Annotated in this window: 39 protein-coding genes, 2 tRNA genes and 2 pseudogenes (2 of these 43 cut by a window edge); 19 read left to right on the forward strand and 24 right to left on the reverse strand. The window is 65.6% G+C overall.

Going from position 1 to position 57671, the window contains the following annotated elements; genetic code table 11:
- Positions 1–195, forward strand: partial view of an ABC transporter substrate-binding protein gene (locus QX121_RS06765; protein WP_315811491.1) — the end only. It extends 1041 nt beyond the left edge of the window; the window shows 195 of its 1236 coding nt (coding positions 1042–1236); its start codon lies off the left edge, out of view; it ends in the stop codon at positions 193–195.
- A gap of 89 nt (positions 196–284) precedes the next feature.
- Here QX121_RS06765 and QX121_RS06770 read toward each other — a convergent pair.
- Positions 285–360: transfer RNA gene (locus tag QX121_RS06770), tRNA-Trp, on the reverse strand.
- A gap of 153 nt (positions 361–513) precedes the next feature.
- Between QX121_RS06770 and QX121_RS06775 the strand changes: the two genes are divergently transcribed.
- Positions 514–1749, forward strand: coding sequence for a serine hydrolase domain-containing protein (locus tag QX121_RS06775; protein ID WP_315811492.1), 1236 nt, complete (start codon positions 514–516; stop codon positions 1747–1749).
- A 317-nt stretch (positions 1750–2066) separates the two neighbouring features.
- On the opposite strand, the gene QX121_RS06780 is transcribed toward QX121_RS06775, so the two are convergent.
- Both QX121_RS06780 and QX121_RS06785 read right to left on the reverse strand, forming a co-directional pair.
- A complete protein-coding gene (locus QX121_RS06780) occupies positions 2067–2834 on the reverse strand; it encodes an SDR family oxidoreductase (protein WP_315737581.1) in 768 nt (255 codons plus the stop codon).
- A gap of 150 nt (positions 2835–2984) precedes the next feature.
- The gene (locus tag QX121_RS06785) at positions 2985–3692 is read right to left on the reverse strand and encodes a histidine phosphatase family protein (protein ID WP_315737580.1); all 708 of its coding nucleotides are present in this window, start codon (positions 3690–3692) and stop codon (positions 2985–2987) included.
- Positions 3693–3838: 146 nt separating this feature from the next.
- Between QX121_RS06785 and QX121_RS06790 the strand changes: the two genes are divergently transcribed.
- The 6 genes and pseudogenes from QX121_RS06790 (at position 3839) to QX121_RS06810 (ending at position 9390) form a co-directional block, all read left to right on the forward strand.
- Positions 3839–4624 (forward strand): SDR family oxidoreductase, encoded by a 786-nt coding sequence (locus QX121_RS06790; RefSeq protein WP_315811493.1) that lies wholly within the window; start codon positions 3839–3841, stop codon positions 4622–4624.
- Positions 4625–5500: 876 nt separating this feature from the next.
- Positions 5501–5761, forward strand: a pseudogene (locus QX121_RS06795) (M20/M25/M40 family metallo-hydrolase); the annotation flags it as partial.
- A gap of 31 nt (positions 5762–5792) precedes the next feature.
- Positions 5793–6138 (forward strand): annotated as a pseudogene (locus tag QX121_RS31625) (Imm8 family immunity protein).
- A 436-nt stretch (positions 6139–6574) separates the two neighbouring features.
- Positions 6575–8113 carry a YadA-like family protein gene (locus QX121_RS06800; protein ID WP_315811494.1) on the forward strand — a complete coding sequence of 513 codons (1539 nt, stop codon included), beginning with the start codon at positions 6575–6577 and terminating at the stop codon, positions 8111–8113.
- A 17-nt stretch (positions 8114–8130) separates the two neighbouring features.
- Positions 8131–8703: a hypothetical protein gene (locus QX121_RS06805; protein ID WP_315811495.1), complete on the forward strand. Its 573-nt coding sequence runs from the start codon at positions 8131–8133 to the stop codon at positions 8701–8703.
- A gap of 402 nt (positions 8704–9105) precedes the next feature.
- On the forward strand, positions 9106–9390 hold the full coding sequence (locus QX121_RS06810; protein ID WP_315737575.1) for a hypothetical protein: 285 nt from the start codon (positions 9106–9108) through the stop codon (positions 9388–9390).
- Between the two features lie 152 nt (positions 9391–9542).
- Here QX121_RS06810 and QX121_RS06815 read toward each other — a convergent pair whose 3' ends face one another.
- Together QX121_RS06815 and QX121_RS06820 are read right to left on the reverse strand one after the other, a co-directional pair.
- A complete protein-coding gene (locus QX121_RS06815; RefSeq protein WP_315737574.1) occupies positions 9543–10601 on the reverse strand; it encodes a phosphotransferase family protein in 1059 nt (352 codons plus the stop codon).
- A 147-nt stretch (positions 10602–10748) separates the two neighbouring features.
- Entirely contained in the window at positions 10749–11984 is a 1236-nt protein-coding gene (locus QX121_RS06820) for an acyl-CoA dehydrogenase family protein (protein ID WP_315811496.1), read from the reverse strand.
- Positions 11985–12216: 232 nt separating this feature from the next.
- Between QX121_RS06820 and QX121_RS06825 the strand changes: the two genes are divergently transcribed.
- Together QX121_RS06825 and QX121_RS06830 are read left to right on the forward strand one after the other, a co-directional pair.
- Positions 12217–12888, forward strand: coding sequence for a TetR/AcrR family transcriptional regulator (locus tag QX121_RS06825; protein WP_315754162.1), 672 nt, complete (start codon positions 12217–12219; stop codon positions 12886–12888).
- Between the two features lie 37 nt (positions 12889–12925).
- A complete protein-coding gene (locus QX121_RS06830; protein WP_315737571.1) occupies positions 12926–13171 on the forward strand; it encodes a hypothetical protein in 246 nt (81 codons plus the stop codon).
- Positions 13172–13293: 122 nt separating this feature from the next.
- On the opposite strand, the gene QX121_RS06835 is transcribed toward QX121_RS06830, so the two are convergent.
- A complete protein-coding gene (locus tag QX121_RS06835; protein ID WP_315811497.1) occupies positions 13294–14520 on the reverse strand; it encodes a CaiB/BaiF CoA-transferase family protein in 1227 nt (408 codons plus the stop codon).
- A 329-nt stretch (positions 14521–14849) separates the two neighbouring features.
- On the opposite strand from QX121_RS06835, the gene QX121_RS06840 reads away from it, so the two are divergent.
- Complete coding sequence (locus QX121_RS06840) at positions 14850–15404, forward strand: hypothetical protein (protein WP_315776647.1); 555 nt, start codon at positions 14850–14852, stop codon at positions 15402–15404.
- Between the two features lie 72 nt (positions 15405–15476).
- Here the strand turns inward: QX121_RS06840 and QX121_RS06845 are convergent, their stop codons facing one another.
- A complete protein-coding gene (locus QX121_RS06845) occupies positions 15477–16226 on the reverse strand; it encodes an NUDIX hydrolase (protein ID WP_315737568.1) in 750 nt (249 codons plus the stop codon).
- Positions 16227–16343: 117 nt separating this feature from the next.
- Here QX121_RS06845 and QX121_RS06850 point away from each other — a divergent pair, with 117 nt between their 5' ends.
- Together QX121_RS06850 and QX121_RS06855 are read left to right on the forward strand one after the other, a co-directional pair.
- Positions 16344–17381 (forward strand): SPFH domain-containing protein, encoded by a 1038-nt coding sequence (locus tag QX121_RS06850; protein WP_315811498.1) that lies wholly within the window; start codon positions 16344–16346, stop codon positions 17379–17381.
- The gene (locus tag QX121_RS06855) at positions 17368–18300 is read left to right on the forward strand and encodes a sugar kinase (protein WP_315811499.1); all 933 of its coding nucleotides are present in this window, start codon (positions 17368–17370) and stop codon (positions 18298–18300) included. Before QX121_RS06850 ends, QX121_RS06855 begins: the two co-directional genes overlap by 14 nt.
- 323 nt (positions 18301–18623) lie before the next feature.
- Here the strand turns inward: QX121_RS06855 and QX121_RS06860 are convergent, their stop codons facing one another.
- The 3 genes from QX121_RS06860 to QX121_RS06870 all read right to left on the reverse strand — a co-directional run bounded on the left by QX121_RS06860 (position 18624) and on the right by QX121_RS06870 (position 22477).
- Complete coding sequence (locus QX121_RS06860) at positions 18624–20585, reverse strand: alpha amylase C-terminal domain-containing protein (RefSeq protein WP_315811500.1); 1962 nt, start codon at positions 20583–20585, stop codon at positions 18624–18626.
- A 22-nt stretch (positions 20586–20607) separates the two neighbouring features.
- The gene (locus QX121_RS06865; RefSeq protein ID WP_315737564.1) at positions 20608–20979 is read right to left on the reverse strand and encodes a tRNA-binding protein; all 372 of its coding nucleotides are present in this window, start codon (positions 20977–20979) and stop codon (positions 20608–20610) included.
- 505 nt (positions 20980–21484) lie between these two features.
- Positions 21485–22477 (reverse strand): AraC family transcriptional regulator, encoded by a 993-nt coding sequence (locus tag QX121_RS06870; protein ID WP_315811501.1) that lies wholly within the window; start codon positions 22475–22477, stop codon positions 21485–21487.
- Between the two features lie 666 nt (positions 22478–23143).
- On the opposite strand from QX121_RS06870, the gene QX121_RS06875 reads away from it, so the two are divergent.
- Entirely contained in the window at positions 23144–23518 is a 375-nt protein-coding gene (locus QX121_RS06875) for a hypothetical protein (RefSeq protein WP_315811502.1), read from the forward strand.
- A 974-nt stretch (positions 23519–24492) separates the two neighbouring features.
- Here the strand turns inward: QX121_RS06875 and QX121_RS06880 are convergent.
- From QX121_RS06880 to QX121_RS06915, 8 genes are all read right to left on the reverse strand, one after another.
- Entirely contained in the window at positions 24493–25467 is a 975-nt protein-coding gene (locus QX121_RS06880) for an oligopeptide/dipeptide ABC transporter ATP-binding protein (protein WP_315737560.1), read from the reverse strand.
- Complete coding sequence (locus tag QX121_RS06885; RefSeq protein ID WP_315737732.1) at positions 25464–26453, reverse strand: ABC transporter ATP-binding protein; 990 nt, start codon at positions 26451–26453, stop codon at positions 25464–25466. The genes QX121_RS06880 and QX121_RS06885 overlap by 4 nt, the downstream gene beginning before the upstream one ends.
- Before the next feature lie 34 nt (positions 26454–26487).
- Positions 26488–27405, reverse strand: a complete 918-nt coding sequence (locus QX121_RS06890) for an ABC transporter permease (protein ID WP_315811503.1) — start codon at positions 27403–27405, stop codon at positions 26488–26490.
- Complete coding sequence (locus tag QX121_RS06895; protein ID WP_315754136.1) at positions 27402–28343, reverse strand: ABC transporter permease; 942 nt, start codon at positions 28341–28343, stop codon at positions 27402–27404. Before QX121_RS06895 ends, QX121_RS06890 begins: the two co-directional genes overlap by 4 nt.
- Positions 28344–28358: 15 nt before the next feature.
- Positions 28359–29960: an ABC transporter substrate-binding protein gene (locus tag QX121_RS06900; protein ID WP_315811504.1), complete on the reverse strand. Its 1602-nt coding sequence runs from the start codon at positions 29958–29960 to the stop codon at positions 28359–28361.
- 303 nt (positions 29961–30263) lie between these two features.
- On the reverse strand, positions 30264–31220 hold the full coding sequence (locus tag QX121_RS06905) for an N-carbamoyl-D-amino-acid hydrolase (protein WP_315811505.1): 957 nt from the start codon (positions 31218–31220) through the stop codon (positions 30264–30266).
- Between the two features lie 75 nt (positions 31221–31295).
- Positions 31296–32825 (reverse strand): aldehyde dehydrogenase family protein, encoded by a 1530-nt coding sequence (locus tag QX121_RS06910; RefSeq protein WP_315811506.1) that lies wholly within the window; start codon positions 32823–32825, stop codon positions 31296–31298.
- 10 nt (positions 32826–32835) lie between these two features.
- A complete protein-coding gene (locus QX121_RS06915; RefSeq protein ID WP_315811507.1) occupies positions 32836–33717 on the reverse strand; it encodes an NAD(P)-dependent oxidoreductase in 882 nt (293 codons plus the stop codon).
- A gap of 108 nt (positions 33718–33825) precedes the next feature.
- Here QX121_RS06915 and QX121_RS06920 point away from each other — a divergent pair, with 108 nt between their 5' ends.
- From QX121_RS06920 to QX121_RS06930, 3 genes are all read left to right on the forward strand, one after another.
- Positions 33826–34782: a LysR family transcriptional regulator gene (locus QX121_RS06920; RefSeq protein WP_315776656.1), complete on the forward strand. Its 957-nt coding sequence runs from the start codon at positions 33826–33828 to the stop codon at positions 34780–34782.
- An 83-nt stretch (positions 34783–34865) separates the two neighbouring features.
- Positions 34866–35189, forward strand: coding sequence for a hypothetical protein (locus tag QX121_RS06925; protein WP_315811508.1), 324 nt, complete (start codon positions 34866–34868; stop codon positions 35187–35189).
- 141 nt (positions 35190–35330) lie between these two features.
- Positions 35331–35969: a hypothetical protein gene (locus QX121_RS06930; protein WP_315754123.1), complete on the forward strand. Its 639-nt coding sequence runs from the start codon at positions 35331–35333 to the stop codon at positions 35967–35969.
- Positions 35970–36045: 76 nt separating this feature from the next.
- Here QX121_RS06930 and QX121_RS06935 read toward each other — a convergent pair whose 3' ends face one another.
- The 4 genes from QX121_RS06935 to QX121_RS06950 form a co-directional block, all read right to left on the reverse strand.
- Positions 36046–36513: a hypothetical protein gene (locus QX121_RS06935; protein ID WP_315737550.1), complete on the reverse strand. Its 468-nt coding sequence runs from the start codon at positions 36511–36513 to the stop codon at positions 36046–36048.
- A gap of 99 nt (positions 36514–36612) precedes the next feature.
- A tRNA-Gly gene (locus QX121_RS06940) sits at positions 36613–36686 on the reverse strand.
- 421 nt (positions 36687–37107) lie between these two features.
- Positions 37108–37728, reverse strand: coding sequence for a TMEM175 family protein (locus QX121_RS06945; RefSeq protein ID WP_315811509.1), 621 nt, complete (start codon positions 37726–37728; stop codon positions 37108–37110).
- A gap of 158 nt (positions 37729–37886) precedes the next feature.
- Positions 37887–38681 (reverse strand): hypothetical protein, encoded by a 795-nt coding sequence (locus QX121_RS06950; RefSeq protein WP_315811510.1) that lies wholly within the window; start codon positions 38679–38681, stop codon positions 37887–37889.
- A gap of 372 nt (positions 38682–39053) precedes the next feature.
- Between QX121_RS06950 and QX121_RS06955 the strand changes: the two genes are divergently transcribed.
- Entirely contained in the window at positions 39054–40943 is a 1890-nt protein-coding gene (locus QX121_RS06955) for an acyltransferase family protein (RefSeq protein ID WP_315811511.1), read from the forward strand.
- Positions 40944–40949: 6 nt separating this feature from the next.
- Here QX121_RS06955 and QX121_RS06960 read toward each other — a convergent pair whose 3' ends face one another.
- The gene (locus QX121_RS06960; RefSeq protein ID WP_315811512.1) at positions 40950–42848 is read right to left on the reverse strand and encodes an acyltransferase family protein; all 1899 of its coding nucleotides are present in this window, start codon (positions 42846–42848) and stop codon (positions 40950–40952) included.
- A gap of 234 nt (positions 42849–43082) precedes the next feature.
- On the opposite strand from QX121_RS06960, the gene QX121_RS06965 reads away from it, so the two are divergent.
- Complete coding sequence (locus tag QX121_RS06965; protein WP_315811513.1) at positions 43083–43553, forward strand: hypothetical protein; 471 nt, start codon at positions 43083–43085, stop codon at positions 43551–43553.
- Positions 43554–43641: 88 nt separating this feature from the next.
- Here the strand turns inward: QX121_RS06965 and QX121_RS06970 are convergent, their stop codons facing one another.
- Positions 43642–57671 carry the 3' portion of a VCBS domain-containing protein gene (locus QX121_RS06970; protein WP_315811514.1) on the reverse strand. It continues 1012 nt past the right edge of the window, so only the last 14030 of its 15042 coding nucleotides appear in the window; its start codon lies off the right edge, out of view — the gene reads right to left on this strand; its stop codon occupies positions 43642–43644.

A 57671-nucleotide genomic window follows, 5' to 3' on the forward strand; every position in this document is an offset into this window, starting at 1 on the left:
GTGCGCGACGCCTTCACCGACAACGGCGTCGTCCGCGAGGACGGCCGCATGGTGCACTCGATGTTCCTGTTCGAGGTGAAGAAGCCCGAGGAGTCGAAGGGCCCGTGGGACTATTACAAGGTGCTGGCCGAGGTGCCCGGCGACCAGGTGTTCCGGCCGATGAAGGACGGCAACTGTCCTTATGTGAAGCAATAAGGGGTTGCTGAAATGCATTCGGGGCTCGCGCGTTGCGGGCCCCGGCCTAACCTGTCTCGTCGATTTTTGGCTTAAGTGCTTGATCTCGCTGGCAGGAGTGGAGAGGCTCGAACTCCCAACCCCCGGTTTTGGAGACCGGTGCTCTACCAATTGAGCTACACTCCTAGCGAGCCGGGACAGTGTCGCCGGTTCGCGCGCTTTGAAGCATAGACCTCCCCCCGAATGCAAGGGTGCAATGGAGCAAATCGACTGGTCAGACCACAACTTCCGCGCCAGACTTGATGCAAACCGACAACAGGACTTCATCAGGGAGAGCCCATGACCCCGCCGACTGCCGCATCCAGCGCCCCCCTTTCCGCGCTCCGCTCGCTGACGCCGCCGCTGCCGGATGACCGCCCCGAGGCGCTGGGCCTGTCCCAGGCGCGGCTGCAGCGAGCTTCGGATGCGTTCAAGCGCGAGGCCGACAAGGGAACCATCCCCGGCGCCACCCTGCTGGTCGGCCGCCGCGGCCGGATCGGCTGGTTCGACGCCATCGGCCGGCAAGCGCCCGACGCCGACACGCCGATGCGGCCGGATTCGATCTTCCGCATCTTCTCGATGACCAAGCCGATCGTCTCGCTCGGGATCATGATGCTGGTCGAGGACGGCGAGCTGCTGCTGTCCGACCCGGTCGCCAAGTTCATCCCGGAATTCGGCGAGCAGAAAGTGGGCGTCGAGACCGGCGGCAAGCTGGAGCTGGTGCCGATCGCCCAGCCGATGACGGTCCAGGACCTGCTGCGCCACACCTCGGGCCTGGCGTATGAGCACACCGGCACCGGGCCGGTGCACCAGCTCTACCAGCAGTCGCGGGTGCGCAGCCGCAAGATCACCAATGCCGAGCACACGGCCATCGTCGCCGGCCTGCCGCTGATCTGCCAGCCCGGCGCCGAGTTCAACTACAGCCGCTCGACCGACATCCTCGGACGGATCATCGAGGTCGTCGCAGGCACATCGCTCGGCGCGTTCCTGTCCGAGCGCATCCTCAAGCCGCTCGGCATGAATGAGACCGGCTTCTTCACGAGCGAGGCCAATGCGCACCGGCTCGCCGAGCCGTTCGCGAAGGACCCGTGGACCGGCGAGGCGGTCAACCTGTTCAAGATGACCGAGCAGCCGCTGATGGAATCCGGCGGCGGCGGGCTGGTGGCGACCACGATGGACTACGCCCGCTTCTGCGCGATGCTGCTCAGCCGCGGCAGCCTCGACGGCACCCGGCTGGTCGGCCGCAAGACGCTCGAGCTGATGGCCTCCGACCATCTCGGGCCGCACGTGAAGACGGTCGGCACCCTGCTGTCGCCCGGTCACGGCTTCGGCCTCGGCTTCGCCGTGCGCCGCGAGGCCGGCATCGCGCCCTTCCCCGGCTCGCCCGGCACCTTCTTCTGGAGCGGCATCGCCGGCACGTTCTTCTGGATCGATCCGAAGGAGGATCTGTTCTGCGTGTTCATGGCCCAGGCTCCCGGACAGCGCGACTATCTGCGCACGCTGGTGCGCGACGTGGTGTATGCGGCGGTGGAGTGAGGGCGCCTGCTTCCTAGCACGGATGAGCGCAGCGACATCCGGGATATCCGCTCTCGTCATGTGACCCCGCATATCGCTTCGCTCATGCGGGCAACAACGCTGTGTTCGCGGCGAATGCGGGCCTGCCCCGTTTGCCCGGATGGCGCGACAACCACTGCTGTCGTCCCGGCGAACGCCGGAACCCATACCGCGTGATTTGTCGAGGGACGTCACTGCCAGTTGCCGGCCTCATGCCGGCCGGTGGTTATGGGTCCCCGCGTTCGCGGGGACGACACCGTTGGATGAGGCCATGGCACCGGCCCCACTGACAGCTCTCCTCAACTGATCGTCGCGCCGCCGTCGATCACCATGGTCTGTCCCGTCATGAAGTTGCCGGCGGCCGAGCCCAGGAACACCGCAGCGCCGGCGATCTCGTCGGGGATGCCGATGCGGAGCAGCGGCGAGCGGGCGGTCGAGGCCTTCAGGTTCTCCGGATTGTCCCACAGCGCTTTGGCGAAATCGGTCTTGATCAGGCCGGGCGCGATGCAGTTCACGCGCACATTGTGCGGGCCGTATTCGCAGGCGAGGTTGCGCGCGAGCTGCATGTCGGCGGCCTTGGAGATCGCGTAGGCACCGAGGATGGTCGAGCCCTTCAGGCCGCCGATCGAGGAGACGATGATGATCGAGCCGTCCTTGCGCGCGATCATCTGCGGCACGACCATGCTGATCAGCCAGTTGTTGGCGACGATGTTGTTGTCGAGGATCTTGCGGAATTGATCGTCGGAGATGCCCGCGAGCGGCCCGTAATACGGGTTCGACGCCGCGTTGCAGACCAGCACGTCGATCCTGCCGTAGATGCGGTTGGCCTCGTCGACGAGGTTCTGCAGGTTCTCCTTGCTGGAGATGTTGGCGGCGACCGCGGCCGCGGTACCCGCTCCAAATCGCTCATTGAGCTCCTTGGCGACAGCATCGCAGACATCCGCCTTGCGCGAAGAGATCACCACCTTGGCGCCGTGCTCGGCCATGCGTTCGGCAATGGCGAGCCCGATGCCGCGCGTGGATCCGGTGATGACGGCGACCTTGCCGGTCATGTCGAACAGGGTCATTGGGAGTCCTCCTTGGCTTGTTGGAATGTCGTCGGCTCCGACGGCTCATTGTAAGTCCCGTAGCCCGGATGAGCGCAGCGACATCCGGGGTCTCACGTGCTGTCCCGGTGAACCCGCATGTCGCTGCGCTCATCCGGGCTACGGGATGCCTCACGCCAGCTTGCTCGTCGTCAGCTCCGGCCCGGCCGGCTGATGCATCGCCTTGTGCCTTGCATCCGCGATCCACGGCTGCTGATTGACCATTGGCAGGCGCCATGTGCTGGTCTCGCCGGCCACGATGTGGTCGAGCCGGGTCACCGAGCAATTGTCGATGTCGAAGGCCAGCCCCTTCTCGACCAGGCCGCCGAGCGCCAGGCCAACAGCCGCCTTGATGGTGCCGCCATGGCCGACGGCGATGACGTCGCGGCCGGCTTCCGAAACCGTGATGCGCGCAATCGCCGCTGTCACGCGGGTGTACAGATCCATGTAGCTCTCGCCGCCCGGCGCCGGCTCATCGATGTCGGCGAACCAGTGGCTGCCCGCCGGCCGGCTCGCCAGGAACGCGGCGCGGTTCATGCCCTGCCATTGCCCGAGATGCTGCTCGGCAAAAGCGGTCTCCCTGATCATCGCTGCGGGACGCGGGAATCCGGCGGCCCAGATCGCCTCCGCAGTCTGATGCGTGCGCATCAGACTGCTCGCATACCACACCGCGCTGCGCGGCAGGATTTTCGCGACCGCCTCGAACACCTCGCGATCGGAGGTATCGCAGGCGATGTCGGACTGGCCATAGATGTTGCCGCCGTCGCTGCGCACCGGCGCGTGACGCACCCACCACCAGCGCGTGGTGACGACAGAAGGTTTCGTTCCATCAGCCGACATCGCTCAAACCCTTCCCTCCGCTCGCCTCTCGCTGTACGTGAAGGCCTAGATCGTCTCAAGCCGCTTGGCGATCTCAGCACGTTTGAAACGGCGTTTGAATTCCGTTGCGCGGCACGCAACTGATTACAATTGAAGCAGGAGGAAACATGGGCCGCCTCGAAGGCAAATCCGTCATCATCACCGGCGCCGGCAGCGGCATCGGCCGCGCCGCATCGCTGATGTTCACCAGGGAAGGCGCGCGGCTGATCGCAGTCGATCGCAGCGAAGGCGTCAAGGAGACCGTCGAGCTCGTCAAGCAGCAGGGCGGCATCGCAGAAGCCGTGATCGCCGACGCCGGCTCCGAGGCCGACGTCAGCGGCTTCATCGATCGCGCCGTTGCGACCTATGGCAAGCTCGACGTCATCTGGGCCAATGCCGGAATCTCCGGCGGCTTGATCCCGATCGCCGAGCAGACCGTCGAGCACTGGCAGGAGATCCTGCGCATCAACCTGATCGGCCCGTTCCTCGCGGTCAAACACGCGATGCCGCAAATGGTGCGGCAGCAGCGCGGCGCCATCGTCTGCACGGCCTCCGTTGCGGGCCTGAAGTCGGGCGCCTCGGGCCATCCCTATGCCGCAAGCAAGGCCGGCGTCATCAGCCTGGTGCAGACCACCGCCTATTCGCTGTCCGGCACCGGCGTGCGCATCAATGCGGTCTGTCCCGGCCTGATCGAGACCGGCATGACCAAGCCGATCTTCGACGGCGCCAAGGAGCGCGGCACCGAAGGCAAGATCGGCCAGCTCAATCCGCTGAAGCGTGCCGGCCAGCCGCACGAGATCGCCGCCATGGGCCTGTTCCTCGCCAGCGACGAGGCGTCTTACGTCAACGGCCAGGCTTTCCCGGTCGACGGTGGCCTCACGGCATCGATGCCATACGCGGGAAAACCGACTTAGCCGGGTTGCCGCGCCAAACACCGGTGTCCTCCCGCAGAACGCCGGGACCCATATCCCCTGGCCGGAATGAAGCCCGCAACTGACAGCGACGTCCCTCGCCAGATCACGCGGTATGGGTCCCGGCGTCCGCCGGGATGACAGCTGTTGTTGCCGCGCCACTGCGGCCCGTTCAGCACAGCTGCGCGCAACACACTCCGCTGTCGTTCCCGCGAACGCGGGAACCCATACCGCGGAATCGCGCGAGCAACGTGGCTGCCGGCTGTCCGTCAGGCGACGTTCCTTTCTGCAGCCGTCATTGCGAGCGCAGCGACGGAGTTCAATCATGATGACCGCGTGCAATCATGCAAAATTCTTCCCGCGACGCCTTCGCGCCCGAGTGATCCCGAATTTCACCGCCCTCTCGCATCGAGGGCGCAGGGAAGGCCAGGCGTCGGCTGACGCCTGCGGCCCGCCTGCGAAAAAAATGCAGGCGGCAGGTACCACAGGTGCAGCCGAGAACGCCCGGCCTTCCCTGCGCGACGGTCTTAACGCTTACTTCGTGCTCTCCCCGGGGACCGGCTTGATTGCCCCCGTGATCGACGCAACTCGCGAGCGCTGGCGTCAACTTGACCTCGGCACCGGGGTATCAGGACCACGCGACCTCACGTCCGCACACTGCCGTTCGTCCGCACACCAGATAAGCATGCCGCGGCAATCCGCGGCCATCGCCTCCCCGCCTCGCCTGTCGTGACGATCGCGCGCAACGCCCCTCCGGTGAGGCGGGATGGGATAAGCAAATCACAAATTCCGAAAAAGCGAAAGAAGAATCTTTCGCCTTCGCCGCTGGACGGGACAATCGCCTTGATCGCGCTCGCAAACTCTTTTTGTCGGCGCCAAGACCATCCGCTGGTGACGATTGCCAAGACCCTGGCGGGCCGCAACAGCCACATCAAGGTGTCCTACGGCACCGAGGCCGGGCTGTTCGTCGCGATGGCCGATATTCCCTCCGTGGTGATCGGCCCCGGCGCCATCGCCCAGGCGCACAAGCCGGACGAGTTCGTGGAGGTGGCCGAGCTGGAGCAATGTGCCGACATGATCGAGAAGCTGATCGCAAGGTGCAGCGAGCCGAATGGGTTGGATAAACTGGCAAGGCACTGACCCTGATGCCAGCCGCGACCGAGCAAATACGATGAGAGCTGAGCTGAATTTCCTGTCCAGCAGCGATGCCGATCCGCTGCAGCGTTCTGCACCTGATGGCGCCTTCGGCATTTCAGTCAGCGCAATGATCGGACCGCCCGGAGAACAGCGCTACGAGTCGTTCGACTTCGTGATTTGCACGCCCGAATGGTGCGCCTCCAACATGCGCAGCCACATCGAAACCGGACAACACTATCTGTTCGTCCGACTTCGACCATGCGCGCTTGGAAGGATATGTTCAGGCCGATTGCGACAGGAGCGAAGCCGCCATCTGGCAAGCCCTCGCCGAGAAACTGGGACGACTCGGCATGTGGGAGTTCGAAGACTATACGCCTTGACGCTTTAAACCCGCATGTCCTCCCATTTCATTTTCCGGGGCGTCGGCCCTGGGCTCCATCTCATGACAGCACGCGCGGCCCGATGGATTCCCGGTTCGCGCCAAAGGGCACGCCCCCGGAATGACTGGGAGAAACGCACGCGACGCCTCCGCCCGCCCCCGTGGCCGGCCCGGCGAGCGCCGCACCCCCATTGCCTGTCGTCCTCGCATTTCAAAATATTCCATGTGGCCTGCCGGCCACAGCTGCGCGCGATGGAACCCGCTAAACTGTTCGCGCTTGCGGCGCGGATGTCGGGTTGCCGACGTTGATGCGCCCGGGCTCTCGGTCAGGCAGGTCGGTCTTGCAGGGCGACTCGTGGGCCGAAGCAGATGGGGTTGGGGGACTCTCGATGCAGGTGATCCGGGGCACAGGCCGTGCGGCTGGCGGCAGGTTTGGAATGCGCGCGCGCCGTACCGATCATGGTCGCCTGCGATGGATCGCGGCTGCCGTCCTGCTCTCTTGTGCCGCCCTGCTTCGTCCGGCGCCGGCGGCGGCGCAGTTCGTCTGCCAGAGCACCTCCGGCAGCGGCCAGGGCAGCAACGCCTTCGGCTCGACTCTGCCAAACAACGTGGCCTGCGGCATCAGCGTCGACGCCACCGGCGTGAACTCGGCCAACACCGGCCTCGGCGTCAGTGCCAACGCCAGCGGCTCGGCCTCCGCCAACGTCGCGGTCGGCGGCGGCGCATTGAGCTTCAGCGCCCCCAACGCCTCCGGCCTCAACTCGACCAATATCGCCATCGGCGGCGCCGATGCCAGCAGCGGGCTCGACTCCCGCAACATCGCGATCGGCACCAACGCCAATGCCAGCGGGTCGGTGTCCAACAATATCGCGATCGGCACCAATGCCGTTGCCAGCGGCACCGGCGTCGCCGCCACCGCGATCGGCCATGCGGCGACGGCGAGCGGCGACCGCGCCGTCACCGTCGGCGCCAACAGCAGCGTCATCGGCACCGACAGCAGCGCCTATGGCAGCGGCAACATCGTCACCGGCAACAGCAGCGGCGCCTTCGGCACCGGGCAGCACGTCAACGGCAATGGCAGCTTCGCCATCGGCGATCCCAACGTGATGAACGGCAACAACAGCTTCGTCTATGGCGACAACAACACGATCAACACGACCGCCGCCGCAGGCTTCGGCGACAACATCCAGGTGATCGGCTCCAACAACACCGTGGCGGCGACCGCGAGCGCCAACAGCGCCTCGATCCTGGGCAGCGGCAACACCGTCAATGCCGCCAACGCGATGGTGGTCGGCAATGCCAACACGGTGAGCGGCGTCGGTGCGCTGGTGATGGGCAACAACAGCACGGTCAGCGGCGCAGGCGCCGTGGCGCTCGGCTCCGGCACCGCGGTCGCGGGCACCAATGCGGTGGCGATCGGCGCGGGCACGGCGGCCGCCGGCGACAATGCGGCCGCGCTCGGCGCGGGCTCGAGCGCGAACTTCGCCAACTCCACCGCGATCGGCACCGGCGCCGCGACCACGCGCGCCAACCAGGTCGCCGTTGGGACCGCCGCCAGCACCTACACGCTCGCCGGCATCACCTCGGCCGCCAGCAGAAGCGCGCAGTCGGGATCGGTGCAGCTCGTCACCTCGGACGCCTCGGGCAATCTCGCCACCACGACGCTCGCCAGCCTCGGGCTTGCCTCGGCCGGCGACCTCGACCGCATCAACACGCGGCTGAACGATCTGTCGAGCCGCAACAACAAGGCGATGAACGGCGTCTCGATGGCGTTCGCGATGGCCGGCGTGCCGACCCTAATGCCGCAGGAACGCTTCGCCGTGACCATGAACTGGGGCAATTTCCAGAGCACCAACGGCGTTGCCGTCAACGCCGCGGCGCGGATCACCGATCGGGTGCAGCTCAATGCCGGCCTCGGCTATGGCGCCAACGAGAACCTGCTGGGCGCGCGCGTCGGCGTGCGGGTGGGCTGGTAGATCGCCTCGCGATGGTGTTGCGCAAGCTCGTTGGCAAGCCCGTCGGCAAGCTCCTGGCCGGCCTGATCCTGTGCGTTGTCGCCGCAACGGCGGCCGAGGCACAGGACCCGCGCCCCGCGGCCTCGCCGACGCCGACCCAGGCGCCGGCGCAAGCATCCTTGCCGGTCAGCCCGGAGCAGGCGCTCTATCTGATCCGCTCGACGCTGCTGTCGCTCAACGATGCCAACCGCAGTGGCAACTACTCGGTGCTGCGCGATCTCGCCGCGCCCGACTTCCAGGCCCGGAACGCCGCCGCCGATCTCGCGATCGCCTTCATCGACCTGCGCCGGCGCAACGTCGATCTCTATCCCGTGGCGTTGGCCGCGCCGCAGCTCTCCACCCCGCCCTATCTCGATCCCGGCAAGATGCTGCGCCTGACCGGCTTCTTCCCGACGCGGCCGCTGCAGATCAATTTCGACCTGACCTTCCAGAACGTCGACAATCACTGGCGCATCTTCGGCCTCTCGGTGGCGACGCCGCAGGCGCCGGAGCCCGCCCCCGGGGCGTCACCGACGCCGGCCAGGAAAGGTGCGGCAACGGGGAAGAATTGAGCGCGGCAGCTTGCCGGTCATCCCCGGTGTCACTTCCGGGATCGACCGACGAGTTGCGACGTTGAAAACGTCGATTGGACATTCGATCCCTTCACACACGTCATTCCGGGGCGAGGCGCGAGCCCGGACTCCATTTGACGGCGGAGTTCAGCGCCAGAGGGAGCCCGGGCTCGATGCTCCGCATCGCCCCGGAATGACGAGCGTGGCGCGGCATGTCTTCCGTCATCGCGAGGCGCCGGGCTCAGGGTCGCGCCATGTCGTAACGAGCGACCGTCTGGTTCAAACCACGACAGGCGTGCCTGCCACCAATTTTTGCTTCGCGTCTCGAACCGCCCTCTCTTGCGCGCCGTCGAACCTCGCAAGCGGACCATTCCGGCTTCGCCGAACCGAAGGATGGATCACATGTCGAGGATATCGAAACTGCCCGCGCTTGCCTTGATCGCTGCCATGGCGGCCGGCGCGGCTGCAACGAGCGCCAGCGCGCGCGAGGTCCAGCTGCCCCGCTGCGAGCTTGTCTCCTGGGGCGCCTGCGGCACTCCCGAAACGACGATTCAACAGGCCTCCCGGTCGCGCAGCCGCGACACCTCGCCGACCTACATGAAGCAGACCGATCCGCGCTACAGCAGCGCGATGATCACGGCTGGTGGGGGCGGTGGAGGCGGTGGCGGTGGGGGCGGCGGCCGCTGACGAATGCGGCCTCGAAGCCCGGGCGAACGCAGCGACCACGGGGTCGCTCGCTCCACGCAGCATTCCGGCGCGAGAGGCCCCCGCATGTCGCTTCCGCCGTCGCTCTCCGAGCTTCGGCGTCAGCTCATGCGGGCTGCCGAACCGCCCGCGCCTTACGCTGCGCCCGCCTTCTGCGCGTAGGCCCAGGCCTGCTTGGTCATCGGCACCATGCGCTTGACCGACTCGATCGCCTTGTCGTTGGCAGCGGTGCCGTCGCGGATGCGGCCGATGATGCCCTGCAGAATGCCGGCGAGCCGGAACAGGTTGTAGGCGAAGTACCAGTTGAGGTCCGGCAGCTCGGTGCCGGTGACGCCGCGATAGATCGCGGCCGCCTCCTCCATGGTCGGGATGTTCTTGGCCTTCAGGTCGACGCCGTCGAGGCCCGGCATGATCCACTGCATCAGCAGATAGGTGAAGTCCGCCATGGGATCGCCGAGCGTCGACAGCTCCCAGTCGAGCACCGCGATGACGCGCGGCTCGGTCGCGTGGAAGATCATGTTGTCGAGCCGGTAGTCGCCATGCACGATCGAGACGCGCTGCTGCGCCGGCAAGGTGCGCGGCAGCCATTCGATCAGCTTCTCCATTTCGGGAAGGTGCTCGGTCTCGGACGCACGATACTGCTTGGTCCAGCGGTCGACCTGACGGGCAAAATAGTTGCCGGGCTTGCCAAAATCGGCGAGGCCGATTGCGGCGGGATCGTAGGTGTGCAACTTCGCCAGCGTCTCGATCTTGCTGGTGAAGATCGCGCGGCGCTGCGGCGCGTCGACATGCGGCAGGGTCGGATCCCAGAACACCCGGCCCTCCTCCATCGACATGATGTAGAAGGCAGCTCCAATGACGCTGTCGTCGTTGCACAGCGCGTAGGCCTTGGCGACGGGAAAGCCCTGCTTGCCGAGCGCGGCGATGACGCGGAATTCGCGATCGACCGCATGCGCTGACGGCAAGAGCTTGCCGAACGGCTTGCGCCTGAGCACGTAGGAGCGCGCCGGCGTGTTGAGCCGATAGGTCGGATTGGACTGGCCGCCCTTGAACTGCTCGACGGTGAGCGGGCCGGCATAGCCCTCGACATGCTCGGCCATCCACGCCGCGAGCTTGGCTTCGTCGAAGCGGTGCCGCTCCTCGACCGGCTTGGTGCCGGAGAATTCTTCGTCCTTCTTGACGCCGTCGGCCACGACGAACTCCCTTGGGTCATATTGAACGTAGGGTGGGCAAAGCGAAGCGTGCCCACCGCTTTTCTCGGAGACTGGAATGGTGGGCACGCGCCTGCCCGCGCGCTTTCGCGCCCGGGCCGACGCTTTGCCCACCCTACAAGGTCTGCGTCAGTGCCGCGGCTCGTTGGCGTATTTCTTCATCTCGAGCCGGGCAATGGCGCGGTTGTGCACCTCGTCCGGGCCGTCGGCAAGACGGAGCGTGCGGATGTTGGCGTAGTCCTTGGCAAGACCCGCCTCGTCCGAGACGCCGGCGCCGCCGAACGCCTGGATCGCGTCGTCGATGATCTTCAGCGCCATGTTGGGCGCCGCCACTTTGATCATCGCGATCTCGCCCTGGGCGGTCTTGTTGCCGACCTTGTCCATCATGTCGGCGGCCTTGAGGCACAGCAGGCGCGTCATCTCGATGTTGGTGCGGGCCTCACCGATGCGCTGCTCCCACACCGAATGCTCGATGATCTTCTTGCCGAAGGCCTGGCGCGTCATCAGCCGGCGCACCATCTTCTCCAGCGACTCCTCGGCCTTGCCGATGGTGCGCATGCAGTGATGGATGCGGCCCGGACCGAGCCTCCCTTGCGCAATCTCGAAGCCGCGGCCCTCGCCGAGCAGGATGTTCTCTTTGGGCACCCGGACGTTCTCGAGCAGCACCTGGGCGTGGCCATGCGGCGCGTCGTCGAAGCCGAAGACCGGCAGCATCTTCTCGACCTTGATGCCGGGTGTGTCGAGCGGCACCAGGATCTGCGACTGCTGCTGATGCTTGGCGGCCGACGGATCGGTCTTGCCCATCAGGATCGCGATCTTGCAGCGGGGATCGCCGACGCCCGACGACCACCATTTGCGGCCGTTGATGACGTAATGATCGCCGTCACGCGTAATGCGGGTTTCGATGTTGGTGGCATCGGACGAGGCCACCGCGGGCTCCGTCATCAGGAAGGCCGAGCGGATCTCGCCGTCCATCAGCGGGCGCAGCCATTTGCGCTTCTGCTCCTTGGAGCCGTAGCGGATGAACACCTCCATGTTGCCGGTGTCCGGCGCCGAGCAGTTGAACACCTCCGAGGCCCAGGAGATGCGGCCCATCTCCTCGGACAGCAGCGCATATTCGAGATTGGTCAGGCCGGCGCCACGGAACTCGTCATCCTCGTGCTCCGACGGCGGCATGAACATGTTCCAGAGGCCTTCGGCTTTCGCCTTGGCCTTGAGGTCCTCCAGGATCGGGATCACCTTCCAGCGATCGCCCTCGGCGTCCTGCTGCTTGTAGATCGGCACCGCCGGGCGGACATGCTTGGTCATGAAGCTGCGCACGCGCTCCAGCCATTCCTGCTGCTTCGCCGACATCGTGAAGTCCATGGGACTCTCCTCAGGGTTTCCTCGAGATTGTTTTGACCGCAGTGTCGGCCCGCCGGATGCATCCGTGCAAGTGTGATCTCGCGCGACACGACCGCGCGAACCGTCGCTGCAGTGCCAAAATGTCGTCTCGCGGAAGCACCGCGATTGACATTCCAGCCGTCTCAAACAATAGTTTCATACAATTGTTTGAAACGCAACTCCCCACCCTGCTTCGTCGTTCGGGAGGACCAGCATGGCGACCGACCAGACCCGGACTGCGATCCTGATCGCCGCCGAGCGGCTCTATGCCGAGCGCGGCTTCTCCGACGTGACCTTGCGCGACATCGTGGCGGAGGCGAACGTCAACCTCGCCGCGGTGAACTATCATTTCGGCTCCAAGGACGAGCTGATCGCCGAACTGTTCGTGACCCGCTCGATCGCGCTCAACCGCGAGCGGCTGCGCGAATTGCGCGCAGCGGAGGATGCCGGCGGCGGCCGCGCCGACATCAGCGACATCCTGCGCGCGCTGGTCGGCCCGATCCTGCGCGGCTGCCTGGGGCCGGAGAACCAGCGCTCGGCGGTGGCGCAATTCATGATCCGCGCCTCGATCGAATCGGTGCCGCCAATCCGCCGCATCAAGAACAAGGAAATCGACCATCTGCGGAAGTTCGCCGCGGCGATGAAGCGCGCTTTGCCGGAGAGCTCCGAGGTCGACCTGTTCTGGGGCCTGCATTTTGCGCTCGCTATGGCGCATCACACCATCCGCGAGAGCGAGCGGCTGACCAAGCTCTCCGACGGCCGATGCGACCTCGACGATGTCGAGGATGTGATCGCGCGGGTGGTGCGCGGCGCCGTGCTCGGCTTGACGACGCGCGTACCGGCGGCAAAGTCACAGGCCAAGGTCGCAGCGCGCGAGGCGCGCTAGACCTCGTGCTCCGCTGGATGAGAAGGAAGCTCGCCTGATGACGCAGCGCCTGCGATTGATCATGGCCGTCGCCGCCACGGCGCTCGCGATGGTGACCGCCAGCGAGCCGGTGCTGGCCCGCGGCGCCGCCGCCAGCATCATGAACTCGCCGGGCTATCAGCGCCGCCTGCAGGAATCACGGCAGCAGCTGGGCGCGCCGCCGCGGGCCCCGTTGTTCGAAGCGCCGCACTCCTATTCCCCGTGGAAGGCGAAGCGGCACCGGCATCACCGCCACGCCCACTGATCGTACGCTACACCACGTCCTCTGCTTCAAACTGCAGCCCGGATGAGCGCAGCGACATCCGGGGTCCTCACCGGCGGTAGTGACGATCCCGCATGTCGCTTTCGTTCATGCGGGCTACGCGGCTACACCACGCCCTGCTGCTTCAACGCTGCGATTTTCGCATCGTCATAGCCGAGTTGCGCCAGCACGTCCCGGGTGTGCTCACCGAGCAGCGGCGGCGCGCGGTACTCCGTGATCGGCGTGCCCGAGAAGGTGAGCGCATTGCGGATCAAGGACAACTGCGGCTCGAACGGGTGCTCGACCTTCACCTGCATGCCGCGCGAGCGGACATGCGGATCGGCGAACACGTGCGCAAAATCGTTCACGGGTCCGCAAGGCACGCCCGCTTTTTCGAGCTCTTCCAGCCAATGCGCCACCGAGTTCTTCAGGAACAGGCCGGCAAAGATCGCCATGATCTCCTTGCCGTTGACGACGCGGTCGTTGTTCTTGACGAATTTCGGATCGGTGGCGAGCTCGGGCGCCCCTAACACGGCGCAGGTGCGCGCGAATTGCGCATCGTTGCCGACCACCAGCATCAATTCGCCGTCGGTGCAGCGGAACACGCCGGCCGGCATGCCGCCATTGCCCCAGGTGCCGCGGCGCGGCGGCGACTTGCCGTTGACCAGGAAGATCTGGGCGTAGTGCGACAGCGAGGCGATCACGGTGTCGAACAGGCAGACGTCGACGTGCTGGCCACCGCCACCATTGACGTCGCGGTGATACAGCGCCGAGAGGATGCCGATCGAGGTATTCATGCCGGTCATGTAATCGACGATCGACGGCCCGACCTTCATCGGCCCCGCCCCCGGTTCGCCGTCCATGTGGCCGGTGACACTCATCAGCCCGCCCATGGCCTGGAAGATCGCGTCATAGCCGGCGCGCGGGGCATACGGCCCGGTCTGGCCGAAGCCGGTGACCGAACAATAGATCACGTCCGGGTTGACCGCGCGGATCGCCTCATAGTCGAGGCCATAGCGCTTGAGATCGCCGACCTTGTAGTTCTCCATGAAGACGTCGCAATCCTTGGCGAGCGCGCGGATGATCTCCTGCCCCTCCGGGCTCGCGATATTGACGGTCACCGACTTCTTGTTGCGGTTGGCGCAGATGTAAAACGAGTTGTTATTGTTGGCCTTGCCCTCGGGGTCCTTGAGGTAGGGCGGGCCGAAGGCGCGGGCGTCGTCTCCCGTGCCGGGCCGCTCGATCTTGATCACCTCGGCGCCGAGATCGGCCAGCATCTGCGCGGACAAGGGTCCGGCGAGCACGCGCGTCAGATCGAGAATCTTGATGCCAGAAAGCGGCAGGGCCGACATGGAGTTCCTCCGGGAGCCTTATTCCTTGTGGCGGATTTGCTCTGCGAGGCACCGCCTGTCACCCGCGGATACACCATTTCGTGCCCCGGAGCACTGCGCTGGCGGCATGCGGCCTTGCCCGGCACAGGATGTCACCCGGATTCGCGACGCTCACCGAACCGGTAGCACCCATTGGGAATGCGCCCGCAATCACCGGGGCACGCGCCGACTTTCTTGCTTCGTTTTGTGTGCGACGGGAGTCCAGACACATCCGGACACAGGGAACAAGGAGCCGTTAAGCGTTACAACCACAGCTGGAGACAGGTTTGATGTCTTACCCGGAGCACACCATGACTTCGATCTCTGCCTCCTCGATGAGCGGCTTTTCGCCGCTCGACCTGCTCAAACAGGAGCTCACCAAGGAAGTCTCGGCCGGCAAGGTCAGCTCGACCGACCAGACCGCCTTGTCGTCGGCGCTCGACGACATCGACTCCGCATTGAAGAGCGGCGGCAACAGCTCGTCCTCGTCGTCGACCTCCAGCACGCCGCCCTCTCCCGAGGAGATGCAGTCGAAGATCGACGATCTCATCCAGAGCGAGGTCGACAGCGGCAAGCTCACCTCCGACCAGGCGACCGAATTGAAGAACGTATTCGCCAATGCGTTCTCCGGCGGCGGCGCCGGCGGTCCGCCGCCCGCACCGAGCGACGATGCCAGCAGCGACACCACGTCGAGCACCTCGTCGTCGTCCTCATCGAGCTCATCGTCTCAAGTCGAGGAGCTGTTGAAGAAGCTGCTCGACGCGCTGCAGAGCTCGAACAGCAGCAAGACCTCGTCCTACAGCGCCAGCGGCACCAGCTCGTCGAGCTCGTCCAGCAAGTCGCTGGTGGTCGACTTCTCGGCATGATCCGGCGGTCTCACCATTGTGCCCGCGGTCTATCGCAGCGCTCATGCGGGCTACGTGGAGAAACCGGCGGCGTCACTCCGGCGCATTGAACGTCCGCGCGAAATACACCGGCGCAGCCGTCTTTTTCAGGCGGTAGAGCTGCGCCGGCCGGTTCGGCCCCTTGCGCATCTTGGCGATCGGTTCGATGAGGTCGGCCGACAGCATGCGGGTCCGGAAGGCGCTCTTTTCCAGCGCACGATCCAGCACGACCTCGTAGGTCCGCTGCAGTTCGGGCAAGGTGAATTCCTCGGGCATCAGATAGGCCGGCAGCGAGGTGTACTCGACCTTGTTGCGCAGTCGCTGCACCGCAGCGCGCAGGATCTCCGCATGATCGAAAGCGAGCTTCGGCTTCACGCCGGTCCCGTCGAGCGGAAACCATTGCGCGTCCGCGGCGAGCGCCGTCTCCGCCGCTGACGCCGGGACCAGCGCAAAATACGCGTGGGTCGCCGACCAGCCGCGGGGATCGCGGTTCGCGCTGCCCCAGCTGCCGAGTTGCTCCAGATACGGGCTGACGACGCCGGTCTTCTCGACGAGCTTGCGCCGGGCGCAGGCTTCGAGATCGCGATCCGTGTCGACATCGACGAAGCCGCCCGGCAGCGCGAAAGCGTCCGGGAACGGCTCACCCTCGCCGTGACCGCGGCGCACCAGCAGCACGTGCAGCGCCTCCAGGCGGATCGTGAAGATGACGACGTCGACCGTCGTCAACGGGCGCGGGAAATTAAGCCCGGCCCCGCCTCGCCCGATCTCGCCCGCGCCGCCGCCTGGTTCTTGCCGTCCCGCCATGCCGCCCCCTGACCGCCTTGCCGAATTTTGCCCCTTGACACTAGCACGCTTAGTTGTACTGTCCAACTTACTTAGTTGGCGTAACACACTTACGCCATCAGACGTCAGGAGGCCGCCATGTTCGGCATTCGCTTCATCAAGGCCCAACCCACCACCTACCTCCTCAAATACCGCGCCGGCGCCGTCGTCGAGGAAGGCGCCGGGCTCTCCACCTTCTATTACGGGCCCGCGACCTCGCTGGTCGCGATCCCCATTGGCAGCCGCGACGCCGCCTTCATCTTCCAGCAGATCGCCCGCGACTTTCAGACGCTGACGATCCAGGGCCAGGTCACCTACCGCATCGGTGAGCCGAGGAAGGCAGCGGCGATGCTGAACTTCACCCTCAAGCGCGACGGCAAGACATACGAGTCCGACGACCCGGAAGAGCTACCGCAGCGCGTGCTCGGCGCGGTCGAGGTGCTGGCACAGCAGGCGGTCAAGGACATGACCCTGAAGGAGGCACTGCGCGCCTCCGACCGCATTGCCGAGGCGATTGCGACCGGACTAAGGCAACGCGCCGATATCGATGCGCTGGGCCTGGAGATCCTCGGCGTCGCCGTGCGCGCGGTGAAGCCGACGCCGGAGACCGCCAAGGCGCTCGAGGCCGAAGCGCGCGAGGCGATTCTGAAGACCGCCGATGAAGCGATCTTCGCTCGGCGCAACTTTGCCGTGGAGCGCGAGCGGGCGATCCGCGAGAGCGAATTCGATACCGAGATTGCGGTCGAACAGAAGAAGCGCTCGATCCGCGAGACGCAGATGGACGCGGAGGCCAGCGTCGCGGCGAAGAAGAACGAGCTGCGCGAGGCCGGCATGGTCGCCGACATCGGGCTGGAGGCCAAGCGAAAGGACTTCGTCGCGCTGAATGCGTCGAACACCCGCACTTTGGCCGATGCCGAAGCCTATCGCGTCGGCGCGCTGATGAAGATCTTCGAGGGCGTCGACACCCGCGTGATCCAGGCGCTGGCCGCCACCGGCATGCAGCCGGGCCAGTTGATCGCGCAGGCGTTCTCGGGGCTCGCCGAGAAGGCCGAGAAGATCGGGCAGTTGAATGTCTCGCCCGAGCTGCTGAACAGCCTGATGCAGAAGCCCGCGGAGGCCGCCCGTGTCCGGCAATGACCGCAAGGTGGTGCTGGTTGTCAGGAGAACGCGGCTCGAGGAGCTGATCGCAAGGCTCCTCACCGCGGACCAGGCCCGCTTCTATGTCGAGCATCTCGGTGCCGACTTCTCCGACTATGAGCGCGAGCACGCGGCCTACCAGGCCGCGCGCTTGACCAGCGTCCAGACGCTGGAACGCTGGGGCCGCTACCAGATCGTCGACCGCAGCTTCCTGCCGAACTTCCTGTTCGGCCCGGCCGACATCGTCGCGGCGCTCGGCCCGGACGGCCTCGTCGCCAACACGATGAAATATCTCGACGGCCAGCCGTTGCTCGGCCTGAACCCGGACGCGGCCCGGCATGACGGCGTGCTGCTGCCGTTCGCGCCGGAGAACCTCGCGAGCCTGCTGCCCGAGGTCGCCGCCGACAAGCGCGCCGCCAAGGCGGTGACCATGGCACGCGCAAGCCTCGCCGACGGCCAGGTGCTGCACGCCGTCAACGACCTCTTCATCGGCGCGCGCACCCATGTCTCGGCCCGTTACGAGATCGCGACACGCGACGGCCATGAGCGGCAGTCCTCCAGCGGCCTGATCGTGGCAACGGGGCTCGGCTCGACCGCCTGGTTCAAGAGCATCGTCACCGGCGCGCTCGCCATCGCCGGCAGCTTCGGTGGCCGCACGACGGGCGGCGACTACACTCCCCTGCCCTGGGACGCCCGCGCGCTTCGTTTCGCCGTGCGCGAGCCGTTCCCGAGCAAGACCTCGCAGACCTCCCTGGTCTGCGGAGGCCTCAGGGGCGCAGAGACCCTGCGCCTGCGCTCGCTGATGCCCGAGAACGGCGTCATCTTCTCCGATGGCATCGAGGCCGACCATCTCGATTTCAATGCCGGGACCGAGGCCGTGATCGGGATTGCGGAGCGACAAGGACGGTTGATCGTGTAGTTTGGTCCCGCAGGTCGCGTCGTTGGCAGCGTAACGCGCTCTTGCCGCGTCATTGCGAGCGCAGCGACGCAATCCAGACTGTCTCTGCGGAAAGATTCTGGATTGCTTCGCTGCGCTCGCAATGACGGAGGAAAGACCAAGCGTCCATCTTCCACATGTCGTCGCTGCGGGCGCGCGGCCGTAGGGTGGGCAAAGCGGCCGCCGAAGGCGGCAGCGTGCCCACCGTGGATCGGCGCGCTCGACGGCAAAGATGGTGGGCACGGCGCAATCCCGATCTGGGTCGTGGACAGAGCACGGCTGCGCCTTTGCCCACCCTACGGCCGTTACGCCCGCGCAAACACCAGCACGCCGTTCGCCGGGATCGTCACCATCGCCGAGCACGGCTGGCCGTGCAGCGCCGGGCCGCCTGCGATCACAGCGCCATTGTTGCCGACGACATCCGGATTGACCCAATTGTCGTAGACGTCGCTGTTGAACACCTCTTTCCACTGCCCGGCCGCCGGAAAGCCGATCGCGTAGTCGCGCCATGGCGTCTCGCTCAGGCTCACGATTACGACGACGTCGTCGCCCTGGCCATCCCAGCGGTGAAAGGCGAGCACGCGGTTGCCGTCATGGACGTGGACGATGGCGCAGCCTTCGGCGGTCAGCGCCGGATGGGTGCGGCGGATCGCGATCAGTTCGCTGGTAAAGCGCATCGCATCGGCGGTGATCTTGTCCTCGCCGTCAAGCAGCGCCCAACTGATCGTTGTGTCGGGGTTCGGCGTGTCGCTCCATGGTCTGTCCTCGAACAGTTCCTGGCCCATGAACAGCATCGGGATGCCCGGCGCGGTCAGCAACAGGCCCGTGGCGACGCGGCTGCGGCTGCGCGCATACCAGCAGCGGCTGTCGACGGGATCGGCGAGGCGCGGGATGCGCGGCTCGCGGCCGGCATAGACGATGTCGTGGTTCTCGATCGAGTTCACCGCGCGCCAGCGCTTGTCGAGGCTGAGATCGGCGATCGCCGCGGCGATCGGCTGCATCGCAACGGCAGCGCCGGCGCCTCCGGCCGCGCTGGCGACGGCGCCGCGCACAGCAAGGCGCAGGCCGTCGCTCCAGGTCGCGTCGAAGCCGGCGCCACCTTGTGCGATGTCCCTCACCACCCACGGGTTCACCGGCCAATATTCGGCGATCTGGAACGCGTCGGGCTTCTCGGCGCGCAGCACCTCGGTGAGCTGCTGGCAGGTCGCCCAGCCGCCGAAGCGGTCCATCACGCTGACCTCGTCGAAGCGCAGGCCGTCGGCGTGGTACTCGCGGTACAGCATCACGGCATTGTCGACGAGGTACTGCCGAACGTCGGCGTTCCAATAGGCGAACACCTGGCCGCCGGCCCAGCCCTGGTCGGTGAAGTACAGGCTGCGATTGGGATCGCCATAGGCCTGACGGTCGAAGAACCAGATGCTGTTCTCATCAAAACCGCCGCCGGCGTGGTTGTAGACGACGTCGAACAGCACCGCGATGCCATGGACATGACAGACGTCGATCAAGGCGCGCAGTTGGTCGTCGCAATGACGCACGGTGTCGACGCCGGCGTAAGGCGCCGCGCCAGCCGCGACCAGGATCTCATTGGTGCGGGCGACATAGGCGGCGAGATGCGCCTCCTCGGCCTCGCCATAGTCGGTTTCCGGGCTGAACAGGTCGGTGCCGTTGTAGCCCATGCTGAACATGGTCGGGAATTCCTGCACCGGCAGCAGCTCGATGGCGTTGATGCCGAGCTTCGCCAGGTGCGGCACGCGCTCGATCACGTCGAAGAAGCAGCCGTCGGGATTGCCCGCCTTCATGTCGAAGGTGCCGACGTGGAGCTGGTAGATCACGAGCTCGCTATAAGGCGGCGGTGTGAACGCGGTGTCGTGCCAGGGAAACGCGTTGGGATTACGCAGCACCGAATGCGATTGCGGGAACGGCGGATCGACGGTCAAGAGCCGCGCATGCGGATCGCGCTTGTAGCCCGAGGTGCCCTCGCCTTCGACGAAGTACATGTAGGCGTCGCCGTCCTTCAGGCCGGGGATGAAGATCGCCCAATGGCCGTTGCCGATCGGCGCTAGGCGGCAGCTCGCGTCCTGCGCCCAGTCGTTGAACGGGCCGGAGACGTAGACCGCCTTGGCATGCGGCGCGAACACGCGGAAGGTAGCGCCGCCGGTCACCAGGGTGCCGCCCATGGGAGCCTGGAGAAGATGCATCTGCCGCAGCGAAATCCTCAATCCTTCGGGGAATGGCGGCAGCGTAACAGGTTCGAGCAGCATATCCATGATGGTCGGCTCTCCCCGGCGCTCAGAACAGCCGCGCGCCATTCGGCACGGGCTTGTCCGGCTGGAACAGCACGACGTTGCCGGCCTCGTCCGGGAAGCCGAGCGTCAGCACCTCGGACATGAACTTGCCGATCTGGCGCGGCGGGAAATTGACGACGCCGGCGACCTGGCGGCCGATCAGGGTGGCTGGATCGTAGAGCGTGGCGATCTGGGCGCTGGAGCGCCTGGTGCCGATGCCGGGCCCGAAATCGATCGTCAGCTTCAGCGACGGTTTGCGCGCCTCCGGATAGGGCTCGGCCGCGACGATGGTGCCGACGCGGATGTCGACGACCAAGAACTGGTCGAAGCTGATCCCTGCTGCCGCCGGCGCTGTGGGATCATGGGCAAGATGCATGGCGGCCTCATCGAACGCATGACCGCGCGGGAAGGCTTGCGGTGCCGACGCGGTCTGGGTCGGAATCTTTAATCGCCATAAGGGCTCCTGACAATGCACCCGCCCGGCGACGGCACGGCATATGGACGATTGGCTGTATTGGTGTGGCAGGCCGGTCGCAGGGTGCGAAGCCTTCAATCGCAGGCTGGGCGAGCGGGGGTGCCGCTGCCCCGCATCGCCGAGCGGGAGGTGCGTGAATCGCCATGGAATGTCGCTATCCGGCGAATCGTCGCGTGCACGCCTTGACCCGCCCTGCAGCATGTCCGCCGCCGAGCGCAATGATTATGACACGTCGCCCGTAATGTCGCAGTTCGGTCGCTTTGCCTCCAGACACAGCACGGAGGCCCAGCCTGGCTGCGACTACTGGACATCATCAGCAAGCTTCGCCGGGCACAACCTGCCCACCGCGCGTTGCCGGCCCCGGCGCTCTTGGGAATGGTCCTGGCCGGCGCTTCTGTCAGGCGAGCTAGGCGGCGCGCCGCCCGCGCGACAGAGTTTCGGATGGAAGCTCACCGAACATGTCGCGATAGTCTCTTGCGAAGTGTCCGAGATTTCCGAAGCCGCAATTGAAGGCGACTGCAGAGACGGAGGTGCGCTGATCTGCCCCCGAGAGCATCTGCTTTGCCCGTCGCAATCGCACCGTTTTCGCAAACGCCATCGGCGAGTATCCGCGGCTCTTCTTGAAAGCAGTATAGAGCGCGCGGATGCTGACGCCTGTCTGTGATGCCAGCGCCTCGATCGTGATGGCGCGGTCCCAAGAGGCCTCGATATACTCTTCGGCCAGCCGGACGATCCGCGGCACGACGTCCTTTTCGGCTCTCTCCAACAGCTCGCTGAAATTGTGGCGGTGAGCCGACAGGAAGGAAACGATGAGAGCCTGCTCCAGTTCGACGAGCACCGTGCGTGGCAGCTCTGTCGCCGCCGCATCCAACTGATGAGCGAGGAACATCGCCAGATCGCGCAAGACCAGAGCGTTCGGCTGCACCGCAGCCGCTATGGGATCAAACTTGAGGACACCGGCTGGCTTTGCGCCGAGCAGCGTCGTCAATGTCTGCTCCAACGCCCTCGCGCTTATTCGAAGAATGAGCTGCTCATAACCTGGCTCGAACACAATCTTGTTGGGCTCGCCCGGCGCAACTATGCAGGACTGCCGCTCGGTTACCGCGATCGCCGTGCCATTCAGAATGGTCACAGCGCTGCCTTTGAGGCCAATTTGCAGGCGCGCGAAGTCGCTCTCCGGGAACTCGACGACTGACCTTGCGCCGCCATATGCACAAAAGCCGAGGCCGATGCTCGCAAGCTGAAGGTAGTTGCCCACCCCCTGGAAGCCATCTGCGTTGGAGACTGCGAATCCAGTTGCCCCGTAGACCGTACGCAACGCGTGCTCCATCGCCTCCGGATCGTCTGTACGAATGGCGGGAGCGCGGCTCAGCGGGCTCACGGATCGGTCGAGGTTCATCGGAGGATCGGTCCCCACTCTTATATGGCTTTTGCCAAAATATTGGAGCGTACGTCTTCCGGGCTGATCCAAGTCAACCTCCGAAACACTTTCGTCAGGCGGCAGGCGCCCCAGTTCCATCAGGTTCCCGTTTCTCACATGTTAATTCGAAAGGGTAATTGGCTAGTGATGCAGCTAATTCTGAGCAAAGTTTGCAGAGACTGGACTTGAGAATGACTTCAAAATCGCTGCGCGACGCGCTTCAATCTCGTTGAGATGAACAGGCCGCAGGTCTTCTCTGCGGCCGCAAGAGAGGAGACGAACGTGGCGGCACGGGACCAGTATTTCAGCCCGACGACGTGGAACTCATGAGGTCCGTGCTGGACGAGGCGGTGATCATCCTGCCCACTGACACACCGCCAGTGTCTCACGTTTCCTATGGGACACAGTCCTCATGATTGGCTCTCAAGCTTGAGCTGGCGTCGTTCGCGTGCTGCTCGACGGCTTTGAGGGAATGGGGATCAGGTGATCAAGACAAGCGCCCCCAACCGTCGACGCTGGGCGCTTGAGATACTCGATATTGCGAAGCAGGTCACCGAAGCGATGAACTTATGACCTTGTCACAACGCGAGCCTGGCAACGTCCACACGCCTGTCGATATGAGGCGATATGAAGTGAGTCCTTATCATGCTTATCAAGACGGTCACGTTGCATTCTATTACTTATCTTGTAGGGATTACCAGTTCAGTGGCAGTGCACCAGGTCATCCCCTCGCCGGGCACAGCGATCATCTTCCAGTCTGGCACGACTGCAATACGTTATCAGCAGGTCGCCAATCGCTCGACCAAAAGCGATAAGTTGCCAATCAGGCACGCAAATCGTCAACTCAACGTGCCAGGTTCTAAATTCGGAACCGACTGCAAACCGCCAATTGATGTCCCTGGGCGCTGCTTTGCAGACGCCGGAGGGATCCGCAAGGTCGCGTTGTCCGCTCCCGGCCCCCTTCGTGGCATACCGATTGCTTTGAACCAAATCGGTCCTGATGCGACGGGTCTGGTGTAGTCGTGGTGCAGAAAAAAATGACCGATATTCGAGGCGGCGACCTGTCCAATCAGGCTGTATTGAAATCGCTAAGTAGACTCCGCGCAGCAAAGCTGCGCCTCGATCGGCCGACGTCGCTCCAATCGACAGAGGCCACCCTGTTGTCGCAGATCGCGCTTTGCGACGTTCTATTGGACGAAATTCAGTCGATCGCTTGCAGCCTAAAGCGGCCGAGGCCGTACCCCGGTGAGCCGACGGCTGGTCGGAACCGGGCACGGCTGTGGTACCGTTCCTCAAACATGGGGTGCAGCGCCGGCACGCGGCGCAGCGATGCCGCCTTCCACCGCTGGAGACGGGGCCGCGTGCCGTCGATTGACGAGGCCGGTGCGGCCGATGGGTCCCAGGGTCCCCCACGCGCATCGCGGCCGCTCGCCGCAGAGTCTCGCAGCCTCCCAAAACTCCGCTGTCTTCCCGGCGTACGCAGGGACCCATAACCACGGGGGATTGGTGACACGAGATGGCCCGCCGTCCGCAGCCCAATGGCCTTTACGGAGTATAGGTCTCGGGTCGGCGCCCTGCCGCCGCTTCGCGCCGTCGTGGCTTGCTCGGGACGACAACGGAGGTTGGCGGGAGAGCGGAGACGCGGATCAGTCGCCACGTAGCCCGGATGAGCGCAGCGACATCCGGGTTCACCGACACGGCACGTGAGACCCCGCATGTCACTGGCGCCGACGCGCGTCCCGCGCGCCGGCTATCGCCCATGCGGGCTACGCGCCGCACCCAGACAGATCCGCGCGAGAAACGCACCATCTCTCCTCCGTCATGACGAGCGCAATGAAGCAATCCAGACTGCCGCCGCGGAACAATTCTGGATTGCTTCGCTGCGCTTGCAACGACGATTGGCGCGACGGTCTCGTGCGTCAAGCTGTCATTCGCACCGGGCGGTGGGCACGTCGCTGCGCGGCTTTCGCCGCGTAGCGCCTACACGACTACAACTACACATTCTCCAGATGGCACGCCACCCACTGGTCCTCGCCCTTCAGACGCAGCTCGGGCGCCTCCACTCGGCAGCGGTCGAATGCGAGCGGGCAGCGGGTGTTGAAGCGGCAGCCCTTGGGCGGGTTGACGGGGCTGGGAACATCGCCCTTGAGAATGATCGGGGTGCGCTCGGCGCCGGGCTCGGGAATTGGGACGGCTGAGAGAAGCGCCCTGGTGTAGGGATGGCCGGGGGACGCGAAGATCTGGCGGCGCGGGGCGAGCTCGACGATGCGGCCGAGATACATCACGGCGACGCGGTGCGTCATGTGCTCGACGATGGCGAGGTCGTGGCTGATGAAGAGGAGCGCGAGGCCGAACTCGCGCTGCAAATCCTGCAGCAGGTTGACGATCTGCGCCTTGACGGAGACGTCGAGCGCCGACACCGCCTCGTCACAAACGATCAGGTCGGGCTTGGCGGCGAGCGCGCGTGCAATGCCGATGCGCTGGCGCTGGCCGCCGGAGAATTCGTGCGGGCGGCGGTTCACGGCGTCGCGCGGCAGCCGGACGATCTCCATCAGCTCGGCAATGCGCGCATCGCGCTCGGCCGCAGTCTTGGCGAGGCCGAAATTGTTGATCGGCTCGGCGAGGATGTCGCGGATGCGCATCCGCGGATTGAGGCTGGAGAACGGATCCTGGAACACGACCTGCACGCGGCGGCGCATCTCGCGCAGGCGGTGCGGGCCGAGATCGTCGATGCGCAGGCCGTCGAGCACGATCTGTCCGGCCGTGATGTCGAACAGCCGCAGGATGGCGCGGCCGACGGTCGACTTGCCGCAGCCGGATTCGCCGACCAGCGACAGGGTCTCGCCGCGCGCGATCTCGAACGACACGCCGTCGACGGCGTGCACCCGGCTCTTGGCTCGGCCGAACAGGCCGCTGCGGATCGGAAAATGCTTCTTGAGGTCGTTGACCTGCAGCAAGGGAGCGCTCATGCGGCGGCCTGCTCCTTGGCGGCGAAGTGACAGGCAGCGATGTGGTGCGGCGCCTTCTGCTCCAGCCCCGGCGCATATTGCCGGCACACATCGGTGGCAAGCGCGCAGCGGCCGGCGAACACGCAGCCCTCGATGCGCTGCTTGAGGTCCGGCACCTGGCCGGGAATCTCCGCGAGCCGCTTGATCTCGCCCGACAGCGACGAGCCGAGCTTCGGCAGCGCGCCGAGCAGGCCCTGCGTGTAGGGATGGCGGGGGCTGCGGAACAGTTCCCTCACCGGCGCTTCTTCGACCTTGCGGCCCGCATACATCACCATCACCCGCTCGGCGACCTCGGCAACGACGCCGAGATCATGGGTGATCAGGATGATCGCCGCGCCGACGCGCTGCTTCAGTTCCAGCATCAGCTTGAGGATCTGCGCCTGGATGGTGACGTCGAGCGCGGTGGTCGGCTCGTCGGCGATCAGGAGCTTTGGATTGCAGGCGAGCGCCATCGCGATCATCACGCGCTGGCGCATGCCGCCGGAGAGCTGATGCGGATATTCGCGCACGCGCCGTGCCGGCTCGGGGATGCCGACCAGGGTCAGCATCTCCACCGCGCGCGCCTCCGCCTGCGCCTGGTCGAGCCCCTGATGCAGCCGCAAGGTCTCGCCGATCTGGCGGCCAACCGTCAGCACCGGGTTGAGGCTGGTCATCGGCTCCTGGAAGATCATCGAGATGTCGTTGCCGCGAAGCGCGCGCATCTCGCGGTCGGAGAGCGTCAGGATCTCCCTGCCCTCGAGGCGGATGGAGCCGGCGATCTTGCCGGGCGGCTCCGGGATCAGGCGCATCATCGACATCGACGTGACCGACTTGCCGCAGCCGGATTCACCGACGATGGCGAGCGTCTCGCCGGGATTGACGTGGAACGACACGCCGTCGACGGCGCGGTTGATGCCGGTGGGGGTGCGGAAATGAACCTGCAGATTCTCGACCTCGAGCAATGGCATCATTTGAGCTCCCGGCGGTCTCTGACTGCGCTGCTCATGGGTTCTTCGCCATGCGCGGGTCGAGCGCGTCGCGCAGGCCGTCGCCGACTAGGTTCACCGCGAGCACGGTGACCGACAGGAACGCCGCCGGGAAGAACACGATGTAGGGCTTGACCTGCCACAGCGCGCGGCCCTCGGCCATGATGTTGCCCCAGGACGGAATGGTCGGCGGCGTGCCGGCGCCGATGAAGGAGAGGATCGCCTCGGTGATCATGGCGCTGGCGCAGATGTAGGTCGCCTGCACCAGCATCGGCGCGGTCGTGTTCGGCAGGATGTGGCGCAGGATGACCATCGGCGTGCGCGTGCCCGAGGCGACGGCGCCATCGACATAGGGCTGCTCTCGCAACGACAGCACGACGCCGCGCACCAGCCGCGCGACGCGCGGGATCTCGGCGATGGTGATGGCGAGGATGACGTTGCCGACGCTGCCGCGCGTCAGCGCCATCAGCGCCACCGCCAGCAAAATCGGCGGGATCGACATCAGCCCGTCCATGCAGCGCATCAGCACGCCGTCGGCCCAGCGCACGAAGCCGGCGACGAGACCGATCGTGAGCCCGATCAAGGAGGCGCCAAGCGCCACCGCGAGGCCAACCGTGAGCGAGACACGGGTGCCATAGAGCACGCGGGAATAGATGTCGCGGCCGAGCGCATCGGTGCCGAACCAGAAATCCGGCGACGGCAGCCGCGTTCGCTTGGCCGGCGCGATCGCGGTGGGATCGACGGTGAAGAGGAATGGCGCGAACACGCCGATGATGACGAGCAGCAGCAGCAGCGCGCCGCCGATCGCCACCGTCGGATGGTTGCGCAGGAAGCCGACGGCGCCGCGCCGGATCTTCGGCGCAACCATCAGGTCGGGCAGAACAGGGGCGAGGACGAGGCCCGGCGGCGGCGATGTGGATGTCGTGGCGGTCAATAGCGGATCCTCGGGTCGACCAGGGTGTAGGTGATGTCGATCAGGAGATTGACGAGCACGTAGACGAAGCTGAACAGCAGCACGATGCCCTGGATCACCGGATAGTCACGGCGCAGGATCGCATCGATGGTGAGCCGGCCGAGACCAGGGATCGCGAACACGCTCTCGGTGACGACGGCGCCGCCGATCAGAAGCGCGATGCCGATGCCGACCACGGTGACAATCGGCACCGCGGCATTCTTCAGCGCATGAATGAACAGGATGCCACCCTGCCCCAACCCCTTGGCGCGCGCGGTGCGGATATAGTCCTGCTGCAGCACCTCGAGCATCGCGGCGCGGGTGATGCGCGCGATCAGCGCGATGTAGACGCAGCCGAGCGCGACCGCCGGCAGGATCAGGTTCTGCAGCCACGGCCAGACGCCTTGGGCCAGCGGCGTGTAGCCCTGCACCGGAAGCCAGTCGAACTTCAGCGCGAACACATAGGCCAGGATGTAGCCGACCACGAACACCGGCACCGAGAAGCCGAACACGGCAAAGGCCATGATGATGCGGTCGATCCAGGTCCCTGCCTTCCACGCCGCGATGACGCCGAGCGGCACCGCGACGATGATGGTGAGGACCAAAGTCACCATCATCAGCGACAAGGTCGGCTCGATCCGCTGGGCGATCAGGGCCGACACCGGCAGGTTGGTGAAGATCGAGGTGCCCAGATCGAAGTGCAGCAGACGCCACACCCAACTGCCGAACTGGACCAGGAATGGCTGGTCCAGTCCGAGATTGGCGCGGATGCGCTCGACGTCGGCCGGACTCGCCTGGTCGCCTGCGATGACAACGGCCGGATCGCCCGGCGCGATGTACAGCAGGCTGAAGACGAACAGCGCGACGATCGCCATCACCGGCAGCGTCGACAGGACTCGTCGGAGCGCATAAGCGAGCATGAGACGTCTTTCGCTTTACGCCGTCTTCGACACGCCCCAGAACAGCGGGATCGGCCCCTTGGTCACGCCGGAGACGTTCTTGCGCCACGCGGTGTAGCCGAGGAAGAAGCCGGTCGGCGCGAACACGACGTCGTCGAGCGCGGCCTTGTTGATGCGCGCGGCAACCGCCTTCTCCTCGTCGAGCGACTTGGCGGCGAACCAGTTGGTGATCTCCTTTTCCACGGGCTCGCTGGTCGGCCAGCCGAACCAGGCCTTGTCGCCATTGGCGCGCAGCGCGGTGTAGGCGGCCGGGTTGATGCAGTCGGCGCCTGCGTGCCAAGTGTGGAACATGTGCCAGCCGCCTTGCGAAGGCGGCGTCTTCTGCGCGCGGCGGGCGCCGACGGTGCCCCAATCGGTGGCGACGAAGTCGACGGTCATGCCGAGCTTCTTCAGGAGATCGGCGGTAACGTCGCCGAACGCCTTGGTGATCGGCTGGTCCTGCGCGACGACGCAGGTGATCGGCTCACCCTTATAGCCGGCCTCCTCGAGCAGCTTCTTGGCCGCCGCGAAATCGCGTTTGCCTTTGAGGATGTCGCCGCCCGCCTCGGTATAGAGCGGCGTGTCCGGCGTGAAGAAGCCGGGCAGCGGCTTCCACAGCGCGTTGTCGTCGCCGACCAGCGCGCGCATATAATCTTCCTGGCTCATCGCCATCAGGATCGCCTGGCGCGCCTTCACGTTGTTGAACGGCGCATGCAGGTGGTTCATGCGGAACGAGCCGACATTGCCCAGGGGATCGCCGATGTCGACGCCGATGTTCTTGTTGCCCTTCAGCACCGGCACGAGATCGGTGATCGGGTTCTCCCACCAGTCGACCTCGCCGTTCTGCAACGCGGCGGCCGCGGTCGCGGGATCCGGCATGATCACCCATTCGACGCGATCGACCAGCACCTGCTTGCCGCCGGCGAGCCACACCGGCTTCTCCTGGCGCGGCACGTAGTCGGTGAACTTCTCGAACACGGCCTTGGCGCCCGGCACCCACTCGCCCTTGACGAACTTGAACGGGCCAGAGCCGACATATTCCGACATCTGCTTGAACGGGTCGGTCTGCGCAATGCGCTCGGGCATGATGAAGGCGCAAGGCGCATTGCCCTTGCCGAGCGCGAACAGCATCTTCGGATAGGGCTGCTTCAACACCCATTTGAAGGTCTTGTCGTCGACGGCCGTGAGCTCGTTCTGCAGCGCCTTCAGCATCAGCCCCATCGGATCGCGCGCCGACCAGCGCGTGAGGCTGGCGACGACGTCCTTGGCGAGCACCGGCTCGCCGTCGTGGAATTTCAGGCCGGGACGCAGCTTGAAGGTCCAGGTCAGGCCGTCGTCGGACACCTGCTCGGATTCCACCATCTGGCGCTGCGGCACGAACTGGTCGTCGATGCCGTACAGCGTATCCCACACCATCGCGGCCGCGTTGCGCACGACATATTGCGTGCCCCAGATCGGATCGAAATTGGCGAGATTGGCCTGCGGCACGAAACGCAGCGTCCGTGCGGACGCGCCTTGCGCGATCGCCGGCGCCGCGAACCCCGTCAGCGCCAGGCCACTCGCGCCCGCCAATCCCTTCAATACCGTTCTGCGATCCATGTTCTCTCCTGATGCAACTTGCCTGAGTTCAATTGCCGAAATTGTAAGCAAGGCCCATGCCATGCGCGCGAAGGGGATTCATTTGAACGCAAATGAGGCATGAGGCGCAAGGGCGCAGGTGCCGTAGGGTGGGCAAAGGCGATGCGATAATCCCTCCACGTCCGAGGTCACCGTGGCGCCGTGCCCACCATCGCGCCGCACACTCCGCCGCAAGACGGTGCACACGGCGCCATTGCGGTCTCACATTTGGAAACAGCACGGCTGCGCCTTTGCCCACCCTACGCAGTGTGCCAGCTGGCCGCATCACGGCTTGCGCACCGGCGAGCCATCCGCCATCAGCCGCTCGCCCTTGCGTTCGACGATCATGCCATAGGCTTGCGGCTGGCGGTGGACGTCGAAATTGAAGATCGTCTGCTTATAGGATCTGCACAAATCGAGGTCACAGCGCGCCAGCGCGATCTCGTCGCCCTTGGTGGCGCAGGCCGCCACGATCTCGCCCGAGGGTGCGATGATGCAGCTGCCGGCGATGTGGTCGATGCCCTCCTCGATGCCGCCCTTGGCGACGCCGATCACCCAGGTGCCGTTCTGATAGGCACCGGACTGCATCACCAGGCGGTTGTGGAACAGCGAAAGGTCGTCATGCTCCGGTGCGGGCGGATTGTGCACCGGCGTGTTGTAGCCGATCAGCACCATCTCGACGCCCTGCAGGCCCATGACGCGATAAGTCTCGGGCCAGCGGCGGTCGTTGCAGATCGCCATGCCGATCACGCCGCCAAAGGCGCTGGCGACGCCGAAACTTTTGCCCGGCTCGAAATAGCGCTTTTCCAGATGTTGGAACTTGCGCCACGGCTCGTGCTCGGCATGGCCCGGCAGATGCACCTTGCGGTATTTCGAGACGATCGCGCCGGCCTTGTCGACGAGAATGGCCGTGTTGTAGCGGTGTACGATGCCGTCCTCGAGCGCCAGCTCGGCATAGCCCAGGCAGAAGCCGATGCGCAGCTCCTTCGCGAGCGCGAACAAGGCCTGCGTCTCCGGCCCCGGCATCTCGCGCTCGAAATAGAGGTCGATCTCGGCCTGATCGGCCATGTACCAGCGCGGGAAGAACGTCGTCAGCGCCAGCTCGGGATAGACGATCAGGTCGCAGCCATTGGCGTGCGCCTGCCGCATCAACGCCATCAGTCGCGCAACCACCGCGGTGCGTGTTTCGTTCTTGGCAATCGGGCCGAGCTGACCAATGGCAACGTTGACGAAGCGCGGCATGTTTCCGTTCCTTATTTCGGAACTAAGTGATCGTTCCGTGGCGCGCAGCTCTTGCACCGATCATGCCATGCCGGCTCAATCGCGCAAGCCCGGCGCGTAGCCGAACGCCACGGCCGGCTCGGCCGCGGTCTCGACCCACACGCTCTTCACCTGCGTGTATTCGTAGAGCGCCTCGATGCCGGAGGAGCGGCCATGGCCGCTGTTGTTGTAGCCGCCGAACGGCGAGGCGACGTTGATGGTCTTGTAGGCGTTGATCCAGAACGTCCCGGCCTTGACCTGTGCTGCGACGCGATGCGCGCGCGCGACATCCCTGGTCCACACCGCGCCCGCGAGGCCGAACTCGCTATCATTGGCGATCGCGATCGCCTCCGCCTCGGTGTCGAAGCGGATCGCGGCGACGACCGGACCGAACACCTCCTTGCGCGCGATGCCCATGGCGTTGGTGACGTTCTTGAGCACGGTCGGCTTGACGAAATATCCGCCGTCCTGCGCCACGCCAGTTGCGCCAGCGACGACCTCGGCCCCCTCGGCCGCGCCTTCACGGATCATCGACAGCACGTGATCATATTGCTTGGCGTTGTTGATCGGACCGATCTCGGTGTCCGCCGACAGCGGATCGCCGCATCTGATCTTCGCCGCGCCTTTCGCGACCAGATCGACGAAGCGGTCATAGACCGCGCCCTGCACCAGCAGCCTGGAGCCGGCGACGCAGCTCTGTCCGGCGCCGCCGAAGATCGCGGCCTGCGCGCCGACGGCGGCGCGTTCGAGATCGGCATCGGCGAACACGATGTTGGCGGACTTGCCGCCGAGCTCGAGCACCGACGGCAACAGCCTGCGCGCCGCAGCCTCGCCGATCAGCCGCCCGGTCGGCACCGAACCGACAAACACGACCTTTTTGACCGCAGGCTGCGCCAGCGCCGCCTGCCCCGTGGTGTGGCCGAAACCCGCGAGCACGTTGACGACGCCCTTCGGCAGGCCCGCGCGTTCGGCGATGCCTGCCAGCGCCAGCGAGGTCAGCGGCGTCAGCTCCGAGGGCTTGAGCAGCACGGCGTTGCCCATGCTGATCGCTGGCGCGATCTGCCAGCCCGCGGTGAAGATCGGCGCATTCCACGGCGTGATCTGCAGCACCACGCCCATCGGCTCGCGACGCGTGTAGTTGAGATGGCTTGAGGGCACCGGGATGACGTCGCCGTGGAATTTGTCGGCCCAGCCGGCATAGTACTCGAACATCTCCGCGACCTTGGCGACCTCGCCCCTGGTGTCGCGGATCGGCTTGCCGGCGGACAGCGCTTCCAAATGCGCCAGCGGCTCGGCCGCGGCGAGGATCGCCCGCGCCACCGCCTGCATCACGCGGCCGCGGCCCGCGGCGGTCAGCTTCACCCATTCCGCCTGCCCCGCCCCCGCAGCAGCAGCCGCCTTGGCCGCCACGTCGGCACCGGCATCGGCATAGGTGAACAGCAATCTGCCGGTGGCGGGATCATTCACCGAGACCGTCGCGCCATCGCCGACGATCAGGTCACCGCCGACATGGGAACCAACGGCCTCCAAGTCAGGCCAGAACGGCAGCGTGGCGGCGCGCAGGCGGGGATCGATGAAATGGGTCATGGCGGCACGCTCACGGCTTCGGCATCGGACCGAGCTGCAGCTCGACGATGCGGTTGAAATCATCGGTGTCGGCGATGCTGGCGGCGCTGTCCGCCCAGATGCGCGCGGTGTCGGCGGCCATCGGCAGCGACAGTCCGAGCTCGCCGATGAACTGCGCCGCGAGCCTGACGTCCTTGCGCATCAGCTGCATGGTGAAGCCGGAGTCGAAGGCGCCGTTGAGAATCCAGTTGGGCACGTTGACGAGCGTGACGCCGGAGCGGCCGGAGCCGGCATTCAGACCTTCCAGCAGCCGCTCGGCATCGACGCCCGCCGCATCGGCGATGCGCAGCGCCTCCGCGGCGGTGAGCAGGTGCGCGGCGCAGAGGAGATTGTTGACGATCTTGGCGACGTTGCCGGCGCCGACGCCGCCGACATGGACGCGCTTGGCGCTCATCCGCTCCAGCACCGGCAGCACGCGCGCAAGATCATCGCCGTCGGCACCGATCACCATCGTCATGGTGCCCGCCGCCGCGCCCTTCGGCCCGCCGCTGACGGGCGCATCGACGAAGCCCATGCCGCGCGCCTTGAGAAGGGCTGCGAGCCGGCGCGAGGTCTCGGGATGCGAGGTCGAGGTGTCGACGATGATGACACCGGCCCTGGCCTGCGCGAGGATGCCGCCGGCGCCCTCCACGACATCGGCGACGATGCCGGCGGTCGGCAGCGACAGGATGACGATGTCGGCGGCGGCGATCACGCCGCCAATGCCGTCGGCAATCGCGATGCCCTCGGCCGCCAGCGCCGCGCGCGTCGCGGCGAGCGCGTCATAGCCGGTGACGGCAAAGCCGGCACCCTTCAGCGTCAGCGCCATGCCGCGCCCCATCTTGCCAAGTCCGATGATGCCGATCGGGGTCACGAGGCCTCCTGCCAGGATTTGCCTCGGCAGCGTAGCCGCACGATTCCGGGGCAGACATCAGCGCCCTCCGCCGCTAGTGTTGCCCTGAGGTCAACAGTTTCCGAAGCCATGTCCGCCCTGCTCGATCACCACCGCCTGCACTATCTGCACGAGGCGATCCGCCTCGGCTCGGTGCGCGCCGCCGCGGAAGCGCTCGACGTCAACGCGTCGGTGATCAGCCGGCAGATCGCACTGCTGGAGAAGGAGCTCGGCCTGACCCTGCTCGAGCGGCTCAGCCGCGGCATCCGCGCCACCGAGGCCGGCGCGCTGCTGGTCGAGCGCTTCCGACAATGGCAGGCCGACCAGACCGACACCGTCGCCAAGCTTCGCGAATTGCAGGGCCTCAAGCGCGGCCATGTCGACATCGTGCTCGGCGAGGGTTTCGTTAGCGACCTGATGTCCGGCCCGCTCGGCCGGTTCTGGCAGCGCCATCCCGACCTCACCATGGCGTTCGATCTCGCCGGCACCAACGAGGTCGTCAATGCCGTTGCCGAGGATCGCCATCACATCGGGCTGGTGTTCAATCCGGGCGCCGATCCCCGCATCCGGATCGCCACCGCGAGCCGGCAGCCGCTGTGCGCGATCATGCCGCCGGATCACGCGCTGGCGCGGCTCGGCCGTCCCTTGCGCCTGCGCGAGCTCGCCGACCACCCGCTCGGACTGATGCATCCGAGCTACGGCACCCGCCAGATCGTGGCGATGGCGGAGGCCGCCGAACGTATCGCTCTGTCGCCGAAGCTGACCACCAGCTCGATCAACGTGCTCCGCCACTTCGTCAAGAGCGGCCTCGGCCTGACGCTCTTGCCCGCCTTCTCGATCGCCGCCGATCTTGCCGACGGCTCACTCGCTGCCGTGCCGGTCGACAACCGCCTGCTGGCCTCGAGCGAAGCCTGCGTCATCACCCGGCGCGGCCGCGAGCTGCCGCATGCCGCCGGTCACCTGCTGCGCTTCCTGAGTGGCCAGATGCGGGCGTTCCGGGTCGGCGGAGCCGCCGGCAAGACCAGGACGCGCGGCGCCGGACGTTGATCCGCGCAGATCACCGCGGATCGTTTTCCGTTGCGCTCGCACGTGGGTTGCGATTGGATGTTGCAACTTCGGGAATCGACCTCATGCGCAACGTTCTCGCGATCGCGTTCGGCCTGTGGGCGGCGACAGCGGCCCAGGCCGAGACCTGCCAGTTCATCGGCAACCAGATCCTGTGCGACGACGGGACCTCGGGGCAGCGGATCGGCAACAACACCTATTGGAACGACGGCTCCTCGTCACAGCAGATCGGGCGCTTCACCTACAACAACGACGGCAGCAGCTCGCAGCAGATCGACAATCACACCTACTACAGCGACGGCACGTCGGCGCATACGATCGGAAACACGACCTACTTCAGCGACGGCAGGACGTGCCGACGGATGGGCAACCGCGTCTCTTGCGACTAGGCGATTCGGCCAATGTGACCGACGCTGCAACGGCTTCTCGGAGCTGGAAATATTTGAAATAAAGGGAATTGAACCCTTGCATCGGGGCACGTCGGCTCCGGTCGACGGTCGTTCAACTGGCGTTTCACGAAGGTAGCCATCATGGAGTTCCGCTTTTCTTCAACGATCGAAGACGAGGCCTCACACGTCCGCTTCCAACTTGGAAATCTCGAATTCTTTCGAACCGAGAAATATGATGTGACCTGGCCAGATGCACTCAAAGCGGAGATCGAGCAAGGTATAGCTCAGTTTTCAGATGAGAGACTGCGCGACGCGATCGTGCGTCACGACTTGCCGGGCGCCAGTTTGGAGCGCGTCGTGCAGTCATGGCGGCGGGTGGAGGATCGATTTGCTTCCGATTTCGTTGCGCAGCTTACGCGACAGTTGCCAAAGGTCGTGCGCGTCCATGTCACCAAGTTTGGTCCGGGCGGGTCGCACAATGGCGCATCGATGGCGCCGCGGTTGGTCGTAAGCTATCCGGAAATGAAGGGATTGGATTTCAACAGCGTTCTCGTCCATGAGTTCATCGAAGTCTTGCTTTGGACAAGGTTCCGCAGCGAAGAAGCCAGACTGGGAAAGAGAGCCGCTCATGCCATCAAGGAAGCTGTCGTCGACAAGTTCTGCTCCTGCGACAACCTGATACCCGTCGTTGGGAGCTACAGAAAACAAGCGAGCTATTCCCAACTGCCTCCGGATTGGGAAGGTTGGCTACCAGCTAAAGGGCTGACGTGGAGTTCGTAGCGACCAGGCCAAATCTAGTGCGGCGTCATGCTGGCTGGCGTTGACGCAGCGGTGGTGACGGCTAACAAGTAAGAGGTCACAGTTCGGGCCGGCAAACAGTCAACCACCCGACGAATTCACTCCACGACCAAACCTTGACCGAAAACCCGGCGCGATGAATTCTTGCGGCGAGCCGGGTTTCGTTTGTTACCAAAACATCAGACTCGTCCGCAGCCGTTGCAGCTATCAGCGCGTCTTCCGCGTGCTTCGTATTTCCTGCCATGTGCGCGACGATTGAGGCGTTGACTGCATTGCGGCCCCAACTGCATTCATCCCACTCTGAAACGTCCCAAATTGCGCCGGTTGTCGATACCTTCCCAGCCAGTCCGTATATCTCCAACAAAGCAGCGCGCTTCGGCTCTGGAGCCAGCGACAGCTCATCGCGCTGAACGTGGGTGCTAACGAGCGTCAATTGACCGTCCGCGATGCGCTCCTGAATCGCTCCGATCACAACCTGATCGGCCGCAACCAGATCATGCACATTACTGTCCAGCATGATTCTCATGGGTCAGTGTTCTATTTGAAAATGAATCGTCAGGTAAAATGGTTGCCACCATACTTGCCACCAAAGAGAACCTACCTTTGGCTAAGTGGCTGAAAATACTGGAGCGGGTGAAGGGAATCGAACCCTCGTATTCAGCTTGGAAGGCTGCTGCTCTACCATTGAGCTACACCCGCATCAGGGCGTTCCCTAACATGGTCCGCGGCGGGTCTCAACCTCTTCGGGGCGGGGTTTCGAAGCGGATGGGTCCCGGATCGGGCCTGATGGAACGGCCCGAAGCGATGGCAGCGCACGACACCGAGACCGCGGCGCGGCACGCCGGCGGCGGCCCGGTTCCGTAATCTGCCCCTACCCTCGCCGGCCGGACCGTCCTATATTGGCGTGACCATCAACAACGAAAGGAGGTGATCCAGTGTCTTTCACCAAGCGCTGTCACCTCGCTGGGATCGCCCGCTGAGCGGCTCTTCATGAGCGACGTTTGAGGGCGTGATTCGTCAGCGGATTGCGCCATCGCGGCTTGGCAACGGGGCGGTCTCGGCCCTGGACCAGCGAGTTCAAGAACGGAAGCGCGGCGGGTCTCACGGCTCGCCGCGTTTTTTATGGCACCTCCGCCCGTTCCCCGGCGGACGGTGCCGGGGGCTCCGGCTCACTGCGGACGAACCGCCGCGCCAGGAAGCCGCCGAAGCCGAGCATCCAGAAATACTGCACGTACTCCGGTGCAAGCGCTGCGATCACGATGCCCGGCACGAACACGATGACGGGAAAGATCGCGCCGGCGATCTCGGCATGGCGGCCGCTTGGAAGCGCGAGCCACCACAGCGCGGCGTTCAGCGACGCAATGATCGTCAGATGCAGGCCATAGAGGACGGCGACCGCGCTGCTCAGCCTGTAGCCGCCGTAGAGCCCGTTGGTCACCGGCAGCAGCACGATCGACAACAGGAAGAACAGATTCAGGATGACCACGGGCCGGCCCGCGAACGGCTGCCGGGCCAGCCGCCGGTGGTGGCTGATCCAGAACACGCCGGCGATGATGAAGCTGAGGACCAGCCCGGCGAGACGGCCGGAATAGGTATGCGCCAGGTCGATCCAGCCGGGCATATGCGCGAAATTGGGCTTCGGCAGGTCGTAGGCGAGAAGCGTCATCGCCACACCGAAGATGGTGTTGGACAGCGATTCCAGCCGGCGCATCTCGAACAGGTGGGACTGAGGCTCTGTCATGTCGAATCGGAAGCGACCGCGGCGGGGAACGGAGATGAAGACTCACGTTCTATAGCAGCTCCGGCGCCGCACCGCCCGACCTCGCTGCCGCCCTTGGGCGGCAGGCTGTCACGTCACTCGCCGCCCTCCAGACCAAACCGGCGATCGAGCGGCAGCCCTCACCGGCACGCATAGATATGGCCATCGAAGCCGCGATAGCTGCGCGTCGCCGGGTTGTAGCTGCGGAACTGGACGCAGGCCGGCACACCCGCTGTGCGCAGCCGGGGCTTGTCCTCCGGATGCAGCCGGGCCGCGGTCGGGGTTGCGGCCGCAGGCCTCGCCATCACGATCATCGGCCGGCTGGCGACCATGCGCGATGTCCTGCCGCCATCCTTGACCGCTGCATCCCTGACGGCGACCACAACGGCCTGCGCCTGGGCCGCCTTGCCGGAGGACGGCTTGCCCGATGAGGCCCTGGCTGGGGATGGCGTCGTCGCGGGCGGATTGGCCGCGACCGTCTTGGCGGAGGACGGCTTGGCAGAGGACGGCTTGGTCGCTGCTGCCGCCGCCGTCGACGGCGATTTCACGGACGGCTTGGTCAGGGACGGCTTGCCGGCGACTGGCTCTGCTGCGGCGGCCTTCGGAGCCGCATCCTGCTTGTCCGTAACTGCGGCCTGCTTCGGCTCAGCCGAGGCGGCGGATGTCGTCGCAGCCGCCTCCGCAGCCGCGGCAGGCTTGACCTCGGGACCGGCCGAAATGTCGGCGCTGGCAGCTTGGCTCGGAACGGACGGTCCGGGATTGACCGACGCGGTCTTGTCGTCTGCAGGGATCTTGTCCTCGGCAACGGGCGCCTCGGCCGGCTTCTTGATCAGTTTCTTGCATTCCAGCGGGAACACCAGCTCGCCCGATGCCGTCAACCCGATCGGCTCGCATCCGCCGAACGGCCCGCTGTCCTTGCCCTGATCCTTGGCCACCTCGCCTGCGGATGGTGAGGAGCCGCCCGGCTCGGCGCTTCGCGCAAGCGAACCGCCAACTACAATCTGAAATAGAACAACGCCGCACAACAATCCGGCCCAGCCGGCCTTCCGCCCCAATGTACGCATGACACGCTCGCTCGACGCATGAACTCCGACAAGGCCATCACGCCATTGAGGCAAGTCTGTGAAGGCACGCCGCGGATTCCCGCTGCGATGTCAATTCGATGGCATTGTGTCCTGTTTGCACGATCAACCGTGCCGCAGGAATCCCTCAATGCGGTTGCAATCGGAGCCTAACAGGGTCGCCCGCGTGCGGCGACCGTTGGGCATTGACGGCCGCCGCCAGATGCGAGCGTCCGGACAGACCCATTGAGCGCAACCGACTATCGTCCCGACATCGACTGCCTGCGCGGCTTCGCAGTGATCTCGGTGATCGCGTTCCACTACGACATCTCGCCGTTTCGCAGCGGCTATGTCGGCGTCGACATCTTCTTCGTCATCTCGGGCTTCCTCATCACGCGGATCATTCATGCGGAGGTGCGGACCGGAACGTTCTCGTTCGCGGCGTTCTACCGGCGCCGCGCCCGGCGCATCCTGCCCGCCGCCCTCGCGATGCTGTGCGTCACCCTGCTCGGCGCCAGCGTGATCCTGTTGCCGCGAGATGCAGTGTCCGTGGCGCACCAAGCGCTGGCCGTCCTCGTCTTCTGCTCCAACATCCTGCTGTGGTCGCAGCAGGGCTATTTCGACGCCGCCGCCATCACCAAGCCGCTGCTGCACACCTGGTCGCTCGGGGTCGAGGAGCAGTACTATCTGCTGTTCCCCATGCTGGCGCTCGCCGCCTTCGCGCTGCGGCGGTCGCTGATGCTTGCGAGCTTCGCCGCGGTCTGCGCGACCTCGTTCCTGCTCTGTGTGATCCAGACCCGGCTGCAACCCGCCGCCGCGTTCTTTCTGTTGCCGGCCCGGGTCTGGGAGCTCGCGCTCGGCGCGCTGCTGGCCGTGGAAGCCCTGCCGGCACCGCAAAGCCAACGGCTCAGGATTGCGGTGGCAGCACTGGGCTGGACCGCACTCGCCGCCGCCGTCAACCTGTTCTCGCCGCACACGCCCTATCCCGGCACGGCCGCGCTGCTGCCGTGCCTCGGCGCCGCCGCCGTGATCTGGGCCAATCCGACCCCGAGCAAGGCCGTGCTGACCGCGGTCAAACCGATGATCGCGATCGGGCTGTGGTCCTACTCGCTCTATCTCTGGCACTGGCCCGTCGTCTCGCTGGCGACGGCCGTCTGGGGTCCGCCGAGCTCGATCGCGGACAAGCTGGCGCTGCTTGGAGCCTGCACCGTGCTGGCGCTGACGAGCTTCTATCTGATCGAGCAGCCGGCGAGGCGCGCGCAGTCGCCGATCGCGGCGCGCGCGCTGGTCGCGAGCGCATCGGTCGTGCTGCTGGCGTCACTCTCGATCATCGGACTTGCCGGCTTTCCCGCCCGCTTCTCGCCGCGGGAGCGGGCGATAGCGGAATTCATCAGCTACGATCATAAGTCCGTCTATGAGAGCGGCACCTGCTTCCTCGATCCGGGCCAGACGTTCGAGGCGCTGCAGCCGTCATGCCTTGCCAAAGGCCCGCGCCCGCGCATCCTGGTGTGGGGCGACAGTCACGCCGCTCACCTCATCCATGGCCTGACGCGAGCCATGCCCCAGGCCTCGCTACTGCGCGCCAGCCTTGCGCAATGCGTCCCTCACGCCGAAGCGGGCCAGTCCGCCGCCTGCACGAATTTCAACCGCCGGCTGCCTCGGCTGGTGCGCGAGCTCACGCCCGACATCGTCGTGCTCTCGGGCAATTGGACGCGCACCGCGACGACGCCGGCCGCACAGGCGAGCCTGCTCGCCACGATCAAGGCGATTGCGGACACCGGCAGCAAGGTGGTGGTGGTCGGGCCGGGCCCGCAATTCGATCGTCCGCTGCCGCATCTGCTGATCGCGGCGAAGCGGTTCGGCGTCGGTACCGACGGGCACATGCTGGATCTGCTCGGCGAGGTCGACGACTTCATGCGCACGCTGCTGACGGACGTGGCGCAGACCGAATACGTTTCGCTGCTCGCGCTGCTGTGTCCGGCAGGAGATTGCGTGCTCCAGACCACCGACGGCGCGCCGCTCGCCTGGGACGATGGTCACCTCACGGCGCAGGGCTCGGAGCTCGCAGGCGCACGGATCGTCGCGGCGTCGCCGGCATTGGCCGCGGCCGCAAGCGCCGCAACCGATAGCGAATAGCGCCACCTAGTCGTCCGACAAGAACCTCGCGAACACCGGCGCGGCGCGCTCGCCCATGCGCTGGGCCCCTGCCACGGTGAAATGGCCGGCATCCTGGAACAGCCACACGCCCCCCTCCACGACCGGGCAATCCTGGTCGCAATAGACCTCCGAGGGCCTGAGCAGCGTCACCTTGGCCAACGGCCTGATCGCCTCCGACAGGACGGCATCGATGATGCGGTTGGTCGCCACCGCCTCGCTCTTCGGCACGGCATCGCACGGCTTGGCGGGCGCATGCCAGCGCGGCCCCGGCAGCATGCGTAGCTGATCGAAGGCGCAATTCACCGGACGGACCTGGCCGCCGACGACGAGGAAATGCCGGCCCGGCCGGTCGAGCAGACGGATCGTCTCGGCAAGATGAGCGGCGACCGCGGCGTTGCGGGCCTGCGCTGCCGGCCCATCGCCGAGATCGAGATAATGCTGCCACGCCTGCCCGATCACGACGAAATCGGCCTGCGACTGCCGGATCCGCGGCAGCTCGCTGTCGCGCAGCTCGGCGCAGACCTGGGCGCGCGGTCCCTCCGCGGTGAGCCCGGCGAGCGTGGGACATCCGCTCATGGTGGAGACGTGCCCGATCATGCCGCGCGCCTTCAGCGTCGCATCGAGCGCGGCGACATATTGCTGGACATAGGAATCGCCGAGCAGCTCGACGCCGCGCGTGCCGTCGAGATCGCCGAACGCGCAGAGACGGCCGAAGGTGCGGCCGCATTTGTTGAGGCCGAAGCCCTGCAGCTGGAACAGCGCGAGCTGGTCGTCCGGCAGCCGCGACACGACGCCGTTGGCGCGGAACGTCACATGGGTGAGCGCGGCACCCACGATGAGCACGGTCGCAAAGCTCGCCACCTGCGCGCCCCTCGGCCACGGCAGCCGCCGCAGCGGCCGCTCGACGATGACGAACATCAGCGTGGTCAGCACCGCCATCAGCGCGAGCTGCGCCGCCTGTCCCGCCGCGGTCTGCGCCGCATCGCCAAAGATGAAACGGACGAAGAAGATCACTGGCCAGTGCACGAGATACAGCGAATAGGAGGCGGCGCCGACGACGCGAACCGGGCGGACCATCACCAGCGATGTCGGCGCGTTGGCCGCGATGATGACAGCGGTGGCGATGCAGGGCAGCAGCGCGGCGACGCCCGCAAGGGACTGATAGCGGCCGATCACGAGGAGGCTGCCGGCCAGGACGACATCGCCACAGGCGGCGGCGAGCAGGCGTGCGCGCGGCGACGCTGCCAGGCGGGCCTCGAGCGGAATGGCGAGCGCGCCGAGCGCGAATTCGAACACCCGGAACGGCGTCAGGAAGAACACGGCCTCTGGGTCGCGCGGCAACCAGAGTGCGGCCGCGGCAAAGGACAACAACCCGATCGCCGCAATGGCACGGAACACATGCCGACGCGTACCGGCCCACATCAGGAGCAGCGGCGCCAGCGCGTAGAATTGGACCTCCGCAGACAGCGACCACAAATGCAGCAGCGGCAACTGATCCGCGCTCGGTGCGAAATAGGCGCTGGCCTCGCGCCAATACTGGATGTTGGCGATCGAGAGCAGCCCGTGCGTCGCCTCCTTGGCGAGCTGGCGCAGGGCTTCCGGCGACAGAAACAGCCAGCCGACCGCGAACGTCGCCGCTGTCGTCGTGACCAGCGCCGGCAGGATGCGCCGCGCCCGCCGCAGATAGAAGTCCGACAGCGAGAAGCGCTGCGCAGCGACGTCGCGCAGGATCTGCCCGGTGATGAGATAGCCGGAGATGACGAAGAAGATGTCGACGCCGGCATAGCCGGCCTCGAAACCCGTGATCTTCAGATGAAAGAGAATGACGATGACGACAGCGATCGCCCGAAGGGCATCGATGTCAGCCCGATGACTGCGTTCCAATGTCGTCCACTCCGCGCATTCCTCGAGGCGGACGAGTTGCGCAGACACGAATGGCAACAGCGGGAAACAGTCATGACGTCATCGGACCCATCCGATGACACCGCGCCGGCGATGCCGTGGCGGACGTGAAGGAAGTTTGCTGAAGTCGGCCGCAAGTTCGGCAATCCGTTGAACGATCAGCTCGAATACGGCAATCTGGCGGCGCTGAGGGACCATGCGGGGCTGAGGACGGTGATGAAACTGTTGCGAGGAGAATGGCGGGCAGCGTTCGCGGGAATAGCCGTCGCGGCGCTGCTGGCGGCAGCCACCGCAGCCGCGGCGCAAGCCCAGACGCCTGCTCCCGCGCCCGGTCCCGCTCAGACCACGGTCGAACGCAACGCCAAGGGCGTCGCCGGCAAGCCGATCCAGGTCGGGATCTATCTCAACGTCCAGCCCGACTGCTCGTCCGGCCCCCTTCCCTCCATCCGTCTGCTGACGGCGCCGGGCAACGGCACCGTCACGATCAAGCGCGGCAAGGTCAGCGCGACCAACTACAAGCAGTGCCTCGCCCTGGAGGTGCCGGGCTTCATCGCCTTCTATCAGTCGAGGGCCGACTTCGCCGGCACCGACACGGTGACGCTCGAGGTCAAGTTCCCGCAGGGCCGCACCGAAGTGCAGCGGATCATGATCAACGTCGGCGTCGGGCCGGCGGGGCAGAAGATCTGAGCCGCAGCGCATCGGCGACGCCGCCTCCATGAGAAAAGGGCCACCTCATGGGCGGCCCTTTGCTTCTGCTTGTCCCAAGCCGGCCGGGTCAGACGTGGACCTGCGTCTGGGCGTGGCTGTTGTCGATGATCATCTTGATCACGTCGTCGCCGGCCGTGAGGTTGCCGCCGGTGTCCTTGATCGTCGCGACGTTGGTCCAGCCGGAGCCGGCGTTGATCTGCAGCGTCAGGTCGCCGTTGTTCAGAACGCCACTGCCGTTGGCCGAGGCCAGGCTGGTGTGCCCGCCGCTGTCGACGAAGCGCACCGCGTCGGCATGGTTGCCGGACACGCTGGCCAAGAGGCCCGAGAGGTCGATGACGTCGCCGGAGGTCCCGGTCTGGAAATCCAGGATGGTGTCGAGCCCGCCGCCGGCGAGATCGCCGGCGTTCCACTTGAACGTGTCGGACCCGCCGTTGCCCGTGAGCTGGTCGGAGCCGGCGCCGCCGATGAGAACGTCAGCGCTGCCCGACCCATTGATCGTATCATTGTAGTTCGAACCGATCACGCCTTCCATATTCTTGTAGCTGTCCGTGCCGAGACCAGGAATGGACACATTCGTGGCGGTCGAGCTTTGAGTCAGCGTCAACGTAAAACCGGCCGTGGCATCCGAGAAGTCGAGCAGGTCGATCCCTGCCGCGCCATCGATGGTGTCGTTGCCGCCGCCGCCGCGGATGATGTCGTCGCCGTCGCCGCCATTGATCGTGTTGGCAGCACTGCTGCCGATCAGGATGTCGTCGCCCGAGCCACCGGTCACGCGCTCGATATTGGCGATTGAGCCGAAGCCGGTGGCCGTGCCGGCTCCGAGATTGACCGTCACGTCCTCGCCGGTGATGTAGGTCAGCGTATCGCCGTTGTTGCTGCCGAGATCGGCGGTCACGGCCTCGATATTGCTGAGCTTGGTTCCGTTGACGTCGGTGATCACGCCGCCGGCAACCGTGACATAGATCAGATCCTGCGACGACGTCCCCTCGATGACGAACGTGTCGGCGCCGATGCCGCCGTCGACCGTGTCGACGCCGTCGTTGACGCCCCAATAGAAGGTGTCGTTGCCGGAGCCGCCGATGGTGACGTCGTTGCCGCTGCCGCCGCGGATGGAGTCGTTGCCGGCGCCGCCGTTGATATAGTCGTTGCCGGAGCCGCCGAGCAGCGTGTCGTTGCCGCCGAGGCCGTAGATGCCGTCATCGTCGGCGCCGCCGTTGAAGTTGTTGCCGCCGCTCGACCCGATCATCACGTCGTAGCCGTTGTTGGCATTGGCCTCGAGCGTGTTGTCGACCGTGGCGGTGATCGCGTCGCCGTCGTTGGCACTGTAGCCGGACAGCCACGGCGCCGAGCCGACCACCCACGACTTGTCCGACAGCGAGTTGATGGTGAGATTGAGCGCACCATTGTCGAGCGCGTTGAAGGCGAGATAGGTCGATACGGACGATACCGAGTCGGTGGCCGTGACCTTGTAGACGTACAGGCCCGCATCGCTGTTGTTCGGATCGCCGGTGAACTGGTTTCCGGTCCGATGGATCCAGCTATCGTCGCCGGTCGAGCTGTAGACGAGGCTGTAGGTGTAGGTGACCGTCCCCGTTCCGCCTGAGAACAGCGTTGCCGCATTCAGGCTGATCACGTTCGGCGAGTCGGTGTTCTGCGACAGCGCATAGCGTCCGTCGGCGCTCGTGGTGTCCACGACGGCCAACGGCGCCGGCTCGTTCGTGCCGTTGATGGTCACGTCGATGACCTGGCTGGCCGTGCCGTCGACCGACTTCACGGTCAGCGTGTCGTGCTTGACGTCGCCATTGTTGAGCGCCTGGACGTTGGCGGCCGAATTGTTCAGCGTATAGCCCCAGGCCCCGGTCACCGCGTTGAAGGTGAAGGTGCCATACGTCCCCGCCAGTGAAGCGGGCGTCTGGAACTGGGCTTCCCCACTATCGACGTCGGTAACCGTCAGGGTCCCGCCGGCCGTCAGCGTGCCGTCCTCCTTGACCGTCCCGCTTGCCGTGCCCGCGATCGACGCCGCATCGTTGACGCCGTTCACCGTGACGGTGACGGTCTGCGTCGTCGTCCCGCCGTGACCGTCGTCGATCTTCACCGTGTAGGTCTGATCGATATGGTCGCCGGCGCGCAGCGACTGGATGTCGGCGTCGTTGACGGTGAACGTCCAGTTCACCTTGTGGCCGGTATTGTCGACCGTGGCGTTGAACGAGCCGTAGTAGTTGCTGCCGGCCGGTGTCGTGTAGGTCACGGTCTGGGCATCGCCGTCTACGTCGGTGAAGGCGATCGCGCCGGACGCCCGCTCCACGCCCGGTGTCACGACCGTGCTGGGTTGCAGCGAGATGTCGTCGATGACGGCACCACCTGCGCTCGCGAACTTGATCGTCGTCGACGTCGAGGTCGCCGTGAACTGGTAGGTCTGCTCCGTCCAGCCAAAGTTCCAGGCACTCGTCGTCAGAAGGGGTGTTCCATCAACGGATGATGTCACGGCCGTACCGTAGGTCATCACGTAGAAGTCGACGGTATAGGTCACGCCGACGACGGTGCTGATGGTCTGGCTCATCGAGCTCGATGCGCCGTAGAAGTCGGCCGAGCCGCCATCCGTGCGGCCGCCCACGACGGTGACGGCATGGGCGCCCCCGACCGTCCACGCATCCAGCGTGTAGAAGTTGCCGTTGTAGTAGCCGAACGAGCCGTTCTGGATCAGGTTGCCGCTCGGCGCCGCATAGGAGGCGTCCTCGGTGACGCTTGCCGCGGTCGTTCCGGCTCCGAAGGTCGGCGCGTGGTTCGGCGCCGTGACCGAGCCGGTCTGGCCGCTGGTCACGTTCTCGGCAAAGCCCTGGCCGTCGGTATAGGTAACGTTGGCCGAGATCTTGTGGCCGACGTCGTTGGACCCCAGCGTATAGGTCGAGCCGGTTGCGCCGTTGATGACGGCGCCGTCCCGCAGCCAGTGATAGACGACGTTCGACGCGGCGCCATCCGGATCGCTGCCGAGATTGGCGGTCAGCGTCTGGCCCTGCGTCGCCGTGCCCGACACCGTCACGCTCGCAGCGCCGTCATTGACCGGCGTGATGGTCAGCGTGAAGGCGTCCGAGACGGCATATTCGCCGTCGCTGGCGTAGACCGTGACGTTGACCGTGCCTACGAAATTGGCCGGCGGGGTGCCGCTGAAGGTGCCGGTCGTGGCGTCGAAGTGCAACCACGCCGGCAGGTTGCTGCCGTCGCTGAGGTTCGCCGACAGCGTCAGCAGGTTCGCGGTGCCATCGAAGCGGCCATCGACATCGGCAAACGTGTTCGACGGGATGGTGAAGCTGAACGGCTGATCTTCCGCCGAGCTGCGGTCGGTCAGCGCGTTCTGCAGGACCGGCGCATCATTGTTGCCGAGGATCTGGATCGTCACCGTCTTGGCGGTGCCGTCCTCCGTGTAGACCGTGAAGCTGTCGGTCAGCGTGGTTTCGCCTTCCTTCAGCGCCTGGATTCTCGGGTCGTTGTTATAGATGCCGTAGGTCCACCTGCCATCGCTGCCGATCTCGTACCAGCCGCAGCCGTTGGCCGTGTTCGAGGACGTCGCCTGCCACACATCGTTGTGCCCGTCGACGTCGGTCGCATTGAGGTCGCCGCGGGCGATGCCGTAGAGCGGGCTGCTCTGGCTGTTGGCGATGCCGCCCTCCTCGGCGATGGTGCCGGTGGCGTCGCCGCTGATCACGGCCGCGTCGTTGACGCCGGTGACCGTGATCTTGAGCGTCGCCGTGTTCGACACCGCGCCCGACGGATCCTTGTCGGTATAGGTGAAGGTGTCCACCGCGGGCACGCCCGCCGCCAGCGCATCGGCCTTGTCGGCGACATAGGTGTAGGAGCCGTCCGAATTCAGCGTCAGATGGCCGTAGGCGCCCTCGATCGAGGTGCCGACGCCCGCCCCCTGCGTCACGCTGCCGGTGCCGGCCACGACGCCGGACACGACGAGCGAGCTGACGGGGTTGTCGACGTCGCTGTCGGCCACCGAGCCGCCGGTCGAGCCGCGGATGACGCCATTCGCAACTGAGATGTTGAGCGTGTCATCCTCGAGCACCGCATGGGTGTCGGAGTTCGCCACCGGCGGGTGGTTGGCGGGGATGACCTCGACGCTGACCGTCTGGGTGGCACTCAGATTGCCGCCGCCAACATTGCCGTTGTCGTTGATGGTGATCGTGACCGACCCCGGCTGGTCGCTGTTCGGCGTGAACACCGCCGATGCCAGATAGGTATTCAGATCGTTGATCTTGAACCCGCTCATCGCGAGCGTCTGCTCGGCGTTGAAGACGCCGAGCAACGGAATGGACAGCGTGCCGCCGGAGATGTCGAACCTCACGGACTCGACGACATTGCCGTCCGCGTCGGAGAAGGTGATCGCGTTCGCGCCGGTGAAAGCGAACGACGCGCCTTCATCGGCGGTCACGTGCGTCGGGGCATGGATCTCCGGTGCATCGTTGACCGGCACCACGTTGATCGTCAGCGTGCCGATGTCCGTCTGTCCGGCCGCATCACGCACCGTGTAATCCACGGTATCCGCGCCATAGAAGTCGGCCTTGGGCTTGTAGACATAGGTGCCGTCGGCATTGAAGTGAATCGTACCGCCCTTGGCCGTCGTGAAGTCGCCCGCCACCACGCTCAGCGTGTCGCCGGTGTCCGGGTCGCGGTCGTTGTGCAGAACGCCCTGCGTCGGATCGGACACGGTCAACGTCGTGTCCTCGTTCACACTGGCCGTGTCATCCACGGCCGTGGGAGCATCCTCGATCGGGTTGATGTTGATCGTGATCGTCTGCGTCGCGCTCAGATTGCCACCGCCGACATTGCCGTTGTCGTTGATGGTGATCGTGACCGATCCCGTCGCATCGTTATCGGCTGATGGCGTGAACACCGCCGACGCCAGAATGGCGTTCAGATCGCTGATCTTGAACCCGCTCATCGCGAGCGTCTGGCTGGCGTTGTAGACGCCGAGAGACGGGATCGCGAACGTGCCGCCGGAGATGTCGAACCTCACGGACTCGACGACATCGCCGTCCGCATCGGAGAAGGAGAACGCGTTCGCGCCGGTGAAGGCGAATGGCGTATCCTCGTTCGTCGTCACCTGCGTCGGCGCATGGATCTGCGGCGCGTCGTTGACCGGGGTCACCGTGACATCGATCGTCTGCAGTGCGGTGTTGACGACGTCGGTGTGGACGTTGCCGTCCGACAACGTAGCCTGGTCGGTGACCTCCGCGACCACCGACAACGAGAACGTGCCGTTGTAGTTCGCGGGCGGCGTGATCTGCAGCGGGTGGCTGTCGAACGCGGCGATCGCGGCGGCGCTATCGATCACCCACTTGCCGGCGTCAGCGCCGGTTCCGGCATGGCCGACCGAGAAGGTCGCACCGGCCGGATAGCCCGAAATCAGCAGCCGCAGGCTTTCGGAGCCGTCGGTATCGGTGACGGCGGCACTGATGAGCTTCAGGTTGATCGTGGTGTCCTCGGCACCCGAGGCCGGGCCGAGATCCATGAAGCCCAGCGTCAGCGCGTCCGCCTTCGGTGCGACGTCGACCGTGACATGCGCGGTCGCGGTCCCGCCATCGCCGTCGCTGACCGTGTAATCGAAGCCGGCGACGCCCGAGAAGTTCTTGTCCGGCGTGAACACCGGATTGCCGTTGGAGAGCGAAACGGTGCCGTGCGTCGCGTTCGACACGCCGGTGACGGTTAAGGTGTTGTTGTCGACGTCGGTGTCGTTGTTGAGCAGGCTGAGCAGCGCGTTGACGGTGAGCGGGCTATCCTCACTCGCCTGGACCGCGTCGTCATGAGCCACCGGCGGCGTGTTGAAGACACCCGCGAGCGAACGGGTGCCGTCGGTGAAGGCAAAGCTCTCGTAATTCGTGAACGTATCGGTCAGGCCGTTGTGGGTGACCTGAACGCCGATCAGCGTCACGCCGTCCGTCGCGAACACCTTGGTGTAGGTCGCCTCGGCGAACTTGAAGCCGAACTTCACCGTGTCGGTGTCAGAGCCGCCGTCGGACACAACGCTGGTGTTGCCGGCAAACCGGACGAGATCCAGCGTGTCGTTGCCGGAGCCGCCGTTGAACACGATGGTCGACGGCGCGATCGCCGTGCCGCTGATATCGGTGATCGTCACCGTGTCGCTGGCGGTGCCGCCGGTGATGGTGATGCGCTCGATCTCGTCGGCGCGGATGGTCGCGCCGTTCGGACCGTCATAGCGCACCAAAATGTCGGTGGCGTTGCTGGCGGACGGATCGTTCAGCGTCGGATTGATCTCGGTACCGGTCGAGGTCTTGCCGATGGTGAAATTGCGCGCATTTCCATCGCCCGTGATCGCGAGCACGTCGTAGTTCGGAAAGGTCGTGCCAGACTCCGAGCCGCCATCGATGACGTCGCTGCCGTCGCCCACCGTGTAGAGGAAGGTGTCGTTGCCAGCGCCGCCGAACAGCCGGTCGCCACCTCCTCCGCCGATGATGATGTCGTTGCCGGCGCCGCCAAACAGGGCATCGCCGCCCACGCCGTTGCCGCCGACCAGAATGTCGTCGCCATTTGAGCCGTGGGCCTCGGTCACGCCGCCGAGCTTGTCGGTGCCGACCACCTTGTCGGTCACCGCGGCGCGGTCGGTCACGCTGTGAGCCCCGACCGTCTCGCCAACGACCGTCGCCGCGCTGTCGCCGAGATTGACGAACACCGGCGAATTCGGCGCGTCATAACGCGTCGTGGTCACGGTGCCGGCGGCATCGACCCGGACGGTGAAATTGTTCGTGAAGACGTCGTGGTCGCGATCTTCGACCGCGAAGGCGAAATTGATGTCGAGATACTGATCGGCGACGCTCGAGGTCCCGATCGGCGCGGGGTGATCGAGCGGCTGTAGCAAGGTGAAGTTGTAGGAGCCGGTGCCGGCCTCCGACAGCGTCACCGTGAAGACCGCGGCATCAGCCGCGTTGCCGGTCACCAGACCATTCTGGCCGATGTAGCTGCCACCGCTCATGCGATAGGCGGTCAGCGTCGTGTGATCCGCCGACATCACATAGGTCAGGCCGAAGCCGAGCGATGTCAGTCCGGAGAGCTGGTGGTCGGCTGCATCGTAGACGCGCACCGGCGACGCGCCGAAGAACGTCACCGACGGCCCGGGGCTGTCGCCATCGGCCCCATAGGTGATGCGCAGATCGACCGCGCCGGTCGAGACGCTGCCGGCTGCCTCCGAGATCGCGACGGTGTCGACGTCCTGCGACTGCGGGCTGTCATCGTTGACGGTGATGATGATCTGATCGTGCAGCGCAACGGAATCGCCGTCGGAATCGGTGGCGGTCACCGCCGTCGACAGGTCGAGCGTCAGCGTGTTGTCATGGCCGGTGCCGACGTGGTCCAGCGCGCCCTTCAGACGGAACGAATACTGGCCGGTGTTGGCATCGACCTGGAATTCGAAGATCGTGACGCTGCCAGCCTTGGCGATCAGCGTGTTGTCGACCCCCATGCTGTAGGTCAGCGCCACGCCGCCCGACGTCAGCGACAGCAGCTCGGGCGCGAGGTTGGTCTTCTCGACCGTATAGGTGCCGGGCTTGTCGGCGCCGAACGACACCAGCGAGCTCAGATTGCCGGTGAAGTAGGAATCGTTGCCGTTGCCGTCGCCGTTGAGGTCGCCGCCATGGTTGCCGGTCGCGGTCACCACCGTTCCGTTCGGCAGCTCGCTCTCGTAGACCGCGGCTCTCAACACCGTCGCGGTCGCAACGGGGGTATCGTCGTCGATCGTCACCGCGAATGACGAGCTGGCGCTATCGCCATCCGCATCGGTGGCGGTGAAGCTGAAGGTCAGCTTGACGTCGTTCTCGTTCTGGCCGGCCGGATGATCGACGTGCTTCAGCAGCGTGAAGCTGTAGCTGCCTGCACCGGAATCATCGAGCGAGACCTTGAACACCTGGCTGGCCACCGACGGCGGGTTGCCGTTGGTCGGATTGCTGCCGGTGTAACCATAGACCGTATTGCCGACGACCCAGAGCTTCACCTGGACGCCCTCGACCGTCAGCGCGCCCGCGTCCGACGTGGCGCTCTGGCCGTTGGTGATGCCGCTGAACGCGACCGCGCGGTTCACGCCGCCGCTGTTGTTGTCGTCGGCGCCCCAGGAGATCGCCAGCGAGCCGTTGGCCGCGACATTGGCACCGGCGACGTCGCCGGTGGCCGCTCCGGTGTTGCCGCCGGAAAGCCCATCCTCGTCGACGGTCCCGGCATCAGACGTGCCGATCGCGGGCCGGCCGTTGTCGTCATTGATGGTGACGGTGAAGTTGCCGCCGGAGGCGGTATCGCCATCGGCATCGGTCGCGGTGAAGCCGAGCTTCAGCGACAGTGCATTGGTCTGGCCCGAGCCGACGTGATCGACATTGTCCAGGAGCTCGAAGGTGTAGCTGCCGGAGCCATCGTCGGACAGCGTGATGTGGAACACCTTGCGGTCATTCGTCGTGAGCTGGCCGCCATTGTCGTTGGCGACGCCCCAGATCTCGGTGTCCGACACGCGGATGAACTGCACCGCCGTGCCGTTCGACGTCAGCGTCGGGCTGCCTGCGCCGGCGGTCTTGACCACGTCGCCGGTATGGATCGCGCTATCGAATGCGACGCTGCGATTGGCCGCGCCCGAATTGCTGTCGTCGGCACCCCAATTGATGTTGAGCGCGACATCGGCCGCGGTCTGGGTCTGAAACACCTCCGCGCCAGCAGAGCCGGTGGCGTTCTCGGTCAGCGTCGCGGCGGTCGGCGAACCGAGCACCGGCACGTCGTCCTTGACCGAGACGACGAAGCTGTTGCTGGACGTGTCGCCGTCGCCATCAGTCGCCGTGAAGCTGAACGACAGCTTGACGATGTTCTCGCCGCTGCCGGCGGGATGGTCCAGAGTGCCGAGCAGCTTGAAGTTGTAGGAGCCGTCGTTCTGGTCGCTCAGCGACACTTCGAACACGCGGGCGCCGTGGGCGAGATCGCCGCCGGTGTAGCCGACGAGCACGCCGTTCTCGAAGGTGTACTTCACCGTCTGGCCATCCGACGTCAGCGTCAGATTGCGGCCCGAACTGTCCTCGGCGTCGACATTCGCGCCCGCGCTCGTGTAGCGGAAGGTGACCGAGCGGTCGCCGAGCCCGCCGCCCGAGGTCTTGTTGCTGTCGTCGGAGCCCCAGCTGATGTTGAGGTCGCCGCTGACCGCGGTCGGCTCCTTGGAGGCATCGGTGCCGCCCGGCAGATCGTCCTCATCGACGGTCTTGGCGTCGCCGGCCGCAGCGACCGGCGTGGTGTCGAGCACCGTGACCTTGAAGCTGCTGGTGACGCTGTCGCCGTCGGAATCCGTGGCCTTGAAGCCGAACGTCAGCGGCAGGCTGTCGTCGTTCTGGCCGGACGCCGGGTGGTCGATGTTGTCGTACAGCGTGAACTTGTAGCTGCCATCACCGCTGTCGGACAACTGGATGGTGAAGACGGTGCGGTGATCCGCGGTGACGGCCGTCAGCAAGGTGCCGTCGCTGGAGATCGTGTAGCTGATCGCCGAGCCGTCGGAGGTCAGGCCCGTGGCGCCGGCGGCAGTGGTGAAGGCCACCGCGCGGTTGTGCCCCACGCCCGTATTGTTGTCGTCGGCCCCCCAGGAAATGTCGAGGCTGCCGGTCTGGACCGTCGAGTTCGATGCATCCGGATGGCTGGTGTCGTAGCCGTCGGTCGGCAGGCTGGCCTCGCTGACGGTCTCGTCCTCGGCGCAGCCGACGGTCGGCACGTCGTCGGTCACCGCCACCGTGAAGCTGCTCGCGGAGCTGTCGCCGTCGGAATCGGTGGCCTTGAAGCCGAAGCTCAGCGCCAGGCTGTCGGTGCCCGACTTGCCATGGTCGAGGTTGTCGAGCAGCGTGAACTTGTAGCTGCCGTCGCCGTCATCGCTCAGCGTGACGGTGAAAACGGTGCGGTGATCGGTGGTGACCGCGCTCAGCGTGGTGCCGTCGGACGAGACCACATAGCTGATCGCATGGCCGTTGGACGTCAGCCCTTCCGGTGCGGTCGTGTCGAAGAACGCCACCGAGCGGTTGTTGGTCGCGCCGGAATCATTGTCGTCGGCGCCCCAGGAAATCGCGAGGCGGCCGGTCTGCACGGTGGAGTACGGCGAATCCGGGAACAGGACGTCGTAGAGATCGGTCGGAAGGTTGGCTTCGCTGACGGTCTCGCTCTCGGCGTGCCCGATCGTCGGGACGTCGTCGACCACGGTGACGGTGAACGTGCTGCTGCTCGAATCGCCGTCGGAATCGGTCGCGGTGTAGTCGAACGTCAGCTTGACGACGTTGCTGCCCTGCCCGGCCGGATGATCGAGATTGCCGAGCAGCTTGAAGGTGTAGGTGCCGGTACCGTCGTCATCGAGCGAGACTTCGAACACGCGCTGCCCGAAATTGAGGCTGTTGCCGGTGTAGCCGACCAGCACGCCATGATCGAAGGCGTATTTCACCTGCTGACCGTCCGAGGTCAGGCCGCTGAGGCCGACATCGCTGCCGTTGGTCACATGGACGTCGGCGGCAGCGTTGGACGTGTTGGCGAAGCGGACCGAGCGATCGGCGGCGCCGCTGTCGTTGTTGTCGGCACCCCATTTGATGTTGAGCGCGCCGGTCACCTGGGGATCGCGGCTGCCGCCATCGTGGCCGCCGAAATCGGGGCCGCAATCGCCGCCACCGGAGTTGAGATCGGCTTCGCTGATGCTCTTGGCCGCCCCGGTATGCGCCTCCGGGCTGTCGTCGTTGACGCTGACCTTGAACGTGCCGCTGACCTGATCGCCGTCGGAATCGGTGGCGACGTATTTCAACGTCAGCGCGATGCTGTCCTCGGTGTTGGGCACCGGGTGGTCGAGATTGTCGAGCAGCGTGAAGCTGTAGGACCCGGAATCGAGGTCGGACAGCTTCACAGTGAACACGGCGGCATTGGCCTTGTTGCTGGTCCAGTTGCCGTTGCCGTCGATGTAGTGCTGTCCGTCGAAGCGGTAGGCCGTGATCAACGTGCCGCCTTCGCTGACGCCGTAGGTCAACGCGACGCCGTTCGAGGTCAGGTGCTGCGCGGCGAGCGTCGTGGTGGCGTCGGATGCGAAGGTGACGGCGCGGTCGCCGTTCACCGATGACGCACCGGTGATCCCGACATTGCCGAGATTGTTGGCGCTGTCGCTGCCCCAGGAGATGCCGAGATCGCCCGTTGCGACCGTGTTCTGGCCGGGAACATCGCCAGGTCCGCCGGCGAGCCCGGTGGCTAGCCCGTCCTCATCGACCACGCCGGTGGCCATCTCCCGGTTCAGCACTGGCGCGTCGTCGTTGATCTTGACCTTGAAGGTGTCGGAGACCGCATCGCCATCCGAATCCGTGGCGACGAAGCCGAGGGTGAGCGTGACGTCGTCCTCGGTGTTGTGGGCCGGATGATCGACGTTGTCGATCAGCGTGAAGCTGTAGGACCCCTGCCCCTGGTCGGACAGCGACACCGTGAACACCGCAGCCGTGGCCGGATCACCGGTGGCATGGCCCTCGCCGTCGACGTAGGTGTGATGCGCTTCATCGTAGCGGTAGGCGGTCAGCATCGTGCCGCCGGCGGACACGGTGTAGGTCAGCGCGACGCCGTTCGACGTCAGATGCTGGGCGGTAAGCGTCGAGACCACGTCGACGGCGAAGGTGACGGCGCGGTCGCCGTTGACCGGCGCACCGTTGATGCCGCCGTCGACATGGCTGTTGGCGCTGCCGGCGCCCCAACGGATGCCGAGAAAGTCGGTCACCGTCAGATTGGCGCCCGCAGCGTCGTTGCCATCCGCGTAGGAATTGCCGGGATTGCCGAGACCATCCTCGTCGACCACGGAGTAGCTGACGCGCTCGCCAAACACCGGGGCGTCGTCATTGACCTCGACATTGAAGCTGCCGTGGATTGCGTCGCCGTCGGAATCGGTGGCAACGAAGCCGAAATACAGCCCTTGATTATCCTCGCTGCCGTGGACCGAATGGTCGAGATTGCCGGTAAGGTTGAAGGTGTAGGAGCCGTTGTCCAGATCCGACAGCGAGACGGTGAACACCGTGGCGCTGGCGAGGTCCTCCGTCGGCTTGCCGTTCGCGTCGACATAGGTCTCGTGGGCGGCATCGTAGCGATAGGCGGTCAGCAGCGTGCCGTTCTCGGAGACCTGATAGCTCAGCGCAATCCCGTTCGACGTCAGCCCCAGCTCCTCGAGCGAGGGAACCGTGTCCGCGGCGAAAGTGACGGCGCGATCGCCCTTGACCGACGCGCCATCAATGCCGCCGTCGACATGGCTGTTGGCGCTATCGGCGCCCCACAGGATGGCGAGCGTCTTGGTCACCGTCAGATCGGCGCCGGCGACGTCGCTGCCTTCCACGTAGCTGTCGCCGGCATTGCCGAGGCCGTCCTCGTCGACCACACCGGCGCTCGGCGCATCGCCGAACACCGGCGCGTCGTCGTTGACTTTCAGGGTGAAGCTGTCGGTCACCGCGTCACCGTCGGAATCCGTGGCGACGAAGCCGATGTTGAGCGTGATGTCGTCCTCGGTGCCGTGCACCGGGTGATCGAGATTGCCCTTCAGCTCGAACGTGTAGGAGCCGTGATCCTGATCGGACAGCGCCACGGTGAACACCGTCGCGTGGGCCGAATCCGTCGGCTTGCCGTCGGCGCCGACATAGGTCTCATGCTCGGCGTCGTAGCGATAGGCCGTGAGCAGCGTTCCGTTGTCGGACACGACGTAGGTGAGACCGAAGCCGTTCGAGGCGAGATTCTGGGCGTCGAGCGTCGCGACCACGTCGGCCGCGAAGGTCACGGCGCGGTCGCCGTTGACCGGCGTGCCATCGATGCCGCCATCGACATGGCTGTTGGCGCTGTCGGCGCCCCAGCGAATGCCGAGCGTATCGGTGATCTTCAGGTCTTCGCCATAGGCGTCGCCGTCATCCTTGTAGCTGTTGCCGGCGTTGCCGAGGCCGTCCTCGTCGACCACCGAATAGCTCGGCTTCTCGCCGAAGCTCGGGGCGTCGTCATTGACCTTCACCGTGAAGGTGTCGGTGATCGCATCGCCATCGGAATCGGTGGCGACGAAACCGATGTTGAGGGTGATGTCATCCTCGGTGCCGTGCACCGGGTGATCCAGGTTGCCCGACAGCGCGAAGGTATAGGAGCCATGACCCTGGTCGGACAGCGACACCGTGAACACCACGGCGCCCGACAGCCCCTCGCCTTCCAGCGGCTTGCCGTTGGCATCGACATAGGTCTCGTGCGCGGCATCATAGCGATAGGCGGTCAGCACGGTGCCGTTCCCCGACACTTCGTAGCGCAGGGCAAAGCCGTCGGAGGTCAGATCCTGCGCCTCGAGCGAGGTCACCACGTTTGCGGCGAAGGTGACGGCGCGGTCGCCATTGACCGGCGTTGCGTTGATGCCGCCGTCGACATTGTTGTTGGCGTCGTCGGAGCCCCAGCGGATTCCGAGCGTATCGGTGACCGTCAGGTCTTCGCCATAGGCATCATGGCCGTCGGCGTAGCTGTTGCCGGCATTGCCGAGACCGTCTTCATCGACCACCGAATAGCTCGGCTTCTCGCCGAAGCTCGGGCCGTCATCGGCGACATTGACGGTGAAGGCGCTGTTGACGGGGTCGCCGTCGGCGTCCGTCGCGACCACCTTGAAGGTCAGCGGCAGCGACGCGTCGTTGGCGCCGTTGTGGTCGATATTGTCGGACAGCGTGAAGGTGGCGCTGCCGGAGCCGGTGTCGGACAGCGACACGGTGAAGATGGTGCGCGCGCCCTCACCCTCACCTGCGGTCGCGATGATCTCGGTGCCGTTGGCCGACAGCGTGTAGGAGATGGCCTCGCCGTTCGAGGTCAGGCCCAGCGCCTGCAACGTCGCGATCTCGGACGCGTCGAACACCAGCGAGCGGTCGCCGTCGACCACGGTCCCGTTGGAGCCGCCATCGACCTTGCTGTTGCCGTTGTCGGCGCCCCAGCCGATGTGGAGATCCACGCTCGCCGTGGTCGGCTCGAAGCCGTCGCCGCCCACGACCTTGGCGACGAGCTCGCTCTCGCCGCCGCCTTCGCTGCCGCCGCCGGTGTGCTCGGCGACGTTGATCGCCTCGA

The organism is Bradyrhizobium sp. SZCCHNR2028, assembly GCF_032380995.1.
GTDB lineage: Bacteria > Pseudomonadota > Alphaproteobacteria > Rhizobiales > Xanthobacteraceae > Bradyrhizobium.

What these genes read in the sequence shown, in the direction of transcription:
- QX121_RS06790 (WP_315811493.1), top strand. Translation starts at nt 3,839, where the DNA reads ATGGGCCGCCTCGAAGGCAAATCCGTCATCATCACCGGCGCCGGCAGC.
- QX121_RS06820 (WP_315811496.1), bottom strand. Translation starts at nt 11,984, where the DNA reads ATGGACTTCACGATGTCGGCGAAGCAGCAGGAATGGCTGGAGCGCGTG.
- QX121_RS06860 (WP_315811500.1), bottom strand. Translation starts at nt 20,585, where the DNA reads ATGGATATGCTGCTCGAACCTGTTACGCTGCCGCCATTCCCCGAAGGA.
- QX121_RS06920 (WP_315776656.1), top strand. Translation starts at nt 33,826, where the DNA reads ATGTCCGCCCTGCTCGATCACCACCGCCTGCACTATCTGCACGAGGCG.
- QX121_RS06930 (WP_315754123.1), top strand. Translation starts at nt 35,331, where the DNA reads ATGGAGTTCCGCTTTTCTTCAACGATCGAAGACGAGGCCTCACACGTC.
- QX121_RS06905 (WP_315811505.1), bottom strand. Translation starts at nt 31,220, where the DNA reads ATGCCGCGCTTCGTCAACGTTGCCATTGGTCAGCTCGGCCCGATTGCC.
- QX121_RS06910 (WP_315811506.1), bottom strand. Translation starts at nt 32,825, where the DNA reads ATGACCCATTTCATCGATCCCCGCCTGCGCGCCGCCACGCTGCCGTTC.
- QX121_RS06935 (WP_315737550.1), bottom strand. Translation starts at nt 36,513, where the DNA reads ATGAGAATCATGCTGGACAGTAATGTGCATGATCTGGTTGCGGCCGAT.
- QX121_RS06810 (WP_315737575.1), top strand. Translation starts at nt 9,106, where the DNA reads ATGTCGAGGATATCGAAACTGCCCGCGCTTGCCTTGATCGCTGCCATG.
- QX121_RS06775 (WP_315811492.1), top strand. Translation starts at nt 514, where the DNA reads ATGACCCCGCCGACTGCCGCATCCAGCGCCCCCCTTTCCGCGCTCCGC.
- QX121_RS06945 (WP_315811509.1), bottom strand. Translation starts at nt 37,728, where the DNA reads ATGACAGAGCCTCAGTCCCACCTGTTCGAGATGCGCCGGCTGGAATCG.
- QX121_RS06835 (WP_315811497.1), bottom strand. Translation starts at nt 14,520, where the DNA reads ATGTCGGCCCTGCCGCTTTCTGGCATCAAGATTCTCGATCTGACGCGC.
- QX121_RS06780 (WP_315737581.1), bottom strand. Translation starts at nt 2,834, where the DNA reads ATGACCCTGTTCGACATGACCGGCAAGGTCGCCGTCATCACCGGATCC.
- QX121_RS06875 (WP_315811502.1), top strand. Translation starts at nt 23,144, where the DNA reads ATGCTTATCAAGACGGTCACGTTGCATTCTATTACTTATCTTGTAGGG.
- QX121_RS06880 (WP_315737560.1), bottom strand. Translation starts at nt 25,467, where the DNA reads ATGAGCGCTCCCTTGCTGCAGGTCAACGACCTCAAGAAGCATTTTCCG.
- QX121_RS06850 (WP_315811498.1), top strand. Translation starts at nt 16,344, where the DNA reads ATGTTCGGCATTCGCTTCATCAAGGCCCAACCCACCACCTACCTCCTC.
- QX121_RS06845 (WP_315737568.1), bottom strand. Translation starts at nt 16,226, where the DNA reads ATGGCGGGACGGCAAGAACCAGGCGGCGGCGCGGGCGAGATCGGGCGA.
- QX121_RS06965 (WP_315811513.1), top strand. Translation starts at nt 43,083, where the DNA reads ATGAAACTGTTGCGAGGAGAATGGCGGGCAGCGTTCGCGGGAATAGCC.
- QX121_RS06895 (WP_315754136.1), bottom strand. Translation starts at nt 28,343, where the DNA reads ATGCTCGCTTATGCGCTCCGACGAGTCCTGTCGACGCTGCCGGTGATG.
- QX121_RS06825 (WP_315754162.1), top strand. Translation starts at nt 12,217, where the DNA reads ATGGCGACCGACCAGACCCGGACTGCGATCCTGATCGCCGCCGAGCGG.
- QX121_RS06900 (WP_315811504.1), bottom strand. Translation starts at nt 29,960, where the DNA reads ATGGATCGCAGAACGGTATTGAAGGGATTGGCGGGCGCGAGTGGCCTG.
- QX121_RS06840 (WP_315776647.1), top strand. Translation starts at nt 14,850, where the DNA reads ATGACTTCGATCTCTGCCTCCTCGATGAGCGGCTTTTCGCCGCTCGAC.
- QX121_RS06865 (WP_315737564.1), bottom strand. Translation starts at nt 20,979, where the DNA reads ATGCATCTTGCCCATGATCCCACAGCGCCGGCGGCAGCAGGGATCAGC.
- QX121_RS06785 (WP_315737580.1), bottom strand. Translation starts at nt 3,692, where the DNA reads ATGTCGGCTGATGGAACGAAACCTTCTGTCGTCACCACGCGCTGGTGG.
- QX121_RS06830 (WP_315737571.1), top strand. Translation starts at nt 12,926, where the DNA reads ATGACGCAGCGCCTGCGATTGATCATGGCCGTCGCCGCCACGGCGCTC.
- QX121_RS06800 (WP_315811494.1), top strand. Translation starts at nt 6,575, where the DNA reads ATGCGCGCGCGCCGTACCGATCATGGTCGCCTGCGATGGATCGCGGCT.
- QX121_RS06925 (WP_315811508.1), top strand. Translation starts at nt 34,866, where the DNA reads ATGCGCAACGTTCTCGCGATCGCGTTCGGCCTGTGGGCGGCGACAGCG.
- QX121_RS06870 (WP_315811501.1), bottom strand. Translation starts at nt 22,477, where the DNA reads ATGAACCTCGACCGATCCGTGAGCCCGCTGAGCCGCGCTCCCGCCATT.
- QX121_RS06885 (WP_315737732.1), bottom strand. Translation starts at nt 26,453, where the DNA reads ATGCCATTGCTCGAGGTCGAGAATCTGCAGGTTCATTTCCGCACCCCC.